Below are 42,268 nucleotides of genomic sequence, written 5' to 3' on the forward strand. Positions count from 1 at the left end.
CCCACCCGCGACACCAACACCCCGAACCCCGGATCACCCGCCACATCCACCCGCAACACACCACCCGACGACAGCCCCACCACCACCTCACCCTGGGCCGTCCACCGCGCGAGAACCGCCACCAGCCCCGCCACCACCACCTCGCCGGTCGCCCCGGCAGGCAACGACGAGGACAACGCCCGGAACACCGACGCCGCCCGAGCCGGCCACACCGCCGGCCGACGCAGATCACCCACCAGCTCCAGAGCCCCGGCGTCCACCGCACCGGCCACGGCCTGTGCACGCTCGAACCCGACAGACATGAGCTCAACCTCCGATTGAAAAGGGGGGTGACCGGAAACACGTGGCCGGAGCGGCCGGTCAGCCTATGTGCCGTACGCCGGACGGCACGGTGTGACGCGCGGGTGCCGGGCGTCGTGGGACGCCGGTACCGCTCACGGCGACGCCCCAGCGGCGTCCGATCGGCCGGAGGTGTGGCCATGGCGCGGGAACAGCCGTGTGATCAGGGCGGGGTCACCGCCCGGCTCTCGGACCGCTGCCACGTCGCGGATCGGCGGGAGCAGGTCGGTGTCCGATCCGGTCACCCGCGCCTCCCGTCCATCAGGGCGCCGCGCACCCACGATCGTCCCCGATCCGTTGCGGTGGAAGGGAACGACGAACCAATGGGGCCCGACCCTACGAAGCCCTGTGGAGGGGAGTACACCCCTAGAGCTACGCCCCGTCGACCCCTAGTGCCTCAGCCGGAATTCGCGGCCAAGGCGGCCGGAGGTCTGTTCGGCGTGGCGGCGGCATCGGCGGGGGTGCGGTGCCGGCGCCGTCGAATCGGCCATTTGAGCTGGTCAGTGTGCGTCAGTCGTAGTTTGTCGGCGAAATTGCCCACGGCGACGTCCGTCCACCGTGGAGCATCGGTGGCGCGCGAAACGGTTGGTACGCGATCGTCCAGACGCAACTGTGTGTGATCCCGTGGTCCTTCCGAATGCAGCTATTCGGTCAATCATCGGACGAGGGTCCCGCTCGGAGAGTCGGCGATCGCGGCGGCGAAAAGGGCCGCCGGTGCTCGGCTGACCGGCCCATCCCGAGGCAATGAGAACTGACTATGCTTTCTCGATCATGACCCAGTCGGTGACTGGCATTCTCAGACACCGCCTGATGGTGTGCACCTCGCCAACGCAGCGCTGACCACAAGCCAGCCCGCTACCTGGCCGGTCCAGCCTGATACCCGTCCAGCCGGTGCACGCGGCACGCCCGACTCTCGTGGCCGAGCGGCCCCACCCCGACCCGGGAGCCTCCCGACGTCCACGTTCTCCGCTGTTCGTGGTCGTGTCGCACCCGGACTTCGTGCCACCCCGAGGCCCCATGTGGGCCGGCATGTCAGGAGATTCGATGGATGAGCCCATCCAGGTACAGGTGTTCGCTCCCGATGGCGTGTTGCTCGCCCGGCCACCGGATCCGGTGGCGACCGCCGGCAGCCGCTATCTCGCCGGCGCGGGAGCCGCGCTGTACAACGGCCTGGACATGATCACCGGACTCCACCTGACCCTGCCGCACCAGGCAGCGGCCATCTGCAGCACCGGATCGAGTGCGGACAAGTCGCTGCGCCTGCTCAGTCGGTGTGGTCTCAAGACGCCGACCGATCTGCGTGAATTCCGTTCCGGCGTGCAGGCGATGCAACTCGCCCGGGAAGCCGCCGATCGGGGCGAGGTGCTGGAGTTCCAATTCCCTCCGCACGATCCGCAGCTCCGGGAGGCGCGAGCCCGGGTGTCGCCGGATCTGCTGGCCCGCCTCAACAACAAGACCGTGCTGGAATCACTGATCGCACCGGAATACCTGCCCCGCCGCCAGGTCGCCACCCCCGCCGAGGTGCGGCGGATCGTGCAGCAGGACCGCCGACCGGCCGTCGTGAAACCGGCCGGTGTCGAGGTGTACAGCGGAATCGCCATCTTCACCAGGCGGTTGCAGGACCGGTTGAACCGGTCACTGTTCAACCAACTGGAACAGGTGAGCGATCGGTGGATCGTCGAGGAGGAGGTTCCCTTCCGGACGATCTGGGGACTCCAGTTCGGCGTGACGGAAAGCGGGTCGGTGCAGTACTTCGGCGCGTCCGTACACCTGCCGCAGCCCACCTCGACGTGGGTCGGCTGTGTGATGGACGACGACGACCAGCCACCGGCGGAGCTGATCGAAGCGCTGACCGTAGGGGTCCGGAAGGCCAGTGCGCTCGGATACCGGGGCTACTGCGCGTTCGACGCCGGCATCAGCCGGGACGGCGAACTGCGGGTCATCGACCCGAACTTCCGGGTCAGCGGAGCCACCGCATCCGTGCTGCACCGCAGCTCGCTGCTGGGCCAGCACCCGTGCGCGATGACCACGTTCTTCTCGCTCGCGCCCGGCCTCGACGCCGAGCCGATCCTCGCCCCATTCATCGATCGTGGGCAGTTCGTCGTGTTCATGCACCACGACCCGGCGGAGACGGACAACGGCGCGCAGCCGGCCACCATCGTCGGCATGGTCGGCGCCTCGGACCGGTACGCCTGCGGCGTGCTGGTCGCGCAGATCCAGCGCGCGCTGAGCGGTTGACGAGCCGCCCCCGGGTCGCGGAAGCGGCCCGGGGGCACCGTCACCTGTCCGGCCGACGACCGGTACGCCGGCCGGTCCGGACCTGACCCCGGCTTCCCGTCGTGGGGCGGCGACAGGGCGGCAGCGCGCTCTGCTCCTCGGCCGTCACATGCCGGTGAGGGCGGCGCGGACGGCGGCCTCGGGTACGTCGGCGACCAGCTCGGGGCCGGCCGGGCCGTCCAGCACGAACGACAGGCCGGATGTGGCCTTCTTGTCCCGCCGCATCAGCGCGACCAGCTCGTCGTGGTCGACGCCGGCGGGCAGCGCCGTGTCGAGGCCGTAGTCCGCCACCACGTCCCGGTGCTCGGTCACCCGGTCGGACGGGATGCGGCCGAGGGCGCCGGCCAGCCGGCCCGCGAAGACCGTGCCGACGCCGACCGCCTCGCCGTGTCGCAGCCGGAAGTCGGTGGCCCGCTCCAGTGCGTGCCCCAGCGTGTGTCCGTAGTTGAGGATGTGCCGCAGCCCGGAGTCGCGTTCGTCGGCGGCCACCACCGACGCCTTCAGCGCGACGCAGGCGGCGATCTGCTCCGCCACGGGCCGGTCGCGCAGCTCGCCGGCGCCGATGAAGTGCGCCCGGGCGATCTCCCCGTACCCGTTGCGCCACTCCCGCTCCGGGAGCGTGCCGAGGTGCTCGGTGTCGCAGAGCACCGCCCGGGGCTGCCAGTACACCCCGACGAGGTTCTTGCCCTCCGGCAGGTTGACCGCGGTCTTTCCGCCGACGCTGGCGTCCACCTGGGCGAGCAGCGAGGTCGGCAGGTGGATCACCGCGACCCCCCGGTGGTAGAGCCCGGCGGCCAGCCCGACCACGTCCGTGGTGGTGCCGCCGCCGCAGGAGACCACCGCGTCGGCACGGGTCAGTCCGAAGTCGGCGAACGCCCGGCAGAGCTGCTCAACGGTGGCCAGGTTCTTGTCGTGCTCGCCGTCGCGGGCCGGCACCACCCGGTGCGGCACCCCCGGGTCGGGTGTCCACTCCGGCGGCCGGGCCGAGACCACCACGACCCGCCGCGCGCCGATCCGCGCCACCTCCGCCGGCAGCCGGTGGCGCACGCCAGGGCCGATCAGCACCGGGTACGCGCGCTCGCCGAGCGCCACCTCGATCCGGGCCGGGTCGGCGGGGGCGGGACGGTCAGGCGCGGGCGCGTGCATGCGGTTGCTGTCTCCTCTGGTGCGGGACGGGGGCCGGTGCTCCGACGGCGGGGCGGTCGCGGACCATCGACAGGCGCAGCGCCAGCGCCGCCAGCGAGTCGACGTCCGGCCCGATGCCCCACCGCTCGTGGGTGAGTTGCGCGTGGTGCGCGAGCAGGAAGCCGCGCGGCGCTGCCGGGTGCTCCCGGTCGACCACGTCGGCCACCCGGTCCAGGTAGAGCTGCCACGCGGCGGCGATCTCCCCGCTCAGCGGCAGGTCGCCGGCCGCCAGGACGATCTTCTCCGCCTCGGCGTCCGCCTGCGCGGCCAGGTCCCGCCGCTGCGCCCCGGTGAGCCGCTGGCTGCGGTCCTGCCAGTGCAGGAAGAGGAACGCCAGCCGGTCGGCGGGCGGCACCAGCCCGGTCAGGTGCCGCAGGTGTGCCACGGCCAGCGGCAGTTCGACACCGGCCAGCCAGGGGGCGTCCCCGCCGAGCAGGGCCAGGGCCAGGTCGCTGCCCGCGGACGCGAGCGGGCCGCCCCGGGCGGCGTCACGTACCGCGTCCGGTGCCGGGGCGAAGGACACCCGCGGGTCGTACGCGAGCAGCCGCGCCCGGACCGCGTCGAGCGCGGCCGGGGCACCGTGGAACCCGAGGCTGAGCCACCGCCCGGTGGACGTGTCGGGCAGGTCGAAGAACCAGCCCGTGCCCGGATCGGCGCGGCGGGCGGCGGTGACGAGGTCGGTCAGGACCGTGCCGACCAGCTCGGGCACCCGCGCGTCCGGGCGTCCGTCGGCCGGCACGGCCAGGCGGGCGAACAACCAGCAGCGTTCCAACGACGGCACCTCGGCTGACGGGCGGGTGGAGCACGGGGCTCGACGGTCTGCGGGGGTCGCCCCATCATCGGCCTGCGGTGCGTCCCGCCATCGGATCGGCGGCCGGATCTGGGGACGACTTAGGGGGTGACAGGGGTAGGTTGCCGGCGGGGCGCTGGGAAGACTTGGGCCGTTACGGCGAGCGAGGTCTACGCCGCGGACGAGGGAGTCTCGCCGACGGACGGAATGTGGTGACATGCTTCGGAGCGACCTGATCCAGCCGTTGCCCGATCTGCTCGCGGCCCATGCCGCCAGCTTCGGCGACAAGGTCGCGTTCCGCGACGACCGCAGAGCGGTCGGGTACGCCGACCTCTACGCGCGGACCCGCCGACTGGCCGGGCACCTCGCGGCGTCGGGCGTCGGGCGGGGCGACCGGGTGGCCTTCTGCCTCGGCAACCGGGTGGAGACGGTGGAGACGTGGCTGGCCGTCACGCGGGCCGCCGCGGTCGGCGTACCGCTGAACCCGCGCAGCACGGACGCGGAGCTGGCCCACCTGCTGGACGACTCCGGCGCGGTCCTGGTGGTCACCGACCCGCAGCACCTCGACCAGGTGCTGCGGCTGCACGCCGAGCGGCCGGACCTGCGGGTGGTGGTCACCGGGGACGGCCCGGTGCCCGACGGGGTCACCGCCTGGAACGAGCTGGTCGACACCGAGCCCGGTGCGGACGCCCGCGACGACCTGGGCCTCGACGAGGTCGCCTGGATGCTCTACACCTCCGGCACCACCGGTCGGCCCAAGGGCGTGCTCTCCACCCAGCGCACCTGCCTCTGGTCGGTCGCCTCCTGCTACGTGCCGATCCCCGGACTCACCGCCGCCGACCGGGTGGTCTGGCCGCTGCCGCTGTTCCACAGTCTCTCCCACATCGGGTGCGTGCTCAGCGTGACCGCGGTCGGCGCCACGGCCCGCCTCGTGGACGGCTTCTCCGCCGACGACGTGCTGCGCGCGGTCGACGAGGACGAGGCCACCGTGCTGGCCGGCGTGCCGGCCATGTACCACCACCTGGTCACCGCCGCCCGGGAGACCGGCTTCCGCGCCCCGGCCCTGCGGGTCTGCCTGGTCGGCGGGGCGATCACCACCGGCGCGCTGCGGCGGGCGTTCGAGGAGGTCTTCGACGCGCCGCTGCTCGACGCGTACGGCAGCACGGAGACCTGCGGTTCGATCGCCGTCACCCGGCCGGACCGGCCCCGCGTCGAGGGCTCCTGCGGGCTCGCGGTGCCGGGCGTCGACGTGCGCCTGGTCAGCCCGCAGACCGGACTGGACGTGCCGACCGACGCCGAGGGCGAGGTCTGGGTGCGCGGGCCGAGCCTCATGCTCGGCTACCACGGCCTGCCGGAACTCACCGCCGCCGCGCTGCGCGACGGCTGGTACCGCACCGGCGACCTGGCCCGGCGCGACGCCGACGGCAACATCTTCGTCACCGGGCGGCACCAGGAGTTGATCATCCGGGGCGGCGAGAAGATCCATCCCGCCGAGGTGGAGGAGGCGCTGCGCGCGGTGCCCGGCGTCGCCGACGTGGCGGTGACCGGTCGCCCGCACGACGTGCTGGGCGAGGTGCCGGTGGCGTTCGTGGTGCCGGAGCCCGACGGCTTCGACCCCCGGGCGGCGTACGCGGCCTGCCGGGAGAAGCTCTCCTATTACAAGGTCCCGGAGGCGCTGTACGAGATCGCGCGGGTGCCCCGCACGGCATCCGGCAAGGTCACCCGCCGGCTGCTGCTCGACGGGCCGGCCCGGCTGCGCGCGGTCAACGGCAGCCACCACGAGACGCTGAGCCGGCTCGCCTGGCAACCGCTGGACCTGACCGCCGTACCGCCGGTCGAGGCGCCCGTCCCGACGGCGGCCCTGGCCGCCGCCCCGGCCCGCCACTGGGCGGTCGTCGGGCCCTCGGGCGCGGCACTGGTGGAGGCGCTGCGCGCGGCGCCGACGGGGGACCGGTTCCGGTCCCACCCCGACCTCGCCGCCCTGCGCGCGGCCCCGAACGCGCCCGACGTGACCGTGCTGGCGGTCGACCCGGCCGACGCCGTCCCGGCGGACCTCGCCGACCGGCTGCGCGGCTGGCTCGACGACGACCGCTTCGCCGGCACCCGGCTGGTGCTGCTGACCGCCGCGTCCGCCGGGACCGACCCGACGGCCGGCGCGGTGCAGGCCCTCGGGCGCTGCCTCCAGGCCGCCCACCCGGACCGGATCGTGCTGGTCGACCACGACGCCGACGCGACCTCGATCGCCCTGCTGCCCGCCGTGGTGGACGCCGGCGCCGCGCAGGTCGCGCTCCGCGCCGGGGCCGCCCGGCACGCGGTCCTCGCGCCCGCCCCCGCGACCATGCCGGCGCGGCCGGCCGCGGTCGCCGCCCCGGCCCACCCGGTCGTGGTCACCGGCGCCGACGGGCCGACCGGCGCGGCGCTGGCCCGACACCTCGTCGCCGCGTACGGCGTCCGCCGGCTGCGGCTGCCGCACGCGGGCGCCACGGCCACCGCCGCGCTGGCGGACCTGGCCGCCGAGCTCACCGCCGCCGGCGCCGAGGCCGTCGCGCTGCCCGCCGACCGGGCGGGCGACGAGCCGGCCGGCGCGGTCTTCCTCTGCCCGTCCGAGGCCGACCTGGCCGACGACGACGCCGCCGACCGGCTGCTCGGCCTCGCCGGGACGCTGGACGCCGGCACCCGGCACCCGGCCGCCGCGTTCACCGTCCTCGCCCCGTCCGCCCTGCTGCTGGGCGCCGCCGACCGGGAGCAGGCCGCGTCGGCCGTCGGCGCCCTGCACGCCCTGGCCGCCCGCCGCCGGGCCGCCGGCCTGCCGGCCCGGCTCGTCGGTACGACCGCGCGCGCCGACCGGGAGCCGTTGACGCCGCCCACCGCCGGGGAGCCGACCGGTGACCTGCCGGCGGAGGTGCGCGCCGACCTCGCCGCGTTCGACGTGGCCCACGACGGCGACGAACTGGTCCTGCTCGCCCGTCCGGCGGGTCACGCCGACGCCGCGCACCCCGCCTGGCGTACGCCCGTCGGGGCCGACCAGGACGCCGTGGACGACCGGGAGGCCGCCGAGCTGCGCCGCCGGCTGGCCGGGCTGACCACCGCCGAGGGCGACCGGATCCTGCTCGACCTGGTCCGCGCCGCCACGGCGGAGGTGGCCAACCTGCCCGGACCGGCCGCGGTCCGCCCGGGCCGGGCCTTCAAGGAACTCGGCTTCACGTCGGTCAGCGCGGTCGCCCTGCGCGACCGGCTGGCCCGGGCCACCGGGGTACGGCTCTCCGCCACGGCCGCGTTCGACCAGCCCAGCCCGGAGGCCCTCGCCCGGCACCTCGCCGCCCGGCTGCGCGGGGCCAGCCCGGAGCCCGGCACGGTCCCCGAGCGGCCCGCGCCGTCGTCCACCGTCGACGACCCGGTGGTCGTCGTCGCCATGGCCTGCCGGCTGCCCGGCGGCGTCGGCTCTCCCGAGGAGCTGTGGGAGCTGGTCGACCAGGGGCGGGAGGGGCTCACGGAGTTCCCCGCCGACCGGGGCTGGGACCTGGCGCACCTGTTCTCCGACGACCCCGACCGGCCCGGCACCTCGTACGTGAGGGTGGGTGGCTTCCTCACCGACGCTGCCGACTTCGACGCCACCCTGTTCGCGATCAGCCCCCGCGAGGCGCTGGCCATGGACCCGCAGCAGCGGCTGCTGCTGGAGACGTCCTGGGAGCTGTTCGAGCGGGCCGGCATCGACCCGACCTCGCTGCGCGGCAGCGCCACCGGCGTCTTCACCGGCGTCATGCACCACGACTACGCGGCAAACCTGCGGCAGGCGCCGCCCGGCACCGAGGGCTACCTCGGCGTCGGCACCGCCGGCAGCGTCGTCTCCGGCCGGGTCGCGTACGCGCTGGGGCTGGAGGGGCCGGCGGTCACCGTCGACACGGCGTGCTCGTCGTCGTTGGTGGCGCTGCACCTGGCCGCCCAGGCGCTGCGCGCCGGAGACTGCTCCCTCGCGGTGGCCGGCGGCGTGGCCGTCATGGGGACCCCGCAGGCGTTCGTCGAGTTCAGCCGGCAGCGCGGGCTCGCCCCGGACGGCCGGTGCAAGGCGTTCGCCGAGGGCGCCGACGGCACCGGCTGGTCCGAGGGCGTCGCGGTGCTGCTGCTGGAACGGCTCTCCGACGCCCGCCGGCGCGGGCACCCCGTCCTCGCCGTGCTGCGCGGCTCGGCCGTCAACCAGGACGGCGCGTCCAACGGGCTGACCGCCCCCAACGGCCCCGCCCAGGAGCGGGTCATCCGCCGGGCGCTCGCCGCCGCCGGCCTCGCCGCCGCCGACGTGGACGTCGTCGAGGCGCACGGCACGGGCACCCGGCTCGGCGACCCGATCGAGGCGCAGGCGCTGCTCGCCACGTACGGCGCGGGCCGCGGCGACGCCGAGCCGCTGCGGCTGGGCTCGCTGAAGTCCAACCTCGGCCACACCCAGGCCGCCGCCGGCGCCGCCGGGGTGATCAAGATGGTGCTCGCCATGCGGCACGGGGCGATGCCCCGCACCCTGCACGTGGACGCCCCGACGTCCGAGGTGGACTGGTCGGCCGGCGCCGTCGAGGTGCTCACCGAGGCCCGCCCGTGGCCCGACGTGCGGCGGCCCCGCCGGGCCGGCGTCTCGTCGTTCGGCATCAGCGGCACCAACGCCCACGTCATCGTCGAGGCGCCCCCCGCCGACCCGGCGACCGACGGACCGGAGCCGCGGACCGGGCCCGCCGACGGCCCTCGGCCGCCCGTGCCGTGGCTGCTCGCCGGCGCCTCCGACGAGGCGCTGCGGGACCAGGCGGCCCGGCTGCTGACCTGGCTCGACGGGCCCGGGGCGGACGCCGACCCGGCCGACGTCGGGCACGCGCTCGCCACCACCCGCGCCGCCCTGGAGCACCGGGCCGTGGTGCTGGCCGGCGACCCGGCCGCCGCCCGCGCCGGGCTGACCGCGCTGACCCGGGGCGAGCCGGATCCGGACGTCCCGGCGCTGCTGACCGGCCGGGTCGTCGACGGCCAGCTCGGCCTGCTCTTCGGCGGGCAGGGCGGCCAACGCCCCGGCATGGGCCGCGAACTGCACGCGGCGTACCCCGTCTTCGCCGACGCGTTCGACGCCGCCTGCGCCGAACTCGACCGTTGCCTCGCCGGCCACGCCCCGCACCCCGTCGCGGACGTGGTGTTCGCCCCCGAGGGCAGCGACCTGGCCGAGCAGCTCGACCAGACCCTCTACACCCAGCCGGGGCTGTTCGCCTTCGAGGTGGCCCTCTACCGCCTGCTGGAGTCCTGGGGCGTACGCCCCGACGCGGTGCTCGGGCACTCCGTCGGTGAGCTGGCCGCCGCGCACGTGGCCGGTGTGTTCCCGCTCGCCGACGCGGCGGCGCTCGTCGCCGCCCGGGCCCGGCTCATGCAGCAGTTGCCCGCCGGGGGCGCGATGGTCGCCGTCGAGGCCGACGAGGCCGAGGTGGCCGCCCACCTGACCGACCGGGTGGGCCTCGCCGCCGTCAACGGCCCGACCAGCGTGGTCGTCTCCGGGGACACCGACGCCGTACTGGCCGTCGCGGCCACCCTGCGCGCCGCCGGGCGGCGGACCAGCCGGCTGCGGGTGTCGCACGCGTTCCACTCGCCGCGCATGGAGCCGATGCTCGACGTGTTCCGCGAGGTGGCGGCCGGCCTCACGTACCGCACCCCGCACCTGCCGGTGGTGTCCAACCTGACCGGCCACCCCGTCGACCCGGCGCTGCTCTGCTCGCCCGACTACTGGGTGGCGCACGTGCGGGGCACCGTCCGCTTCCACGACGGCGTGCGGGCCCTGCACCGGCAGGGCGTCACAACCTTCCTGGAGCTCGGCCCGGCCGGCGTGCTCACCGCCATGGCCCAGGACTGCCTCGCCGCCGACGCCCACGAGCTGGCCTTCGTGCCCGCCGTACGCGGCGGCTCCGACGGGCCGGCGGCGCTGCTCGCCGCAGTGGCGCGGCTGCACGTGCGGGGTGTCGCCGTGGACCGCGCCGCCCTCGCCGGCCCCGGCCCGCACCGCCCGGTCGACCTGCCCACGTACGCCTTCCAGCGCCGGCACTACTGGCTGCCCACCGGGGCCGCGGCCGGCGGCCCGGTCGGCGTCGGGCTGGCCGACGCCGGGCACCCGCTGCTCGGCGCGGTGCTGCCGGTCGCGGGCACCGGGGAGGTGGTCTGCACCGGCCAGGTCTCCGCGGCCACCCAGCCGTGGCTGGCCGTCCCCGGCGACGGCGCGCCGGCGCTGCTGCCCGCCACCGCGCTGCTGGACATGCTCACCCACCTCGGCGAGGGGCTCGGCACCCCGACCGTGGAGCGGCTGCGCGTCCCCGAGCCGGTGCCGCTGCCCGCCGAGCTGACCGTCGAGGTGCAGGTCGGCGTCTCCGCGCCCGACGAGCAGGGGCGCCGTACGGCGCGCTGCCACGTCCGGCCCGGCGACGGGCAGCCGTGGCGGGAGGTCGCCGAGGCGGTGCTCGGCCCGGTCGACGCCGAGAGCGGGCACAGCGTCCTCGCCGCGGCCTGGCCGCCCGCCGGGGCCCGGCCGGTGGACCTGACCACCCCGCGGTCCCGGGCGGTCGCCGGGGAGCTGACCCGGGCCGCGTGGGTCGCCGCCGACCGGCTCTTCGTCGACGTACGCCTGCCCGAGGACGCCCGGGACCCGGACGCCGAGCGGTACGGCGTGCACCCGCTGGTGCTGGACGCGGCCCTGCGCCTGCTCCCGCTCGCCGACTTCGCGCCCGGCGCCGACGTCTCGCCCTCCGCCGACCCGGACGCCGTGCCCGACGGCGTTGAGGCCGCGCCCACCGTCCGGCTGGTGCCCACCGACTGGACGGGGGTACGCGTCCACGCCACCGGCGCGCACGCGCTGCGCGTCAGCCTGGCCCCCGCCGGGGCGGACGCGGTGACGCTGAGCGCCGTCGACGACGCCGGCGCACCCGTGCTCGACGCGGACCGGATCGTGCTGCGGTCCGTGGAGCTGCCGCCCGCCGACGCGCCGACGCCCGCGCCCGCCCCCGCCGGCCTGTACGCCGTCGACTGGCTGCCGGCGGCGTTCCCGGCGACGCCGGCGCCCTCCTGGACGCTCGCCGACGACACGCCCCCGGACGGGCCGCTGCCGCCCCTGCTGGTGCTGCGCGTCGGCGACGGCGAGCCGACCGCCCCGGTGCCCGACCGGGCGCACGCCGTCGGCCTCGCCGTCCTCGACGTGCTCCAGCGCTGGCTGGCCGACCCCCGCGCGGAGACCACCCGGCTGGCCGTGGCCGTCCGCGACGCCGACCCGGTGCACGCCCCGGTGGCCGGGCTGGTCCGGGTCGCCCAGGCCGAGCACCCCGACCGGTTCCTGCTGCTCAGTCTCGACGCCACCGACGACGCCACCGTCCGGGCGGCGCTGGCCGTCGCCGTGGACGAGCCCGAGGTCGCGGTCCGCGACGGGCGGGCGTCGCTGCCCCGGCTCCGCCCGGTCGAGCACCCGCCGGCCGGCACGCCGGCCCCGGCGCTGGCCGGCGGCACGGTGCTGGTGACCGGCGGCACGGGCGGGATCGGCCGGCACGTCGCCGCCCACCTCGCCACCGTGCACGGCGTCGCCGAGCTGGTGCTGCTCAGCCGTACCGGCCGGGCCGCCGACTGGACCGCCGACCTGGCCGACGCCGGCGTCACCGTCCGGGTGGTCGCGGTCGACGTGGCCGACCGGGCGGCCCTCGCCGAGGTCGTCGCTTCGCTGGCCGACCGGCTGGTCGCGGTGGTGCACGCCGCCGGGGCCACCGACGACGCGCTGCTCACCGACCTCGACCCGGCCCGCTGGGAGCGGACCCTGCGGTCCAAGGTGCACGGGGCCTGGCACCTGCACGAACTCACCGCCGGCCTGGACCTGGCCGCGTTCGTGCTGTTCTCCTCGGCCGCCGCCGTCTTCGGCAGCCCCGGCCAGGGCAACTACGCGGCCGGCAACGCGTTCCTCGACGCGCTCGCCGCGCACCGCCGCGCGCACGGCCTGCCGGCGACCGCCCTGGCCTGGGGGCTGTGGGCCACCGAGGACGGGATGGCCGGCCGGCTCACCCCGGCCGACCTGGCCCGGCTCGCCCGGGGCGGCACCCGCCCCCTGGACACGGCCGCCGGCCTGGCGCTGCTCGACGCCGCGCTGCACGCCGACCGGCCGGCGCTGGTGCCGGTCGGGCTCGACCTGGCCGCCGTCCGGGCCTCCGGCGAGGTGCCCGCCCTGCTGCGGGCGCTGCTGCCCCCGCCACCCCGCCGGGCCGTCAACGCCGGCGCCGCGCCGGCCGCCGCCGCGGGCTTCGCCGACCGGCTGGCCGAGCTGGCCGAGCCCGACCGCGCCGCCCTGCTGCTGGAGCTGGTGCGCACCCGGTGCGCCACCGTGGTCGGGCACACCGGCCCGGAACAGGTCGAGCCGCGCCGCCCCTTCAAGGAACTCGGCTTCGACTCGCTGATGGCGGTGGAACTGAGCAACCGGCTCACCGCCGTCACCGGCGTCCGGCTCGCCCCGCACGCCGTGTTCAACCACCCCACCCCGGAGCTGCTCGCCGCGCACCTGCACGCGCGGCTGCTCGGCACCGCCGCCGCCGAGGTCACCGACGCCACCACCGTCGCCCTGGACGAGCCGGTCGCCATCGTCGCCATGGCCTGCCGGTTCCCCGGCGGCATCGGCTCCCCCGAGGAGCTGTGGCGGCTGCTCGACGCCGGCGGGGACGTCATCGGCGACCTGCCGGGCGACCGGGGTTGGCCGCTGGCCGACCTCTACGACCCGGTGCCCGGCACGCCCGGCCGGACGTACGTGCGGGCCGGCGGGTTCCTCACCGGCATCGCCGACTTCGACGCCGAGTTCTTCGGCATCAGCCCCCGCGAGGCCCTCGCCATGGACCCGCAGCACCGGCTGCTGCTGGAGACCTCGTGGGAGGCGCTGGAGCGCGCCGGCATCGACCCGGTCACCCTGCACGGCAGCCGCACCGGCGTCTTCGCCGGCACCCACGGCCAGGACTACGCGGGCCAGGTCGCCCCGGGGGTCGCCTCCGACGACGGTGAGGTCACCGCCGATGAGGGACACCTGCTCACCGGCACGGCCGGCAGCGTCCTGTCCGGGCGGGTCGCGTACGCGCTCGGGCTGGAGGGGCCGGCGGTCACCGTGGACACCGCCTGTTCGGCGTCGCTGGTCGCGCTGCACCTGGCCGTCCAGGCGCTGCGCCAGGGCGACTGCGACCTGGCCCTGGCCGGCGGCGTGTCCGTGATGTCCAGCCCGGCCGGGCTGACCGGGTTCAGCCGCCAGCGTGGCCTCGCCGCCGACGGGCGGTGCAAGGCGTTCGCCGAGGACGCCGACGGATTCGGCATGTCCGAGGGCGTCGGGATGCTGGTCGTGGAACGCCTCTCCGAGGCCCGCCGCCGGGGCCACCCGGTGCTCGCCGTGGTCCGCGGCTCGGCGGTCAACCAGGACGGCGCGTCCAACGGGCTGACCGCCCCGAACGGGCCGTCCCAGGAGCGGGTCATCCGGGCCGCGCTGGGCGCCGCCGGGCTGACCCCCGCCGACGTGGACGTGGTGGAGGCGCACGGCACCGGCACCTCGCTGGGCGACCCCATCGAGGCGGAGGCGATCCTCGCCACGTACGGGCAGCGCCCGGCCGACGCCGCGCCGGTGCTGCTGGGCTCGGTCAAGTCCAACCTCGGGCACACCCAGGCCGCGGCCGGCGTGGCCGGGGTGCTGAAGATGGTCCTCGCCATGCGGCACGGCCGGCTGCCCCGCACGCTGCACGCCGAGCGCCGCAGCTCCCGGGTCGACTGGGACGCCGGGTCGGTGGAGCTGCTCACCGAGGCGCGCCCCTGGCCCCGGGCGGACCGGCCGGCCCGCGCCGGCGTCTCGTCGTTCGGCATCAGCGGCACCAACGCCCACGTGATCGTCGAGGCCGTCGCCGACCCGGCGCCGGCCGGGGAGGCCGCCGGGCCCGCCCCGGAGCCGCCCGTCCGGCCGACCACGGAGGCGGTGGCCGGGACGACGCCGGAAACCGCCGCCGGGACGCCCCGCGCGCTGCCGTGGCTGCTCTCGGCGCGTACCCCGGAGGCGCTGGCCGGGCAGGCCCGTCGGCTGCGGGCCCACCTCGCCGACCGGCCCGACCAGCACCCCCTCGACCTGGCCTGGTCGCTGGCCACCGGTCGGAGCACCTTCGACGCCCGGGCGGTGCTCGTCGACGCCGACCCGGACCGGATCTCCGCCGCCCTCGACGCGCTCGCCGACGGCCGGCCCGACCCGGCCGTGGTACGCGGCGACGCCCGGCCCGCCGGCAGGTGCGTCTTCGTCTTCCCCGGCCAGGGCTCCCAGTGGCTCGGCATGGGGCTGGACCTGCTCGACCAGTCCCCGGTGTTCGCCGAGCGGATGGCGGCCTGCGACGCGGCCCTGCGGCCGTACCTGGACTGGTCGCTGCTGGACGTGCTGCGCCGGGCGCCCGGCGCGCCCGGCCTCGACGAGGTCGACGTGGTGCAGCCCGCCCTGTTCGCGATGATGGTGTCGCTCGCCGAGCTGTGGCGCTCGTACGGCGTCCAGCCGGCCGCCGTGGTCGGCCACTCGCAGGGCGAGATCGCCGCCGCCTGCGTCGCCGGGGTGCTCTCCCTGCCCGACGCCGCCCGGGTGGTGGCGCTGCGCAGCCGCGCGCTGCGGGCGCTCGCCGGGCACGGGGCGATGGCCTCCGTCGCCCTGCCCGCCGACACGGTCCGGGACCGGATCGCCCGCTTCGGCGACCGGATCGCGGTGGCCGCCGTGAACGGCCCGGCCGCCGTGGTGGTCTCCGGCGAGCCGGCGGCGGTGGAGGAACTCCTCGCCGAACTGGCCGCCGAGCAGGCCCGGGTCCGCCGGATCGCGGTGGACTACGCCTCCCACTCGGCACACGTGGAACGCATCCGCGACGAGCTGGCCGAGGCGCTCGCCGGCATCGCCCCCGGCCCGGCGGCCGTGCCGCTGTTCTCCACCACCGACCTGCGCTGGCTCGACGGCGAGGAGATGGGCCCCGACTACTGGTACCGCAACCTGCGGCAGCCGGTCGAGCTGGAGCGGGCCGTCCGGTCGCTGGCCGACCAGGGGCACGACACGTACGTCGAGTGCAGCCCCCACCCGGTGCTCACCGTCGGGATCGAGGAGACCCTCGCCGACCACGACGGCGGGACCGTGGTGGTCGGCTCGGTGCAGCGTGACCAGGGCGGCCACGACCGGTTCCTGCTCTCCCTGGCCCAGCTGCACGTGGCCGGGGTGCCCGTCGACTGGCGGCCCGCGCTGGCCGGCGGCCGGCGGGTCGACCTGCCCACGTACGCGTTCGCCCACCGCCGCTACTGGCCCCGGCCGGTCGCCGGCCCCGGCGACGTCGGCGCCGCCGGCCTGGACGCCGCCGGGCACCCGCTGCTCGGGGCGTCGGTGGCGCTGGCCGAGGCGAAGGGACACCTGTTCACCGGGCGGCTGTCGACCGACGCCCAGCCGTGGCTCGCCGACCACCGGGTCACCGACAGCGTGCTGGTGCCCGGCACCGGCCTGGTGGAACTCTGCCTGCGCGTCGGCGACGAGATCGGCCACCCCGTCCTCGACGAGCTGGTCATCGAGGCCCCGCTGACCCTGCCAGCCAACGGCGCCACCCAGGTGCAGGTGGCGGTCGGCGCGGCCGGCGACGACGGACGCCGCCCGGTGACCCTGCACTCCCGGCCCGCCGACGGCCCGGCCGGCAGCCCGTGGACCCGGCACGCCAGCGCGACACTCTCCGCCGCCCAGCCCACTTCGCCGCCGCAGCTCACCGCCTGGCCGCCGCGCGACGCCCGCCCCGTCGACCTGACCGGGTTCTACGCCGGCCTCGCCGCCGACGGGTACGCGTACGGGCCGGCGTTCCAGGGGCTGCGCGCGGTGTGGACCAGCGGCGACGAGGTCTACGCCGAGGTGGAGCTGCCGGCGGCCCAGCGGGTCGACGCCGACCGCTACGGCCTGCACCCGGCCCTGCTCGACGCCGCCCTGCACGCCGCCCACTTCGGCGGCCTCGCCGAGGCGGGGGCCGGCCGGCTGCTGCTGCCGTTCGCCTGGAACGGCGTCACCCTGCACGCCACCGGCGCGACCGCGCTGCGGGTCCAGCTCACCCAGGTCGGGCCGCACGCCATCGCGGTGACCGCCGCCGACCCGACCGGCGCCCCGGTCGCCGACGTGACCGCCCTGACGATGCGGCCGATCTCGGCCACGGAGCTGGCCGTCACCGACGACCGGGCCACCCGGGACGCCCTGTTCCGCGTCGACTGGACGCCCCTTCCGCCGGCCGACGGGGTCGCCCCGGTCGCGGCCGTGGCGGTCGCCCCCGGCCTCGACGGGTTCCCGCTCCACGCGGGGCTGGACGGGCTCGCGGCCGCCGTCGACGCGGGGCTGGACCTGCCCGGCGCCGTGCTCGTGCCGCTCGACACGGAGCCCGCGCAGCCGGCCCCCCGGGCGGCCCGCCGCGCCGCCGTCGCGGCCCTCGACCTGGTCCGGCGCTGGCTCACCGAACCCCGCTGGGCGGCCTCGCGGCTGCTGCTGGTGACCCGCGGTGCGGTGGCCGTGCACGGCGCCGGCGAGGTCACCGACCCGGCCGCCGCGGCGGCGTGGGGGCTGGTCCGCTCCGCCCAGTCGGAGAACCCGGACCAGGTGGTCGTCGTCGACGTCGACGGCGACGGGATCGACCCCGACCAGGTCGCCGCGCTGCTGGCCGCGGCCGAGCCGCAGGCCGCCGTCCGCGGCGGCGTCGCGTACGTGCCGCGGCTGGCGCGGGCCGGCTCGGCGGGCGAACTCACCGCGCCGCCCGCCGCCGCGTGGCGGCTGGACGCGCCGGTGCGCGGCAGCCTGGAGAACCTCACCCTCAGCCCGACCGACGCCGCCGACGCCGTCCTCGGGCCCCGTGAGGTCCGCGTCCGCGTCCGCGCCGCCGGCCTGAACTTCCGCGACGTGCTCAACGCGCTCGGCCTTTACCCGGGCGACGCGGGGCCGCTCGGCGGCGAGGGCGCCGGCGAGGTCGTCGAGGTGGGCGCCGAGGTGACCGACCTGCGCCCCGGCGACCGGGTGTTCGGGGTGTTCGTGGGCTGCTTCGGGCCCGTCGCGGTCACCGACCGCCGGTTGCTGGCCCCGATGCCGGCCGGCTGGTCGTACGTGGCGGCCGCGTCCGTGCCGGTGGTCTTCCTGACCGCGTACCACGGCCTGGTCAACCTGGCCGGGCTCGGTCGGGGCGAGTCGGTGCTGGTGCACGCGGCGGCCGGCGGCGTCGGCATGGCCGCCGTGCAGCTCGCCCGGCACCTGGGCGCCGAGGTGTACGCCACCGCCAGCCCCGCCAAGTGGGACGCCCTGCGGGCGATGGGCATCGACGACGACCACCTGGCCTCGTCCCGCACCCTGGAGTTCGAGACCCGGTTCGCCGACGCCACCGGCGGCCGGGGCGTCGACGTGGTGCTGGACTCCCTGGCCCGCGAGTTCGTCGACGCCTCCCTGCGGCTGCTGCCGCGCGGCGGACGGTTCGTCGAGATGGGCAAGACGGATATCCGGGACGCCGCCCGGGTCGCCGCCGACCACCCGGGCGTCGACTACACCGCCTTCGACCTGACCCTCGAGGACCCCGACGAGGTGCAGCGCATGCTCGTCGTGCTGCTGGGGCTCTTCGAACGCGGCGCGCTCGCCCCGCTGCCCACCCAGGTGTGGGACGTGCGGCAGGCGCCGGAGGCGTTCCGCTACGTCAGCCAGGCCCGGCACGTCGGCAAGGTGGTGCTCACCATGCCCCGGGCCTGGGACCCCGACGGCACCGTGCTGCTCACCGGCGGCACCGGCACCCTGGGCCAACTGGTCGCCCGGCGACTGGTCGAGACACACGGCGTACGGCGGCTGCTGCTGGTCAGCCGCCGGGGCGACCAGGCCCCGGGCACGGCCGACGCGGTCGCCGAGCTGCGGGCCCTGGGCGCCGAGGCCACGGTGGTGGCGGCCGACGTGTCCGACCGGGACAGCCTGGCCCGGGTGCTGGCGGCCGTACCCGCGCGGCACCCGCTGACCGCGATCGTGCACCTCGCCGGGGTGCTCGACGACGGGGTGGTCACCGCCCTGACCCCGCAGCGCGTCGACACGGTGTTCGCGCCGAAGCTCGACGCCGCGTGGCACCTGCACGAACTGACCCGGCACCTCGACCTCGCCGGATTCGTGCTGTTCTCCTCCGGCGCCGGCGTCTTCGGCGTACCCGGCCAGGCGAACTACGCGGCCGCCAACGCGTTCCTCGACGCGCTCGCGCTGGCGCGCCACGCCGAGGGGCTGCCGGGCCGGTCGCTGGCCTGGGGCCTCTGGGAGCAGGCCAGTGAGATGACCGCCAAGCTGGACCGGACCGACCCCCGGATCACCGCCCGGGACGGGCAGCTCGCGATCCCGTCCGACCTGGGCATGGCCCTGTTCGACGCGGGCCTGCGGGCGGCCGAGCCGGTGCTGGTGCCCACCAGGATCGACGTCGCCGCGCTCGGCCAGGTCGACCGGCCCCCGGCCCTGCTGCGCGGGCTGACCCGGCGGGAACGGCCCAGCGCCCGGTCGGCCGCCCCGGCCGCCGGCGGCCGTACCCTCGCCGACGAACTGGGGACCCTGGCCGGTCCCGACCGGCACACCCTGCTGGTCGACCTGGTCCGCGAGCAGGCGGCCAGCGTGCTCGGGCACGGCAGCCGCGCGGCGGTCGCCCCCGGCCGGGCGTTCAGCCAGATCGGCTTCGACTCGCTGACCGCCGTCGAGCTGCGCAACCGGCTCACCACGGCGACCGGCCTGCGCCTGCCGGCCACGCTGATCTTCGACTACCCGGACCCGAACGCGCTGGCCGCGTTCCTGCTCGCCCAGCTCGCGCCGGACACCGGCCCCGACGTTCCGCCGGTCCTCACGGACCTGGAAAACCTGGAACGCTCGCTGACCGAAGCCAGCGTCGAGCCGGAGCTGCACGCCCAGATCGGCTCCCGGCTGGAGGTGCTCATCGCCAAGTGGCGGACGATGCGCGCCGGCTCGGGCGGCGACCCCGACCTCGACATCGACCTCGACCGGGCCAGCGACGACGAGATCTTCGACCTCATCGACGCCGAACTCGGCCTCTGACAGCCGCCCGGCCGCCCCGGACGGCGCAAGCCGTCCCCACGACACCGTGTCCGACCGACCCCGCGAGGAACCGATACCGATGCTGATGACCGACGTGCTGATCGTGGGCTACGGCCCGGTGGGTGAGATGCTCACGATCCTGCTGGCGCAGCGGGGCCTCACCGTCACGGCGGTCGAGCGGTGGGCCACCCCGTACAACTTCCCGCGCGCCGTGTCGTACGACGGCGAGGCGAGCCGGATCCTGGCCGCCGCCGGGGTCGCCGACCGGCTCGGCCCGGTGGTGGAGTCGTCGGGCGAGTACACCTTCAAGAACGGCTTCGGGCGGACCCTGCTGCACGTCAAGGTGACCGGCGAGGGCCCGATGGGCTGGCCCGACTCGGTCTCCTTCTACCAGCCCGGCCTGGAGGCGCTGCTCGCCGAGCGGGGAGCGGAACTGCCGGGCGTCACGGTGCTGCGCCCGTACCAGGTGACCGGCCTGGCCGAGCACGACGACCGGGTCGAGGTCACCATCGCCGGGCCGGACGGCGAGGAGGTCCGCGCCGCCCGCTGGGTGATCGGGTGCGACGGGGCCAACAGCTTCGTCCGGGAGCACCTGGGCAGCGGCGTCACCGACCTCGGCTTCACGTACGACTGGCTGGTCTGCGACGTGGTGCCGCACGAGGCCCGCGAGTTCAAGCCGAACAACCTCCAGGTCTGCGACCCGGCGCGCCCCCGCACCGCCGTGTCGGCCGGCCCCGGACACCGGCGGTGGGAGTTCATGCGGGTGCCGGGGGAGAGCCGGGAGGAGTTCGAGAGCGTCGAGAGCGTCTGGCGACTGCTCGGCCTCTTCGACATCACGCCCGCGAACGCCACCCTGGAGCGGTACGGCGTCTACACCACCCAGGCGTGCTCTGCCGACCGCTGGCGCTCCGGCCGGATCCTGATCGCCGGCGACGCGGCGCACGTCATGCCGCCGTTCATGGGGCAGGGAATGAGTTCCGGTTTTCGGGACGCGATCAACCTCGCCTGGAAGCTGGACCTGGTGCACCGCGGCCTGGCCGACGAGGCCCTGCTGGACACCTACCAGGAGGAGCGCTGCGCCCACGTGCAGCACGCCATCCGGATGTCCATGGACTCGGGCACGGTGATCTGCGAGACCGACCGCGCCGCCGCGGCCGGCCGGGACTCCGTCATGCTCGCCGAACTGCGCCGCCGCACCGCCCGCCCGCGTACCCGTTCCCTGCTCGAGCCGCTGGCGGGCGGGGTCCTGCACCACCGGGGCGACGAGGCCGGTGCCGGCGTACCGATGCCGCAGGGACGCGTCGAGGTCGACGGCCGCGCCGGGCTCTTCGACGACGTCGTCGGCACCGGCTTCGCCCTGCTCTGCGCCGAGGACCCGGACGGCCTGCTCGACGCGGACGCCCGGGCCTTCCTGGATTCGCTCGACGCCCGGGTCGTCCGGGTCGTTCCCGCCGGCGCGCCCGCCCCCGAACCCGGCGCCGCGCCGACCGCGTACGACCTCGACGACGTGTACCTGCCCCTCCTCAAGCGGTACGACGCCGTGGCGGTGCTCGTCCGGCCCGACTTCTACGTCTTCGGCACGGCCGCCGACCCGGCCGGTGTGCCCGCGCTCGTCGAGGACCTGCGTCGGCAGGTCCGGCGCGGCTGATCAGCATTCCACCCACCGGAAGGAACACCACATGTTCGAGAACCTGAAGATCGCCGGCCGGGCGATCCGCACGGTCTTCACCGCCGACCCGATCACCCGGGTCCGGCGCTTCTACGAGATCCAGTCACCCGACGTGGAGTTCGCGGCGCGCCGCACCCACTACATGAACGTCGGCTACTGGGAGGACGGGGTCACCGACCTCGACACGGCGGCCGAGGCGCTGGCCGACAAGCTGGCCGACGCCGCCGGGCTCAAGCCCGACGACACCGTCCTCGACGTCGGCTTCGGCTACGCCGACCAGGACTTCAAGTGGCTGCGCGAACGCCGGGTCGCCAAGGTGTACGGCCTCAACATCACCCCGCACCACGTCGAGGCCGCGCAGCGCCGGGCGCAGGAGGAGGGCTTCGCCGACCGGACCGACTTCCGGCTGGGCAGCGCCACCGAACTGCCCTTCGAGGACAACACCTTCGACCGGGTCGTGGCGCTGGAGTCCGCCTTCCACTTCTACCCGCGCAGCGCGTTCTTCGCCGAGGCGCTGCGGGTGCTCCGCCCGGGTGGCGTGCTGGCCACGGCCGACATCATCCCGGTCAGCGCCAACGTCGTCCGGGCGGCCATCCAGTCGGGCCCGCTGAGCTTCGTCAAGTTCAGCATCCCGAAGGAGAACTGGCACGACCGGGACACGTACCGGCAGGAGCTGGTCGAGGCCGGCTTCGCCAACCCGCAGGTCGAGTCGATCAAGGACCAGACCTGGGAGGGCTGGCGGGCGTACATGGCCGACCGGACCAACGACCCCGAGTTCCGCGCCGTCGTCAAGCCCGCCGTGCGCAAGAGCATGGCCGCGCACTGGAAGAACCAGGACCTGATGAAGCGCGAGCTGGCGCAGCTCGACTACGTGATCGCGGTGGGCCACAAGCGGTGACACCCCCACACGGCCGAGGGGCCCGCCGACCGGTGGTGACACCGGTGGACGGGCCCCTCGGCCGGTCGGGATCAGATGGCCGGCGCCGCGGTCAGGGCCGTCGAGATGGCCCGCAGGACCGCCGCCTGGTGCTCGGCCAGGAAGAAGTGCCCGCCCGGGTAGACCTTCAGGTCGAACGGCCCGGTCGTGTGGGTCGACCAGGCGCCGGCCTCCTCGACCGTCGTCTTCGGGTCGTCGTCGCCCGTGAAGACGGTGATCGGGCAGCTCAGCGGCGGACCCGGCCGGTAGGTGTAGGTCTCCGCGGCCCGGTAGTCGCTGCGGATCGCCGGCAGCGCGGCCCGCAGCATCTCCTGGTCGCCGAGGACGGCCGGGTTGGTCCCGCTCAGCTTCCGGACGTCGGCCAGCAGGCCCTCGTCGTCGAGCAGGTGCACGGTCTCGTGCCGCGCCTGCGACGGCGCACGGCGGCCGGAGGCGAACAGGTGCGCGGCCGCACCGCCGTCCTGCTCGATCAGCCGGGCCAGCTCGAAGCCGACGCTGGCGCCCATGCTGTGCCCGAAGATGGCCACCGGCTCGTCCAGCCAGGGCCGCAGCACGGTGAAGACCTCCCGCGCGAGCTGGTGGAGGTCACCGATGCACGCCTCGTGGCGCCGGTCCTGCCGGCCCGGGTACTGGATCGCCAGCACCTCGACGCCGGGCGAGAGGCTGCGGGAGACGGGGAAGTAGAAGCTGGCCGACCCGCCGGCGTGGGGCAGGCAGACCAGCCGCCGGGCGCCGCCCGGCGCCGGGTGGAAACGTCGCACCCACAGGCCGTTGTCGGTATCTGGCGTGGTCATCCTCGGCGGTCCTTCCCGGCGGCTGGAGTTCCCGACCGGGCCGTACGCAGACCCGGTCGAGGCGACGCTAGTGCGACTGGTCGGCACCGGGACACCCCTAGCTGGCCGGACGCCTGGTTAGGGGTTGTCCGCGCTCGCGCACACCCAATAACTTCTCCCCGCAGATGGGGATCCTCGTGGCTCTCGGCCGAGCGAGCCGAACGACAGATACAGGTGTCGCCTGAGACTTCTGCGCATTCGTACCGTCGCTTACGTCGAGTCTCCGCCGTGCATCGCGATGGGCTGGGTTGATGGACACCGAAGACAAGCTCCGGGAGTACCTGAAGAGAGTCACCGCCGATCTGCGGCGGACCCGGCAACGGCTCCGTGACGTCGAGGCCGACGCGCAGCAGCCGATCGCGATCGTCGGCACCGGCTGCCGGTTCCCCGGCGGGGTGCGGACGGCCGAGGAGCTGTGGGACCTCGTCGCGGCCGGCGGGGACGCCATCGACTCCTTCCCCACCGACCGTGGCTGGGACCTGGACGCCCTCTACGACCCCGGGCGGTCCCGGCCGGGCACCTCCTCCGTGCGGGAGGGCGGCTTCCTGCCCGACGCCGCCGAGTTCGACCCCCGGCTGTTCGGGGTCTCGCCGCGTGAGGCCCTCGCCATGGACCCGCAGCAGCGGCTGCTGCTGGAGACGTCCTGGGAGGCGGTCGAGTCCGCGGGCATCGACCCCACCAGCCTGAAGGGCGCCCGCGTCGGCGTCTTCGCCGGCATGACCCACAACGGTTACGCCCACCCACCGGAGACGCCACCTGCGGGGGTGGAGGACTACCTGGGCCTCGGGAACGCCGGCAGCATCGCCTCCGGCCGGGTGGCGTACTCGTTCGGTTTCGAGGGGCCGGCGGTGACGGTGGACACGGCGTGTTCGTCGTCGCTGGTGGCGCTGCACCTGGCCGTGCAGGCGCTGCGGTCGGGCGAGTGCGACCTGGCGCTGGCCGGTGGCGTGACCGTGATGCCCACCCCGGCGGTGTTCGTCGACTTCACCCGGCAGGGCAACCTCTCGCCGGTGGCCCGGTGCCGGGCGTTCGCCGACGCGGCGGACGGCACGGCGCTCGCCGAGGGCGTGGGCGTGCTGCTGGTGCAGCGGCTGTCGGACGCGCGGCGGGACGGCCGGCGGGTGCTGGCGGTGGTGCGGGGTACGGCGGTGAACCAGGACGGTGCGTCGAACGGCCTGACCGCGCCGAACGGCCCGTCGCAGCAGCGGGTGATCCGGCAGGCGCTCGCGTCGGCGGGGTTGTCGGCGGGTGACGTGGACGTGGTGGAGGCGCACGGTACGGGCACCACGTTGGGTGATCCGATCGAGGCGCAGGCGTTGCTGGCGACGTACGGGCAGGGCCGGGACGAGCCGCTGCTGCTCGGATCGGTGAAGTCGAACATCGGCCACACGCAGGCCGCCGCCGGAGTCGCGGGCGTAATCAAGATGATCTCCGCGATGCGGGCGGGCGTGGTCCCGGCGACCCTGCACGTCGACGCGCCGTCGTCCCACGTGGACTGGTCGTCGGGTGCGGTCGAGCTGGTGACCGAGTCCCGGGCGTGGCCCAGTGTGGAGCGCCCACGGCGCGCGGGCGTGTCCTCGTTCGGCATCTCCGGCACGAACGCGCACGTGATCCTCGAACAGCCGGAGCCCGACGCCGATCCCGAGGTCGCAGCGGAGCCGGGGTCCGTCCCGGCAGATGCCGGGCACGCGCTCGCGGGGTTGCCGGTGCCGTGGGTGGTGTCGGCGCGGTCGGAGCGGGGCCTGGCGGGTCAGGCGGCGCGGTTGGCGTCGTTCGTGGGGGACCGGTCCGACCTCGCGGTGGCCGACGTGTCCTGGTCGTTGGCGACCTCGCGGGCGGCGTTGGAGCACCGGGCGGTGGTGTGGGGCTCGGACGCCGACGAGCTGGTGGCCGGCCTGTCGGCTGTGGCCGAGGGCCGGCCGGCGGTGTCGGGTGTGGTGTCGGCGGGTCGTCGGGCGGTGTTGTTCACGGGTCAGGGTTCGCAGCGCGTCGGCATGGGTCGTGAGTTGCACGACGTGTTTCCGGTGTACGCGGCGTCTTTCGACGCGGTGTGTGGAGAGATCGATCCGCATCTGCCGCGTCCGTTGCGTGAGGTGGTGTTTGCCGAGCCGGGCAGTCCCGATGCCGGTCTGGTGGATCAGACGGTGTTCGCGCAGGCGGGGTTGTTCGCGGTCGAGGTGGCGTTGTGGGAGTTGCTGTCGTCGTGGGGTGTGCGGGCGGACTTCCTGGCGGGTCACTCGATCGGTGAGGTGACGGCCGCGTATGTGGCGGGGATGCTTTCCCTGACCGATGCGTGTGTGTTGGTGGCGGCGCGGGGCAGGTTGATGCAGGCGTTGCCGGCCGGTGGGGTGATGGCGGCGGTCGGCGCGTCGGAGGGCCTCGTCGTCGAGCTGATCGATCTCACGGGTGCGGCGGTGGACGTCGCGGCGGTGAACGGTCCGGCGTCGGTGGTGGTGTCGGGTGCCGCCGGCGAGGTGGCGTCGGTGGTGGCGGCGTCTCGTGAGCGGGGGTGGCGGGTCAAGGAGTTGTCGGTCAGTCACGCGTTCCACTCGCGCCTGATGGATCCGATGTTGGACGAGTTCGCCTCGGTGGTGGCGGGGCTGGGCTGGCAGCCGCCGCGGATCCCGATCGTGTCGAACGTGACCGGCGCGGTGGCGGAGGCCGGGGAGGTCACCGATCCGGGTTACTGGGTGCGGCACGTACGCCAGCCGGTGCGCTTCGCCGACGCGGTGCGGACCCTCCACCAGCAGGACGTGACACAGTTCCTGGAGGTGGGCCCCGACGCCGTACTGACCGCGATGGCGCAGGACTGCGTCGACGCGACCGGCGACGTCCGGTTCACCGCCACGCTGCGCGCCGGTCACTCCGAGGCCGGCACGCTACGCACCGCCCTGGCCGAGCGGTACGTCACCGGCGGCCACGTCGACTGGGCCGGGTACCTCGCCGGCACCGGGGCCCGGCCCCGCACGGTCGACCTGCCCACGTACGCCTTCGACCACCAGCGCTACTGGCTCAACGCCACCACCAGCAACGGCGTGGGGGCGCCCGGCCTCGGCGTCCGCGCCGTCGGCCACGCGCTGCTCGGCGCCGCCGTACGCGTGGCCGACGACGACGTACGGGTCTTCGGCACCGAGTTGTCCGCGCGGACCCACCCGTGGCTCGCCGAACACGTCGTCTGGGACTCGGTGGTGGTGCCCGGCGCCGCCCTGGTCGAGATGGTCCTGCACGCGGGCACGCAGGTCGGCTGCGACGCGCTGGACGAGCTGACCCTGGAGGCGCCGCTGGCGCTCGCCGAGCAGGGTGCGCGGGCGGTGCAGGTGAAGCTGGGGACGGCGGACGACGAGGGACGCCGACCGGTCACCATCCACTCCCGCCCGGCGGCCGACCCCGACGGGGAGTGGGAGCGCCACGCGACGGGCGTCCTCGCACCCGCCGCACCGCAGCCCGACGCGTCCGATCCGGCGCCCTGGCCGCCCACCGCCGCCCACGGCGTCGCCGTCGACGCGATCTACACCGAGCTGTCCCGCCTCGGCGTCGAGTACGGCCCGCTCTTCCGCGGCCTGCGCGCGGTCTGGCGTACCGACGACGAGGTGTGCGCCGAGGTGGCGGTGCCCGACGGCACCGAGGTCACCGGCTTCGGCATCCACCCTGCCCTGCTCGACGCGGCGCTGCACGTCGTCGGCCTGCTCGACGAGGACGGGGAGGCGTCCGGGGTACGCCTGCCCTTCGCCTGGACCGGCGTCACCCTCGCGGCGGTCGGCGCGACCGCGCTGCGGGTGCGCGCCCGGCGCAGCGGCGGCGGGGTCACCCTGACCCTGGCCGATCCGGCCGACGCCCCCGTCGCCCGGATCGGCTCGCTGGTCTCCCGCCCGGTGACCGCCGACCAGGTACGCGGGGCCGGCGCGGGCGTCGACTCGCTGTTCGACGTCGCCTGGCAGGCGGTGCCGCTCGGTGGCCCGGCGGCCGCCCGCGCGGTGCTCCTCGGCGACGCTCCGTCCGGCCCGGCCGGCCTCACCACGATCGGGCTCGCCGAGCTGGCCGAGGCGGTCGACTCCGGCCGGCTCGACCCGGACCTGGTGCTGCTTCCGGCGTACGCCGACGACGAGCGTGCCCCCGTCCCCGCCGCCACCCGCACGCGGCTCGCCGCCGTGCTGACCGCCGTCCAGGGCTGGCTCGCCGACGACCGGCTGGCGGACCGGCGGCTGGTCGTGCTGACCCGGGGCTCCGTCCCCGCCGACGACGCCGACCGGGCGACGGACCTGCCCGGCGCCGCGGTCTGGGGACTGCTGCGCTCGGCCCAGGCGGAGCACCCCGACCGTCTCGTGCTCGTCGACCTCGACGAGGCGCAGCGACCGGAGCCCAACGGGACTGCCGGCACGGTCGAGCTGGTGGCCCGTGCGGTCGCCACCGGCGAACCCCAGCTCGCGGTCCGGGGCGACCGGGTGCTGGCGCCCCGGCTCACGCCCGCCGTCCTCGACCCGGCGTTGGGCGCCGAACCCGACCCCGACGGTACGGTCCTGGTCACCGGCGCCACCGGCGCCCTCGGCGGCCTGCTGGCCCGACACCTGGTCGCCGCGCACAAGGTGCGCCACCTGCTGCTGGTCAGCCGTCGGGGGCCGGACGCCCCCGGCGCGGCCGAACTGCTGGCCGGGTTGGCCGCGCTGGGCGCGCAGGCCCGGCTGGTGGCCGGCGACGTGGCCGACCGGGACACGGTCGCCGCCCTGCTGGCCGACATCCCCGCCGAGCACCCGCTCACCGGGGTGGTCCACGCCGCCGGCGTCCTCGACGACGCGGTGGTGTCGGCGCTGACCCCGGAGCGGATGTCGACGGTGCTCGCCGCCAAGGCCGACGCCGCCTGGCACCTGCACGAGCTGACCCGGGGGCGGAACCTCCCGATGTTCGTCCTCTTCTCGTCCGTCGCCGGCGTCCTCGGCGGCCCCGGGCAGGGCAACTACGCTGCCGCGAACGCGTTCCTGGACGGCCTCGCCCACCACCGGCGCGCCTCCGGCCTCGCCGCCACCGCCCTGGCCTGGGGCCTCTGGGCCGCCGACAGCGGGATGACCGGCGCCCTCGACGCCGCCCAGCGGCAACGGATGAGCCGCAACGGCCTCAGCCCGCTCGACACCGACCAGGGGCTGCACCTGTTCGACGCCGCCCTTCGCGGCGGTCGCCCCCAGATGGTGCCGGCGCTGCTCGACCTCGCCGCGCTGCGCCGCCAGTCCGACACCGGTCAGCTTCCGGCGCCGCTGCGGGGCCTGGTCCGGGCCCGGCGGCGCGTCGTCGTCGACGGCGGCGACGGGCCGTCCTTCGCGCAACGCCTCGCCGGCACGCCGGAGGCCGAGCGCGGCCGGCTGGTGGAGGAACTGGTCAAGGCGCAGGTCATCGAGGTGCTCGGCTACCCGCCGGCCACCGTCATCCCGTCCGGGCAGACGTTCACCGGCCTCGGCTTCGACTCGCTGACCGCCGTGGAGCTGCGCAACCGGCTGACCGCCGCCACCGGGATCCGGCTGCCGGCGAGCCTGATCTTCGACTGCCCCACGCCCGCCGCGCTCGCCGACTTCCTGCTGGCCGACGCCGCGCCGCCCGCGCCCGCGTCGAGCCTGCTGGCCGAGCTGGACCGGCTGGAGGCCGCGTTCGCCGCGACCGGGCCGGACGAGCTGGAACGACTGGCCGGCGACGACGACACGCGGACCGCCGTCGCGGTCCGCCTCCGGGCGCTGGTCACCAGGTGGAGCGACGCCACCGACCGCCCGGCCGACGTCAGCCAGGCCATCGACGATGCCTCGGACGACGAACTGTTCGACTTCATCGACCAGAAGTTCGGCCGATCCTGACCACGAGTCCGCCGCTTGCCCCTAGCGACAGGTGATCACCCCGATGGCGAACGAAGCCAAGCTCCGCGAGTACCTCAAGCGCGTCACCGCTGACCTGCACGAGACCAGCGAACGCCTGAGGGCCGTCGACGAGCAGAACCACGAGCCCATCGCGATCGTGGGGATGAGCTGTCGCTACCCGGGCGGGGTGCACAGCCCCGAGGCGCTGTGGCGGTTGGTCGAGTCCGGCGCCGACGCCGTCACGGAGTTCCCGGCCGACCGGGGCTGGGACGTGGCGAACCTCTACGACCCCGACCCGGACGCGCACGGCAAGTCGTACACCCGGGAGGGTGGCTTCCTGCACGACGCCGGCGAGTTCGACGGCGGTTTCTTCGGCATCTCCCCCCGCGAGGCCCTGGCGATGGACCCGCAGCAGCGCCTGCTGCTGGAGGTCGCCTGGGAGGCGGTCGAACGGGCCGGCATCGCCGCCGACTCGCTCAAGGGCAGCCGCACCGGCGTCTTCACCGGCGTCATGTACCACGACTACGTGTCCCGCCTGAACGGCGTGCCGGAGGAGGTCGAGGCCTTCGTCGGCACCGGCAACCACGGCAGCGTCGTCTCCGGCCGGATCGCCTACACGTTCGGGTTCGAGGGCCCGGCGGTCACGGTCGACACCGCCTGCTCGTCCTCCCTGGTGGCGCTGCACCTCGCCGTGCAGGCGCTGCGCTCCGGCGAGTGCACCCTCGCGCTGGCCGGCGGCGTCACCGTCATGTCCAGCCCCGACACGTTCATCGGGTTCAGCCGCCAGCGCGGCCTGTCCCCGGACGGGCGGTGCAAGTCCTTCGCCGCCGCCGCCGACGGCACCGGCTGGAGCGAGGGCGCCGGGCTGCTGCTGCTGGAACGGCTCTCCGACGCCCACCGCAACGAGCACCCCGTGCTCGCCGTGGTGCGCGGCACCGCGGTCAACCAGGACGGCGCCTCGAACGGCCTCACCGCGCCGCACGGCCCGTCGCAGCAGCGGGTGATCCGCCAGGCGCTGGCCAACGCGCGGCTCTCCCCGGCCGACGTGGACGCGGTGGAGGCCCACGGCACCGGCACCCGCCTCGGCGACCCCATCGAGGCGCAGGCGCTGCTCGCCACGTACGGCCGGGACCGGGCCGACGACCAGCCGCTGTGGCTCGGCTCGATCAAGTCCAACCTCGGGCACACCCAGGCCGCGGCCGGCGTCGCCGGCGTGATCAAGATGGTCATGGCGATGCGGCACGGCGTCCTGCCGAGGACCCTGCACGTCGACGAGCCGTCCCCGCACGTCGACTGGTCGGCCGGCGCGGTGAGCCTGCTCCGCGAGCCGCGCCCGTGGCCACGCGGGTCCCGGCCGATGCGCGCCGGCGTCTCCTCCTTCGGCGTCAGCGGCACGAACGCCCACGTCATCGTCGAGGCCGCCCCGCCCGCGCCGCAGCCGACCGCCGGCACCGACGCCGTCGCCGGACCCGACCCGCTGCCGTGGGTCGTCTCCGCGCGCAGCGCCGCCGGGCTCACCGCCCAGGCCGACCGGCTGCGCTCCTGGCTCGCCGACCACCCCGACGCCGCGCCGGCCGCGGTGGGCCGGGCCCTGGCCGCCGGACGGTCCACCCTCGAACACCGGGCCGTGCTGCTCGGGACCGACCGGGACGAGCTGGTCGCCGGGCTCGCCGCGCTGGCCGACGGCGTCCCGGCCGCGTCCGTGCGGCGCGGGGTCGCCAGCCCCACCCGCGTCGCGGTGCTCTGCACCGGCCAGGGCGCCCAGCGGGTCGGCATGGGCCGGCAGCTGTCCGCCGCCTTCCCGGTCTTCGCCGCGGCCTTCGACGCCGCCTGCGCGGAACTGGACCGGCACCTCGACCGGCCCCTGCGCGAGGTCCTCGACGGTCCCGCCGACGTGCTCGACCGCACCGGCTACGCCCAGGCGGCGCTGTTCGCCGTCGAGGTGGCCGCCTACCGGCTCGTCGAGTCCTGGGGCGTCGTGCCCGACTTCGTGGCCGGGCACTCGGTCGGCGAGGTGGCCGCCGCGCACGTCGCCGGCGTGCTGTCGCTGCCGGACGCCGCCCGCCTGGTCGCCGCCCGGGGCAGCCTGATGCAGGCGCTGCCCACCGGCGGCGCGATGGTGGCGGTCCGCGCCACCGAGGCCGAGGTGCGCCAGCACCTGGAGGCCGCCGACGAGGCGGCCGGGGCGGGGCTGGCCGCCGTCAACGGCCCGGAGTCCGTCGTCGTCTCCGGCGACGAGGACGCCGTGCTGGCGGTCGCCGAACACTTCGCGGCCCTCGGCCGGCAGACCAGGCGACTGCGGGTCAGCCACGCGTTCCACTCCGCCCGGATGGACCCGATGCTCGACGCGTTCGCCGACGTGCTCGGGCAGTTGACCTTCGCCGCCCCCCGGATCCCCGTGGTCTCCACCGTGACCGGCGGGGTGCTCACCCCGGACGAGGTCGGCTCGCCGGCGTACTGGCTGCGCAACGTCCGGGAGACGGTCCGCTTCGACGCGGCCGTGACCGCCCTGCGCGAGCTGGGCGTGGGCGCGTACGTCGAGGTGGGCCCCGGCGGGGTGCTCTCCGCGCTGACCCAGGAGATCGTCGGGTCGGACCAGGCGGTCTGCGCCCCGGTGCTGCGCGCCGACTCCGACGAGGCGGCGACCGCGCTGGCCGCCGCCGCCACCGTCTGGGCCCGGGGCGTGCCGGTGGACTGGGCCGCCCTGTTCGACGGCCCGCCCGTGCCGGTCGACCTGCCGACGTACGCGTTCCAGCGCCAGCGCTACTGGCTGCTGCCCCTGCCGCAGGCCGCCGATGTGACCGCCGCCGGGCTGACCCCGACCGGCCACCCGCTGCTCGGCGCGGTGTTCCGGTCGGCCGACGGCGACGAGGTGACGCTCACCGGCCGGCTGTCGGTGGAGAGCCAGCCCTGGCTGGCCGAGCACGCCGTACGCGACGTGGTGCTCTTCCCCGGCACCGGTGTCGTGGAGCTGGCGTTGCGGGCCGGCGCGGAGGTCGGCGCGGACCGGCTCGCCGAGCTGACCCTGGAGGCGCCGCTGGTGCTGCCGGAGACCGGCGGCGTCGACGTGCAGGTCGCCGCCGAACGGGCCGGCACCGACGCGTGGCAGCTCACCGTCCACGCCCGCCGCTCCGGCACCGACGACCTGTGGGTCCGGCACGCCACCGGCCTGCTCACCCCGGGACCGGGGGAGGCCGGGACCCCGCTGACGGCGTGGCCGCCGGCCGGCGCCGTCGCCCTCGACGTGTCCGAGCTGACCGGCCGGGCGGCGGACGCCGGATTCGCGTATGGCCCGACCTTCTCCGGGCTGCGCGCCGCGTGGCGGCTCGGTGCCGACGTCTACGCCGAGGTCGCGCTGCCCGAGCCGGCGGCCGGCGAGGCCGGCGGGTACGGGCTGCACCCGGCGCTGCTCGACGCCGCCGTGCAGGCGGTCGGGCTGGGCATCGTCGACCCCGGCCAGGCCCGGCTGCCGTTCTCCTGGTCCGCCGTCACGCTGTCCGCCCACGGCGCCGACACGCTGCGGGTACGGCTCACCCCCACCGGCCCGGACACGGTGGCCATGCTGGTCGCGGACGCCGCCGGCGAGCCCGTCGCCCGGATCGGGTCCCTGGTGCTGCGGCCCCTGCCGGCCGGAGACCTGTCCTCCGGCGGGCCCTCCTGGCGTCGCTCGCTGTTCCGCCTCGACTGGCCCCGGCACGCCGGCAGCGCCGGCGCGCCCGACGACACGACCTGGGCCGTGCTCGGCGACCGCCCCGCGCCACTGCCGTCCGGCGTGGCCGCCGCCCGGCACCCCGACCTCGACGCGCTGGTCGACGCCGGGGTGCCCGACGTCGTGCTGTTCCCGGTGGCCGGTGCCGCCGCGACCGGCCCCGACCCGGTCCACGGCCTGCTCGCCGAGGTCCTCGGCGTGCTCCAGGGCTGGCTCGCCGCCGAGCCGCACACCGGCGGATCCCGGCTGGTCGTGCTCACCCGCGGTGCCGTCGCCGTGGACGACGCCGCCGAGGTGGAGGACCTGGCCGGCGCGGCCGTCTGGGGTCTGCTCCGCTCCGCGCAGGCCGAGCACCCCGGCCGGTTCCTGCTCGTCGACGTCGACGACCCGGACCGCTCCGCCGCCGCCCTCGCCGGCCTGCTGTCCGCCGAGGAGCCGCAGGCGGCCGTGCGGAACGGCGTGGTCCGGGTGCCCCGGCTCGTCGCCGCCACCGAATCCGACGCCCCGGCCTCGTCGCCGGACCCGGACGGCACGGTCCTGGTCACCGGCGGCACCGGCGCCCTGGGCGCACTGACCGCCCGCCACCTGGTCACCCGGCACGGGGTCCGCCACCTGGTGCTCACCAGCCGGCGCGGGGCCGACGCGGACGGCGTCGCCGACCTGCTCGCCGAGCTGGCCGACCTGGGCGCGACCGCGACGGTCGAGGCGTGCGACGCCGCCGACCGGGACGCCCTGGCCGCGCTGCTGGACCGGATCGACCCCGCCCACCCGCTGACCGGCGTGGTGCACACCGCCGGCGTGCTCGCCGACCGCACCCTGACCTCGCTCACCGCCGAATCCCTCGCCGAGGTGCTCCGGCCCAAGGTGGACGCCGCCGCGCACCTGCACGAGCTGACCGCCGACCTGGACCTCGGCCTCTTCGTCACGTACTCCTCGGCGGCGGGCGTGACGGGCAGCCCCGGCCAGGCCAACTACGCCGCCGCCAACGCCTACCTCGACGCGCTCGCCCACCGGCGACGGGCCGCCGGCCGCCCGGCGCTCTCCCTGGCCTGGGGGCCGTGGGCCGAGTCGGGCGGCGGCATGACCGCCGGCCTCGACCGGGCCGACACCGACCGGCTGGCCCGCGCGGGCGTGCGCCCCCTCCCGCAGGCGGACGGCCTCGCCCTCTTCGACGCCGCCCTGCTGACCGGCCGGCCGGTGGCGGTGCCGATGACGCTGGACGGCCCGGCGCTGCGCACCCAGGCCGAGGCGGGCACCCTGCCGCCCGTGCTGCGCGGGCTGGTCCGGGCGCCCCGCCGCCGCGCCACGCGGACCGGCCCGGCCGGGACCGCCGCCCTCACCGGACAGCTGGCCGGGCTCGACCGCGAGGAGCGCGCCGCGGCCCTGCTGCGGCTCGTCCTCGACCAGGTCGCGGCGGTGCTGGGGTACGCCGACGCGTCCGCCGTCGAGGCCGCGCGTCCGTTCACCGACCTGGGCTTCGACTCGCTGACCGCCGTCGAGCTGCGTAACCGGCTGGGCGCGGTCACCGGCCTGCGGCTGCCGGCGACTCTGGTGTTCGACCACCCGACGCCGCTCGCCCTGGCCGACCACCTGGACGCCGAGACCGGCGCGGACGCCGACCCGCTGCCGGCGGCGGTCGCCACCGTCGCGGCGCTCGACGAGCCGATCGCGATCGTCGGGATGAGCTGCCGCTACCCCGGCGGCGTACGCTCCCCGGAGCAGCTGTGGGACCTCCTCGCCGCCGGTGGGGACGGCATCACCGACTTCCCCGCCGACCGGGGATGGGACCTCGACGAGCTGTACGACCCGTCCGGCACGCGCCGGGGCAGCAGCTACGCCCGCGAGGGCGGCTTCCTGGCCGACGCCGGTGACTTCGACGCCGACCTGTTCAAGATCTCGCCGCACGAGGCCCTCGCCATGGACCCGCAGCAGCGGCTGCTGCTGGAGACCTCGTGGGAGGCGATCGAGGACGCCCGGATCGACCCGCTCACGCTCCGGGGCCGCCCCGTCGGCGTGTTCGCCGGCATGATGTACCACAACCACGCCGCCGGGCTGGCCGACGTGCCGGAGACCCTCGACGGCTACCTCGGCGTCGGCACGGCGAGCAGCGTGCTGTCGGGCCGGGTGGCGTACTCGTTCGGTTTCGAGGGGCCGGCGGTGACGGTGGACACGGCGTGTTCGTCGTCGTTGGTGGCGCTGCACCTGGCCGTGCAGGCGCTGCGGTCGGGCGAGTGCGACCTGGCCCTCGCCGGCGGCGTCACCGTCATGGCGACCCCCGAGACGTTCATCGACTTCTCCCGCCAGCGGGGCATGTCCCCCGACGGCCGGTGCAAGTCGTTCTCGGACGACGCGGACGGCACGGGCTGGTCCGAGGGCGTGGGCGTGCTGCTGGTGCAGCGGCTGTCGGATGCGCGGCGCGACGGCCGCCGGGTCCTGGCGGTGGTGCGTGGCACGGCGGTGAACCAGGACGGCGCGTCGAACGGTTTGACGGCGCCGAACGGTCCGTCGCAGCAGCGGGTGATCCGCCAAGCCCTCGCGAACGCCCGGCTGACCGTGGCGGACGTGGACGCGGTGGAGGCGCACGGCACGGGCACGACGTTGGGTGACCCGATCGAGGCGCAGGCGTTGCTCGCCACGTACGGGCAGGACCGGGACGACCACGACGCGCTGCTGCTCGGTTCGGTGAAGTCGAACATCGGTCACACCCAGGCGGCGGCCGGCGTGGCCGGTGTGATCAAGATGATCCTGTCGATGCGGCACGGGGTGGTCCCGGCGTCGCTGCACGTCGACGAGCCGTCGTCGCACGTGGACTGGTCGTCGGGTGCGGTCGAGCTGGTGACGCAGGCGCGTGAGTGGCCGGCGGTGGGGCGTCCGCGTCGCGCGGGCGTGTCCTCGTTCGGCATCTCCGGCACCAACGCCCACGTGATCATCGAGCAGGGCGAGCCGGAGCCCGTCCGGGCGCCTGTCGTGCCGGTGAGGGTGCCGGTGCCGTGGGTGGTGTCGGCGCGGTCGGAGCGGGGTCTGGCGGGCCAGGCGGCGCGGTTGGCGTCGTTCGTGCGGGACCGGTCCGACCTCGCGGTGGCCGACGTGTCGTGGTCGTTGGCGACGTCGCGGGCGGCGTTGGAGCACCGCGCGGTGGTGTGGGGCTCGGACGCGGACGAGCTGGTGGCGGGCCTGGCGGTTGTCGCCGAGGGTCGGTCGTCGGTGGCTTCGGGTGTGGTGTCGGCGGGTCGTCGGGCGGTGCTGTTCACGGGTCAGGGTTCGCAGCGGGCCGGCATGGGCCGTGAACTGTACGAGGCGTTCCCGGTCTTCGCGGCGTCCTTCGACGCGGTGTGCGCGGAGATCGATCGACATCTGCCGCGTCCTCTGCGGGAGGTGGTGTTCGCCGAGCTGGGCACTGCGGACGCCGCTCTGCTGGATCAAACCTTCTTCGCGCAGGCGGGGTTGTTCGCGGTCGAGGTGGCGTTGTGGGAGTTGCTGTCGTCGTGGGGTGTGCGGGCGGACTTCCTGGCGGGCCATTCGATCGGTGAGGTGACTGCTGCCTACGTGGCGGGGATGTTGTCGCTGCCGGATGCGTGTGCGTTGGTGGCGGCGCGGGGTCGGTTGATGCAGGCGTTGCCGGCCGGTGGGGTGATGGCCGCGGTCGGCGCGGCCGAGGCTGCGGTGCGCGAGGTCATCGAGGCGTCGGGTGCGGCGGTGGACGTCGCGGCGGTGAACGGTCCCGCGTCGGTGGTGGTATCGGGTGCCGCCGACGAGGTCGCCTCGGTGGTGGCGGCGTCTCGTGAGCGGGGTTGGCGGGTCAAGGAGCTGTCGGTCAGTCACGCGTTCCACTCACGGTTGATGGATCCGATGTTGGACGAGTTCGCGTCCGTCGTGGCGGGGCTGGGCTGGCAGCCGCCCCGGATCCCGATCGTGTCGAACGTGACCGGCGCGGTCGCGGACACGGCGGAGGTCACCGACCCGGGTTACTGGGTGCGGCACGTGCGGCAGGCGGTGCGGTTCGCCGACGGGGTGGCGGCGCTGCGGGAGCAGGGCGTCGACACGTTCCTGGAGGTCGGTCCGGACGCCGTCCTCACCGCCATGGTGGCGGAGATCGTCGCCGACGTGCGGCGGATCCCCACGTCGCGGCGGGACCAGGCGGAGGTCGACGCGCTGACCTCGGCCGTCGGGCAGTTGTGGGTCGCGGGTGCCGCGGTGGACTGGGCGGCGTACCACGGCCAGGCCGGTGCCCGGCCGCGCGTGGTCGACCTGCCCACGTACGCCTTCGATCATCGACGTTACTGGATCAATGCGGCGACGCGGTCCTACCGGCCCCCGGCCGCCGGGGGTACCGCTGCCGACGAGGACTTCTGGCGGGCCATCGAGGCGGAGGACGTCGCGAGTCTCGCCGAGAGCCTGGCCGTCGACGCCGACGCCCCGCTCGCGGCCGTGCTACCGGCGCTGTCCACCTGGCGACGTCGCCGGGACGCCGAGGCCGCCCTCGACTCGTGGCGCTACCGGGTGGCGTGGCAGCCGCTCACGGACGAGCCCGCCCGTGCCGAGGCGACCGAGTTCCTGCTCGTCGTACCGGCCGACGCGGGCGCGGCCGTGACGGACTGGGTGACCGCCCTCGGCGTCGACGGCGCGCGGGTCGTCGAGGTCGACGCCGCCTGCGACCGCAAGCGCATCGCCCACGACCTCGTCGAGGCGTCGGCCGGCAGCGACGGCGACCCGCTGCCCGTGCTCTCCCTCCTCGCGATCGACGACCGGCCGTACGCCGGGGCCGCTTCCGTTCCGGCCGGGCTCGCCGGCACCGTCGCGCTCGCCCAGGCGCTCGGGGACGCCGGGGTCGCCGCCCGACTCTGGATCGCCACCCGCGGCGCGGTCTCCGTCGGGTCCCGCGACCGGCACGTCGACCCCGTGCAGGCGATGGCGTGGGGCTTCGGCAGCGTGCTGCGGGCCGAGCACCCGCACCGCTGGGGTGGGCTCGTCGACCTGCCCGAGCAGCCGGACCAGGGTGTCGTACGCAGGCTCCGTACGCTGATCGGCGGCACCGGCCGGGAGGACGAGGTCGCCCTGCGCCAGGCCGGTGCCCACGCCCGCAGGCTGGTTCGCGCGACGGACCGCGACGCCGGCCCACGCCGTTCCCGGACGCCGCGCGGCACCGTGCTGATCACCGGCGGCACCGGCGCCCTCGGCGGCCACGTCGCCCGTGCGCTGGCCGGCGATGGCGCCGAACACCTCCTGCTCGTCAGCCGGCGCGGTCCCGAGGCGCCCGGCGCCGCCGCCCTCGCCGAGGAACTCACCGCGCTCGGCAGCAGGATCACCGTCGCGTCCTGCGACGTCGCCGACCGGGCCGCGCTCGCGGTCCTGCTCGACTCGATCCCCGACGAGCTTCCGCTGACCGCGGTCGTGCACACCGCCGCCGCCCTCGACGACAACGTGGTCGACGCGGTGAGCGTCGACCAGCTCGCCACCGCGCTGCGGGCGAAGGTCGACGCCGCGCGCAACCTGGACGAGTTGACCCGGGGCAGGGACCTCTCCGCGTTCGTCCTCTTCTCCTCGCTCGCCGGTCTCCTGGGCGCCGCCGGCCAGGCCACCTACGCGCCCGGCAACGCCTTCCTCGACGCCCTGGCGCAGCGGCGTCGCGCGGAGGGGCTGCCGGGGACCTCGCTCGCCTGGGGCCTGTGGGCCGACGGCGGCGTGAGCGCCGGCGAGTTCGAGCAGCGGCTGAGCCGCACCGGGTTCGGCGCGATGGCGCCGGAAACGGCCGTGCGGGCCCTCACCCGGGCGCTCGACCGCGACGAGACGTACCTCGTGGTGGCCGACATCGACTGGGCCCGGGTGGCCGCCGGCGGCCGACGGCACGCCCCGCTGGTCCGGGACCTGCTGGCCGCGGCCGGTCCGGCGGCAGCCCCCGACGCCCCCGCCCCGGCGGCCGACCTGCGCCTTCGCCTGTCCGGAATGTCCGGCACGGAGCAGATGCACGCGCTCCGCGAGCTCGTCCGTGCCGAGGTCGCCGCCGTGCTGGGCCACGAGTCCGCCGAGCGGGTGGCGCCGGATCGGGCGTTCCAGGACCTGGGCTTCACCTCGCTGGCGGCGGTCGAGCTGCGCAACCGGCTCGACGCGGCCACCGGCCTCGCGCTGCCGAGCACGCTCGCGTTCGACTACCCGAACTCGACCGTCCTCGCCGGGCACATCCACGCCGAGCTGCTCGGCGGGCAGGCCCTTCCCGGCGCCACCGCGTCGACCGGCCCCGTCGTGGGCGACGACCCGATCGTCATCGTCGGCATGGGCTGCCGGTTCCCCGCCGGAGCCGAGTCCCCGGACGGGCTCTGGGCGCTGCTGACGGCCGGCGTCGACGCGATGTCCGGATTCCCGACGAACCGGCACTGGGACCTGGAGTCGCTGGCCGACCCCGGCTCCGAGGGGAACGACCACTCCTACGTCACCCGAGGGGCCTTCCTGGCCGACGCGGGCGGCTTCGACGCGGAGTTCTTCGGGATCTCGCCCCGTGAGGCCCTCGCCATGGACCCGCAGCAGCGGCTGCTGCTGGAGGTCACCTGGGAGGCGTTCGAGGACGCCCGGATCGAACCCCTCGCGCTGCGCGGCAGCCGCGTCGGGGTGTTCGCCGGCACCAACGGACAGGACTACGAGACCGTCGTGCGTCAGGCCGGCGAGTCCCTCGCCGGGTTCGGCGCGACCGGTGCCTCGGCGAGCGTGCTGTCGGGCCGGGTGGCGTACTCGTTCGGTTTCGAGGGGCCGGCGGTGACCGTGGACACCGCGTGTTCGTCGTCGTTGGTGGCGCTGCACCTGGCCGCGCAGGCGCTGCGGTCCGGCGAGTGCGACCTGGCGCTGGCCGGCGGTGTGACGGTGATGGCGACTCCCGGCGCCTTCATCGAGTTCTCCCGCCAGGGCGGGCTGTCGGCGGACGGCCGCTGCAAGGCGTTCGCCGAGTCGGCGGACGGCACCGCGTGGGGCGAGGGCGTCGGCGTCCTGGTCGTGCAGCGGCTGTCGGACGCGCGGCGGGACGGTCGTCGGGTGCTGGCGGTGGTGCGGGGTACGGCCGTGAACCAGGACGGTGCGTCGAACGGGTTGACGGCGCCGAACGGTCCGTCGCAGCAGCGGGTGATCCGGCAGGCGCTCGCGTCGGCGGGGTTGTCGGCCGGGGACGTGGACGTCGTCGAGGCGCACGGCACCGGCACGACGCTCGGTGACCCGATCGAGGCGCAGGCGTTGTTGGCCACGTACGGGCAGGGCCGCGGCGAGGCTGCGCCGCTGCTCCTCGGCTCGGTGAAGTCGAACATCGGTCACACGCAGGCGGCGGCCGGCGTGGCGGGGATCATCAAGATGATCCTGGCGATGCGGGCCGGGGTGGTGCCGGCGTCGTTGCACGTGGGCGAGCCGTCGTCGCATGTGGACTGGTCGTCGGGTGCGGTGGAGCTGGTGACGCGGGCGCGTGAGTGGCCGGCGGTGGGGCGTGCGCGTCGGGCGGGTGTGTCGTCGTTCGGCATCTCGGGCACGAACGCGCACGTGATCCTGGAGCAGCCGGAGTCCGCGCTGGAGCTTGAGCCGGCACCTGCGGCGGTGGAGTCCCTGGCCGGGTCGGATTCCGTTTCGGCGCCTGTCGTGCCGGTGAGGGTGCCGGTGCCGTGGGTGGTGTCGGCGCGGTCGGAGCGGGGTCTGTCGGGTCAGGCGGCGCGGTTGGTGTCGTTCGTGCGGGGCCGCTCCGACCTCGCGGTGGCCGACGTGTCGTGGTCGTTGGCGACGTCGCGGGCGGCGTTGGAGCACCGTGCGGTGGTGTGGGGCTCGGACGTGGACGAGTTGATGGCGGGCCTGGCGGCTGTCGCCGAGGGCCGGTCGTCGGTGGCTTCGGGTGTGGTGTCGGCGGGTCGTCGGGCGGTGTTGTTCACGGGTCAGGGTTCGCAGCGGGCCGGCATGGGCCGTGAGCTGTACGACGCGTTCCCCGTGTTCGCCTCGGCCTTCGACGAGGTGTGCGGGCATCTGGATGACCTGTCGCCGCGTCCGCTGCGGGAGGTGGTGTTTGCCGAGCCGGGCAGCTCCGAGGCCGGTTTGTTGGATCAGACGGTGTTCGCGCAGGCGGGGTTGTTCGCGGTTGAGGTGGCGTTGTGGGAGTTGTTGTCGTCGTGGGGTGTGCGGGCGGATTTCCTGGCGGGTCATTCGATCGGTGAGGTGACTGCTGCCTACGTGGCGGGGATGCTGTCGCTGCCGGATGCGTGTGCGTTGGTGGCGGCGCGGGGTCGGTTGATGCAGGCGTTGCCGGCCGGTGGGGTGATGGCCGCGATCGGCGCTGCGGAGCAATCGGTCGCCGAGTTGATCGCGGAGACCGGTGCGGCGGTGGACGTCGCGGCGGTGAACGGTCCCGCGTCGGTGGTGGTATCGGGTGCCGCCGACGAGGTCGCCTCGGTGGTGGTGGCCTCTCGCGAGCGGGGTTGGCGGGTCAAGGAGCTGTCGGTCAGTCACGCGTTCCACTCGCGGCTCATGGACCCGATGTTGGACGAGTTCGCCTCGGTGGTGGCGGGGCTGGACTGGCGGGTGCCGCGAGTGCCCGTGGTGTCGAACGTGACCGGCGCGGTGGCGGATCCGCTGGCGCTGGTGGATCCGGGTTACTGGGTGCGGCACGTGCGGCAGGCGGTGCGGTTCGCCGACGGGGTGGCCGCGCTGCGGGAGCAGGGCGTCGACACGTTCCTGGAGGTCGGCCCGGACGCGACGTTGACGGCGATGGTGGCGGAGATCGTCGGCGACGGGGTGGTGCGACGGATTCCGACGTCGCGGCGGGACCAGGCGGAGGTCGACGCGTTGACCTCGGCCGTCGGGCAGTTGTGGGTCGCGGGCGTCGCCGTCGACTGGGCGGCGTACCACGGCCAGGCCGGTGCCCGGCCGCGCGTGGTCGACCTGCCCACGTACGCCTTCGACCACACCTGGTACTGGCCCGAGGCGGCGCCCTCGACCCGTCGGGACGCCCACGCCGATGCCCTCGACGGGCGGTTCTGGGCGGCAGTGGAGTCCGGCGACCCCGACCGGATCGGCGGCGAGTTGGGCGTCCACGCGGACGAGCCGTTCAGCGAGGTCCTGCCGAAGCTCGCGCAGTGGCGGCGGGCCGCCCGGCAGCAGTCCGTCGTGGACTCCTGGCGGTACCGGGTCGAGTGGCGGCCGGCCGCGGTGGCCGGGCGTGCGGGCCTGACCGGCACGTGGTTGGTGCTGATCCTCCCAGGCCAGGAGGACCACCCGCTGCTGGCCGGGCTGTCGGCGCGGGGCGCCGAGGTGGTCCCGGTGGTGCTGGATGAGTGGGACCGTGACCGCATCGCGCGCCAACTGACCGAGGCGCGGGAGACCCGTGGACCGGTCGCCGGCCTGGTCTCGCTGATCTCGCTCGCCGGCGCGGGCGTGGTGGAGGCCATGACCGTGGCGCAGGCGCTGGCCGTGGCGACGGTCGACGCTCGCTTGTGGTGGCTCACCTCCGGTGCGGTTGCCGTGGACGACTCGGAGACCCTGGGCGACCTCTCCGCTGGTGCGGCGGTGTGGGGTTTGGGTCGGGTGGTGGGTTTGGAGTTGCCGTTGCGGTGGGGTGGGTTGGTGGATGTGTCGGGTGTGTGGGATGGGGGTGTGT

At 75.7% G+C, this 42,268-nt stretch carries 10 protein-coding genes; 6 read left to right on the forward strand and 4 right to left on the reverse strand.

Translation table 11 applies throughout. The features are described from left to right. The coding region (locus ACZ6O2_RS31330; RefSeq protein WP_466025436.1) for a hypothetical protein at nucleotides 1–302 on the reverse strand (302 nt) is incomplete at its 3' end. Nucleotides 303–1,383: 1,081 nt separating this feature from the next. Between ACZ6O2_RS31330 and ACZ6O2_RS31335 the strand changes: the two genes are divergently transcribed. Next, a complete protein-coding gene (locus ACZ6O2_RS31335; protein ID WP_350712363.1) occupies nucleotides 1,384–2,577 on the forward strand; it encodes an ATP-grasp domain-containing protein in 1,194 nt (397 codons plus the stop codon). Nucleotides 2,578–2,721: 144 nt separating this feature from the next. On the opposite strand, the gene ACZ6O2_RS31340 is transcribed toward ACZ6O2_RS31335, so the two are convergent. Both ACZ6O2_RS31340 and ACZ6O2_RS31345 read right to left on the reverse strand, forming a co-directional pair. Beyond that, nucleotides 2,722–3,762, reverse strand: a complete 1,041-nt coding sequence (locus ACZ6O2_RS31340; RefSeq protein WP_466025437.1) for a 3-dehydroquinate synthase family protein — start codon at nucleotides 3,760–3,762, stop codon at nucleotides 2,722–2,724. Next, a complete protein-coding gene (locus ACZ6O2_RS31345) occupies nucleotides 3,743–4,582 on the reverse strand; it encodes a hypothetical protein (protein WP_350712361.1) in 840 nt (279 codons plus the stop codon). Before ACZ6O2_RS31345 ends, ACZ6O2_RS31340 begins: the two co-directional genes overlap by 20 nt. 226 nt (nucleotides 4,583–4,808) lie before the next feature. Between ACZ6O2_RS31345 and ACZ6O2_RS31350 the strand changes: the two genes are divergently transcribed. From ACZ6O2_RS31350 to ACZ6O2_RS31360, 3 genes are all read left to right on the forward strand, one after another. Beyond that, entirely contained in the window at nucleotides 4,809–19,676 is a 14,868-nt protein-coding gene (locus ACZ6O2_RS31350) for an SDR family NAD(P)-dependent oxidoreductase (RefSeq protein ID WP_466025438.1), read from the forward strand. Nucleotides 19,677–19,755: 79 nt separating this feature from the next. Then, nucleotides 19,756–21,324: a bifunctional 3-(3-hydroxy-phenyl)propionate/3-hydroxycinnamic acid hydroxylase MhpA gene (gene mhpA, locus ACZ6O2_RS31355; RefSeq protein ID WP_466025439.1), complete on the forward strand. Its 1,569-nt coding sequence runs from the start codon at nucleotides 19,756–19,758 to the stop codon at nucleotides 21,322–21,324. Between the two features lie 31 nt (nucleotides 21,325–21,355). Continuing rightward, entirely contained in the window at nucleotides 21,356–22,243 is an 888-nt protein-coding gene (locus ACZ6O2_RS31360) for a methyltransferase domain-containing protein (protein ID WP_350712358.1), read from the forward strand. A 71-nt stretch (nucleotides 22,244–22,314) separates the two neighbouring features. Here the strand turns inward: ACZ6O2_RS31360 and ACZ6O2_RS31365 are convergent, their stop codons facing one another. Continuing rightward, nucleotides 22,315–23,076: a thioesterase II family protein gene (locus ACZ6O2_RS31365; protein WP_466025440.1), complete on the reverse strand. Its 762-nt coding sequence runs from the start codon at nucleotides 23,074–23,076 to the stop codon at nucleotides 22,315–22,317. A 287-nt stretch (nucleotides 23,077–23,363) separates the two neighbouring features. Here ACZ6O2_RS31365 and ACZ6O2_RS31370 point away from each other — a divergent pair, with 287 nt between their 5' ends. Together ACZ6O2_RS31370 and ACZ6O2_RS31375 are read left to right on the forward strand one after the other, a co-directional pair. After that, nucleotides 23,364–28,949, forward strand: coding sequence for a type I polyketide synthase (locus ACZ6O2_RS31370; protein ID WP_466025441.1), 5,586 nt, complete (start codon nucleotides 23,364–23,366; stop codon nucleotides 28,947–28,949). A gap of 31 nt (nucleotides 28,950–28,980) precedes the next feature. Next, nucleotides 28,981–42,268, forward strand: a 13,288-nt coding sequence (locus tag ACZ6O2_RS31375) for a type I polyketide synthase (protein WP_466025442.1), incomplete at its 3' end; no start/stop codon positions are given.

The organism is Micromonospora sp. NPDC048040 (assembly GCF_055587185.1).

Bases quoted from the DNA above. Each gene is read 5' to 3' on its own strand.
- ACZ6O2_RS31365 (WP_466025440.1), bottom strand. From the start codon at position 23,076: ATGACCACGCCAGATACCGACAACGGCCTGTGGGTGCGACGTTTCCAC.
- mhpA (WP_466025439.1), top strand. From the start codon at position 19,756: ATGCTGATGACCGACGTGCTGATCGTGGGCTACGGCCCGGTGGGTGAG.
- ACZ6O2_RS31350 (WP_466025438.1), top strand. From the start codon at position 4,809: ATGCTTCGGAGCGACCTGATCCAGCCGTTGCCCGATCTGCTCGCGGCC.
- ACZ6O2_RS31340 (WP_466025437.1), bottom strand. From the start codon at position 3,762: ATGCACGCGCCCGCGCCTGACCGTCCCGCCCCCGCCGACCCGGCCCGG.
- ACZ6O2_RS31360 (WP_350712358.1), top strand. From the start codon at position 21,356: ATGTTCGAGAACCTGAAGATCGCCGGCCGGGCGATCCGCACGGTCTTC.
- ACZ6O2_RS31335 (WP_350712363.1), top strand. From the start codon at position 1,384: ATGGATGAGCCCATCCAGGTACAGGTGTTCGCTCCCGATGGCGTGTTG.